General features: G+C 37.0%; 57 protein-coding genes (2 of these 57 only partly in view). 22 read left to right on the plus strand and 35 right to left on the minus strand.

The features are described from left to right. From DCS32_RS02815 to DCS32_RS02825, 3 genes are all read left to right on the plus strand, one after another. Nucleotides 1-586, plus strand: the 3' portion of a protein-coding gene (locus tag DCS32_RS02815) for a MarC family protein (protein WP_108876891.1). The gene continues 32 nt to the left of window position 1, outside the view; 586 of the gene's 618 nt are visible here — the last part of the coding sequence; the start codon falls outside the window, past its left edge; it ends in the stop codon at nt 584-586. Nucleotides 587-620: 34 nt separating this feature from the next. Then, nucleotides 621-1,784 (plus strand): ATP-grasp domain-containing protein, encoded by a 1,164-nt coding sequence (locus tag DCS32_RS02820; protein ID WP_108876892.1) that lies wholly within the window; start codon nt 621-623, stop codon nt 1,782-1,784. A 116-nt stretch (nt 1,785-1,900) separates the two neighbouring features. Continuing rightward, nucleotides 1,901-2,971 carry an L-dopachrome tautomerase-related protein gene (locus DCS32_RS02825; RefSeq protein WP_108876893.1) on the plus strand — a complete coding sequence of 357 codons (1,071 nt, stop codon included), beginning with the start codon at nt 1,901-1,903 and terminating at the stop codon, nt 2,969-2,971. A gap of 85 nt (nt 2,972-3,056) precedes the next feature. Here the strand turns inward: DCS32_RS02825 and asnB are convergent, their stop codons facing one another. Continuing rightward, nucleotides 3,057-4,724 carry an asparagine synthase B gene (asnB, locus tag DCS32_RS02830; RefSeq protein WP_108876894.1) on the minus strand — a complete coding sequence of 556 codons (1,668 nt, stop codon included), beginning with the start codon at nt 4,722-4,724 and terminating at the stop codon, nt 3,057-3,059. Between the two features lie 257 nt (nt 4,725-4,981). On the opposite strand from asnB, the gene DCS32_RS02835 reads away from it, so the two are divergent. After that, nucleotides 4,982-5,518 carry a DUF2911 domain-containing protein gene (locus DCS32_RS02835; protein ID WP_108876895.1) on the plus strand — a complete coding sequence of 179 codons (537 nt, stop codon included), beginning with the start codon at nt 4,982-4,984 and terminating at the stop codon, nt 5,516-5,518. Nucleotides 5,519-5,601: 83 nt separating this feature from the next. Here the strand turns inward: DCS32_RS02835 and DCS32_RS02840 are convergent, their stop codons facing one another. The 14 genes from DCS32_RS02840 to DCS32_RS02905 all read right to left on the minus strand — a co-directional run bounded on the left by DCS32_RS02840 (nt 5,602) and on the right by DCS32_RS02905 (nt 18,481). Beyond that, entirely contained in the window at nt 5,602-6,132 is a 531-nt protein-coding gene (locus DCS32_RS02840) for a hypothetical protein (protein WP_108876896.1), read from the minus strand. Between the two features lie 5 nt (nt 6,133-6,137). Further along, on the minus strand, nt 6,138-7,397 hold the full coding sequence (locus DCS32_RS02845; protein WP_108876897.1) for an asparagine synthetase B: 1,260 nt from the start codon (nt 7,395-7,397) through the stop codon (nt 6,138-6,140). Nucleotides 7,398-7,478: 81 nt separating this feature from the next. Further along, entirely contained in the window at nt 7,479-7,949 is a 471-nt protein-coding gene (locus tag DCS32_RS02850; protein ID WP_108876898.1) for a hypothetical protein, read from the minus strand. An 88-nt stretch (nt 7,950-8,037) separates the two neighbouring features. Continuing rightward, nucleotides 8,038-9,594 (minus strand): replicative DNA helicase, encoded by a 1,557-nt coding sequence (dnaB, locus tag DCS32_RS02855; RefSeq protein ID WP_108876899.1) that lies wholly within the window; start codon nt 9,592-9,594, stop codon nt 8,038-8,040. Between the two features lie 167 nt (nt 9,595-9,761). Beyond that, nucleotides 9,762-10,715 (minus strand): acetyl-CoA carboxylase carboxyltransferase subunit alpha, encoded by a 954-nt coding sequence (locus DCS32_RS02860; RefSeq protein WP_108876900.1) that lies wholly within the window; start codon nt 10,713-10,715, stop codon nt 9,762-9,764. A gap of 80 nt (nt 10,716-10,795) precedes the next feature. Then, the gene (locus DCS32_RS02865) at nt 10,796-11,701 is read right to left on the minus strand and encodes a DMT family transporter (RefSeq protein ID WP_108876901.1); all 906 of its coding nucleotides are present in this window, start codon (nt 11,699-11,701) and stop codon (nt 10,796-10,798) included. Beyond that, a complete protein-coding gene (locus tag DCS32_RS02870) occupies nt 11,688-12,764 on the minus strand; it encodes an LptF/LptG family permease (RefSeq protein WP_108876902.1) in 1,077 nt (358 codons plus the stop codon). The genes DCS32_RS02865 and DCS32_RS02870 overlap by 14 nt, the downstream gene beginning before the upstream one ends. Next, complete coding sequence (gene tgt, locus DCS32_RS02875; protein ID WP_108876903.1) at nt 12,765-13,895, minus strand: tRNA guanosine(34) transglycosylase Tgt; 1,131 nt, start codon at nt 13,893-13,895, stop codon at nt 12,765-12,767. A gap of 80 nt (nt 13,896-13,975) precedes the next feature. Continuing rightward, a complete protein-coding gene (locus DCS32_RS02880; RefSeq protein WP_108876904.1) occupies nt 13,976-15,211 on the minus strand; it encodes an Nramp family divalent metal transporter in 1,236 nt (411 codons plus the stop codon). Further along, on the minus strand, nt 15,208-15,777 hold the full coding sequence (locus tag DCS32_RS02885; RefSeq protein ID WP_108876905.1) for an RNA polymerase sigma factor: 570 nt from the start codon (nt 15,775-15,777) through the stop codon (nt 15,208-15,210). Before DCS32_RS02885 ends, DCS32_RS02880 begins: the two co-directional genes overlap by 4 nt. Beyond that, nucleotides 15,768-16,883 carry a glycosyltransferase gene (locus DCS32_RS02890; protein ID WP_108876906.1) on the minus strand — a complete coding sequence of 372 codons (1,116 nt, stop codon included), beginning with the start codon at nt 16,881-16,883 and terminating at the stop codon, nt 15,768-15,770. Before DCS32_RS02890 ends, DCS32_RS02885 begins: the two co-directional genes overlap by 10 nt. 12 nt (nt 16,884-16,895) lie before the next feature. Continuing rightward, the gene (locus tag DCS32_RS02895) at nt 16,896-17,093 is read right to left on the minus strand and encodes a hypothetical protein (RefSeq protein WP_013751282.1); all 198 of its coding nucleotides are present in this window, start codon (nt 17,091-17,093) and stop codon (nt 16,896-16,898) included. Nucleotides 17,094-17,162: 69 nt separating this feature from the next. Next, on the minus strand, nt 17,163-17,930 hold the full coding sequence (locus DCS32_RS02900; RefSeq protein ID WP_108876907.1) for an anti-sigma factor domain-containing protein: 768 nt from the start codon (nt 17,928-17,930) through the stop codon (nt 17,163-17,165). After that, nucleotides 17,927-18,481, minus strand: a complete 555-nt coding sequence (locus tag DCS32_RS02905; RefSeq protein ID WP_108876908.1) for an RNA polymerase sigma factor — start codon at nt 18,479-18,481, stop codon at nt 17,927-17,929. Before DCS32_RS02905 ends, DCS32_RS02900 begins: the two co-directional genes overlap by 4 nt. Nucleotides 18,482-18,604: 123 nt before the next feature. Here DCS32_RS02905 and DCS32_RS02910 point away from each other — a divergent pair, with 123 nt between their 5' ends. Beyond that, nucleotides 18,605-19,117 carry a fasciclin domain-containing protein gene (locus DCS32_RS02910; RefSeq protein ID WP_108876909.1) on the plus strand — a complete coding sequence of 171 codons (513 nt, stop codon included), beginning with the start codon at nt 18,605-18,607 and terminating at the stop codon, nt 19,115-19,117. A gap of 168 nt (nt 19,118-19,285) precedes the next feature. Here DCS32_RS02910 and murB read toward each other — a convergent pair whose 3' ends face one another. The 3 genes from murB to DCS32_RS02925 all read right to left on the minus strand — a co-directional run bounded on the left by murB (nt 19,286) and on the right by DCS32_RS02925 (nt 22,021). Then, the gene (gene murB / locus DCS32_RS02915; protein WP_108876910.1) at nt 19,286-20,305 is read right to left on the minus strand and encodes a UDP-N-acetylmuramate dehydrogenase; all 1,020 of its coding nucleotides are present in this window, start codon (nt 20,303-20,305) and stop codon (nt 19,286-19,288) included. Between the two features lie 2 nt (nt 20,306-20,307). Next, on the minus strand, nt 20,308-21,498 hold the full coding sequence (locus tag DCS32_RS02920; RefSeq protein WP_108876911.1) for a pyridoxal phosphate-dependent aminotransferase: 1,191 nt from the start codon (nt 21,496-21,498) through the stop codon (nt 20,308-20,310). Between the two features lie 136 nt (nt 21,499-21,634). Beyond that, nucleotides 21,635-22,021 (minus strand): DUF1573 domain-containing protein, encoded by a 387-nt coding sequence (locus DCS32_RS02925; protein WP_108876912.1) that lies wholly within the window; start codon nt 22,019-22,021, stop codon nt 21,635-21,637. 179 nt (nt 22,022-22,200) lie between these two features. On the opposite strand from DCS32_RS02925, the gene DCS32_RS02930 reads away from it, so the two are divergent. Then, on the plus strand, nt 22,201-24,834 hold the full coding sequence (locus tag DCS32_RS02930) for a valine--tRNA ligase (RefSeq protein ID WP_108876913.1): 2,634 nt from the start codon (nt 22,201-22,203) through the stop codon (nt 24,832-24,834). A gap of 80 nt (nt 24,835-24,914) precedes the next feature. Here DCS32_RS02930 and DCS32_RS02935 read toward each other — a convergent pair whose 3' ends face one another. From DCS32_RS02935 to rsfS, 6 genes are all read right to left on the minus strand, one after another. After that, nucleotides 24,915-25,175 (minus strand): acyl-CoA-binding protein, encoded by a 261-nt coding sequence (locus DCS32_RS02935; protein ID WP_239057553.1) that lies wholly within the window; start codon nt 25,173-25,175, stop codon nt 24,915-24,917. After that, a complete protein-coding gene (locus DCS32_RS02940) occupies nt 25,175-25,825 on the minus strand; it encodes a phosphatidylserine decarboxylase family protein (protein WP_108876915.1) in 651 nt (216 codons plus the stop codon). Before DCS32_RS02940 ends, DCS32_RS02935 begins: the two co-directional genes overlap by 1 nt. Continuing rightward, nucleotides 25,815-26,618, minus strand: coding sequence for a phosphatidate cytidylyltransferase (locus tag DCS32_RS02945; RefSeq protein ID WP_108876916.1), 804 nt, complete (start codon nt 26,616-26,618; stop codon nt 25,815-25,817). Before DCS32_RS02945 ends, DCS32_RS02940 begins: the two co-directional genes overlap by 11 nt. Before the next feature lies 1 nt (nt 26,619). Continuing rightward, the gene (locus DCS32_RS02950) at nt 26,620-27,234 is read right to left on the minus strand and encodes an LUD domain-containing protein (protein WP_108876917.1); all 615 of its coding nucleotides are present in this window, start codon (nt 27,232-27,234) and stop codon (nt 26,620-26,622) included. 112 nt (nt 27,235-27,346) lie between these two features. Beyond that, nucleotides 27,347-29,332: an ATP-dependent zinc metalloprotease FtsH gene (ftsH, locus tag DCS32_RS02955; protein ID WP_108876918.1), complete on the minus strand. Its 1,986-nt coding sequence runs from the start codon at nt 29,330-29,332 to the stop codon at nt 27,347-27,349. A 14-nt stretch (nt 29,333-29,346) separates the two neighbouring features. After that, nucleotides 29,347-29,718 carry a ribosome silencing factor gene (rsfS, locus tag DCS32_RS02960; protein ID WP_108876919.1) on the minus strand — a complete coding sequence of 124 codons (372 nt, stop codon included), beginning with the start codon at nt 29,716-29,718 and terminating at the stop codon, nt 29,347-29,349. 83 nt (nt 29,719-29,801) lie between these two features. Here rsfS and DCS32_RS02965 point away from each other — a divergent pair, with 83 nt between their 5' ends. The 4 genes from DCS32_RS02965 to DCS32_RS02980 all read left to right on the plus strand — a co-directional run bounded on the left by DCS32_RS02965 (nt 29,802) and on the right by DCS32_RS02980 (nt 34,743). Then, on the plus strand, nt 29,802-30,533 hold the full coding sequence (locus tag DCS32_RS02965) for a biotin--[acetyl-CoA-carboxylase] ligase (protein ID WP_108876920.1): 732 nt from the start codon (nt 29,802-29,804) through the stop codon (nt 30,531-30,533). A 73-nt stretch (nt 30,534-30,606) separates the two neighbouring features. Further along, on the plus strand, nt 30,607-31,482 hold the full coding sequence (lipA, locus tag DCS32_RS02970) for a lipoyl synthase (RefSeq protein ID WP_108876921.1): 876 nt from the start codon (nt 30,607-30,609) through the stop codon (nt 31,480-31,482). A 4-nt stretch (nt 31,483-31,486) separates the two neighbouring features. Then, on the plus strand, nt 31,487-32,488 hold the full coding sequence (gap, locus tag DCS32_RS02975; RefSeq protein ID WP_108876922.1) for a type I glyceraldehyde-3-phosphate dehydrogenase: 1,002 nt from the start codon (nt 31,487-31,489) through the stop codon (nt 32,486-32,488). A 32-nt stretch (nt 32,489-32,520) separates the two neighbouring features. Next, complete coding sequence (locus DCS32_RS02980; protein ID WP_108876923.1) at nt 32,521-34,743, plus strand: response regulator; 2,223 nt, start codon at nt 32,521-32,523, stop codon at nt 34,741-34,743. 26 nt (nt 34,744-34,769) lie between these two features. Here the strand turns inward: DCS32_RS02980 and lpxK are convergent, their stop codons facing one another. Beyond that, nucleotides 34,770-35,780 carry a tetraacyldisaccharide 4'-kinase gene (gene lpxK, locus DCS32_RS02985; protein WP_108876924.1) on the minus strand — a complete coding sequence of 337 codons (1,011 nt, stop codon included), beginning with the start codon at nt 35,778-35,780 and terminating at the stop codon, nt 34,770-34,772. 33 nt (nt 35,781-35,813) lie between these two features. Here lpxK and DCS32_RS02990 point away from each other — a divergent pair, with 33 nt between their 5' ends. The 3 genes from DCS32_RS02990 (at nt 35,814) to msrA (ending at nt 38,558) form a co-directional block, all read left to right on the plus strand. Continuing rightward, entirely contained in the window at nt 35,814-36,908 is a 1,095-nt protein-coding gene (locus DCS32_RS02990; protein ID WP_108876925.1) for a Nif3-like dinuclear metal center hexameric protein, read from the plus strand. A 3-nt stretch (nt 36,909-36,911) separates the two neighbouring features. Then, nucleotides 36,912-37,691 (plus strand): zinc ribbon domain-containing protein, encoded by a 780-nt coding sequence (locus DCS32_RS02995; protein ID WP_013751262.1) that lies wholly within the window; start codon nt 36,912-36,914, stop codon nt 37,689-37,691. Nucleotides 37,692-37,901: 210 nt separating this feature from the next. Next, nucleotides 37,902-38,558 carry a peptide-methionine (S)-S-oxide reductase MsrA gene (gene msrA / locus DCS32_RS03000; protein WP_108876926.1) on the plus strand — a complete coding sequence of 219 codons (657 nt, stop codon included), beginning with the start codon at nt 37,902-37,904 and terminating at the stop codon, nt 38,556-38,558. Here the strand turns inward: msrA and DCS32_RS03005 are convergent. Further along, nucleotides 38,555-39,358 (minus strand): class I SAM-dependent methyltransferase, encoded by an 804-nt coding sequence (locus tag DCS32_RS03005; RefSeq protein WP_108876927.1) that lies wholly within the window; start codon nt 39,356-39,358, stop codon nt 38,555-38,557. The two genes, msrA and DCS32_RS03005, sit on opposite strands and share 4 nt — an antisense overlap. A 20-nt stretch (nt 39,359-39,378) precedes the next feature. On the opposite strand from DCS32_RS03005, the gene DCS32_RS03010 reads away from it, so the two are divergent. The 4 genes from DCS32_RS03010 (at nt 39,379) to DCS32_RS03025 (ending at nt 43,100) form a co-directional block, all read left to right on the plus strand. Then, the gene (locus DCS32_RS03010) at nt 39,379-40,026 is read left to right on the plus strand and encodes a flavin reductase family protein (RefSeq protein WP_108876928.1); all 648 of its coding nucleotides are present in this window, start codon (nt 39,379-39,381) and stop codon (nt 40,024-40,026) included. A gap of 82 nt (nt 40,027-40,108) precedes the next feature. After that, nucleotides 40,109-40,927: a 3-deoxy-8-phosphooctulonate synthase gene (kdsA, locus tag DCS32_RS03015; RefSeq protein ID WP_108876929.1), complete on the plus strand. Its 819-nt coding sequence runs from the start codon at nt 40,109-40,111 to the stop codon at nt 40,925-40,927. 122 nt (nt 40,928-41,049) lie between these two features. Next, complete coding sequence (gene rpoN, locus DCS32_RS03020; RefSeq protein ID WP_108876930.1) at nt 41,050-42,495, plus strand: RNA polymerase factor sigma-54; 1,446 nt, start codon at nt 41,050-41,052, stop codon at nt 42,493-42,495. Continuing rightward, on the plus strand, nt 42,495-43,100 hold the full coding sequence (locus DCS32_RS03025) for a hypothetical protein (protein WP_108876931.1): 606 nt from the start codon (nt 42,495-42,497) through the stop codon (nt 43,098-43,100). The genes rpoN and DCS32_RS03025 overlap by 1 nt, the downstream gene beginning before the upstream one ends. 41 nt (nt 43,101-43,141) lie before the next feature. Here DCS32_RS03025 and DCS32_RS03030 read toward each other — a convergent pair whose 3' ends face one another. From DCS32_RS03030 to DCS32_RS03055, 6 genes are all read right to left on the minus strand, one after another. Next, entirely contained in the window at nt 43,142-43,843 is a 702-nt protein-coding gene (locus DCS32_RS03030; protein WP_108876932.1) for a porin family protein, read from the minus strand. Between the two features lie 104 nt (nt 43,844-43,947). Beyond that, entirely contained in the window at nt 43,948-44,421 is a 474-nt protein-coding gene (locus DCS32_RS03035; RefSeq protein WP_013751254.1) for an ExbD/TolR family protein, read from the minus strand. Nucleotides 44,422-44,439: 18 nt separating this feature from the next. Beyond that, nucleotides 44,440-45,054, minus strand: a complete 615-nt coding sequence (locus DCS32_RS03040) for an ExbD/TolR family protein (protein WP_013751253.1) — start codon at nt 45,052-45,054, stop codon at nt 44,440-44,442. Between the two features lie 2 nt (nt 45,055-45,056). Next, entirely contained in the window at nt 45,057-45,491 is a 435-nt protein-coding gene (locus DCS32_RS03045; protein ID WP_108876933.1) for a hypothetical protein, read from the minus strand. Nucleotides 45,492-45,522: 31 nt separating this feature from the next. Next, nucleotides 45,523-46,317, minus strand: coding sequence for a MotA/TolQ/ExbB proton channel family protein (locus tag DCS32_RS03050; protein WP_041295665.1), 795 nt, complete (start codon nt 46,315-46,317; stop codon nt 45,523-45,525). 1,105 nt (nt 46,318-47,422) lie between these two features. Next, nucleotides 47,423-47,908: a hypothetical protein gene (locus tag DCS32_RS03055; protein ID WP_108876934.1), complete on the minus strand. Its 486-nt coding sequence runs from the start codon at nt 47,906-47,908 to the stop codon at nt 47,423-47,425. Nucleotides 47,909-48,032: 124 nt separating this feature from the next. On the opposite strand from DCS32_RS03055, the gene DCS32_RS03060 reads away from it, so the two are divergent. From DCS32_RS03060 to DCS32_RS03080, 5 genes are all read left to right on the plus strand, one after another. Next, on the plus strand, nt 48,033-48,344 hold the full coding sequence (locus tag DCS32_RS03060) for a hypothetical protein (protein ID WP_108876935.1): 312 nt from the start codon (nt 48,033-48,035) through the stop codon (nt 48,342-48,344). Nucleotides 48,345-48,548: 204 nt separating this feature from the next. Further along, nucleotides 48,549-49,763 (plus strand): GTP-binding protein, encoded by a 1,215-nt coding sequence (locus DCS32_RS03065; RefSeq protein ID WP_108876936.1) that lies wholly within the window; start codon nt 48,549-48,551, stop codon nt 49,761-49,763. Between the two features lie 155 nt (nt 49,764-49,918). Then, nucleotides 49,919-50,779, plus strand: a complete 861-nt coding sequence (locus DCS32_RS03070) for a DUF5829 family protein (RefSeq protein ID WP_162533583.1) — start codon at nt 49,919-49,921, stop codon at nt 50,777-50,779. A 24-nt stretch (nt 50,780-50,803) separates the two neighbouring features. Further along, nucleotides 50,804-51,619 (plus strand): hypothetical protein, encoded by an 816-nt coding sequence (locus tag DCS32_RS03075; protein WP_108876938.1) that lies wholly within the window; start codon nt 50,804-50,806, stop codon nt 51,617-51,619. Between the two features lie 36 nt (nt 51,620-51,655). Then, nucleotides 51,656-52,042 (plus strand): MerC domain-containing protein, encoded by a 387-nt coding sequence (locus DCS32_RS03080; RefSeq protein WP_108876939.1) that lies wholly within the window; start codon nt 51,656-51,658, stop codon nt 52,040-52,042. A 499-nt stretch (nt 52,043-52,541) separates the two neighbouring features. Here DCS32_RS03080 and DCS32_RS03085 read toward each other — a convergent pair whose 3' ends face one another. The 3 genes in view from DCS32_RS03085 to DCS32_RS03095 are tightly spaced (at most 32 nt apart) and all read right to left on the minus strand, a layout consistent with a single transcriptional unit that may run on beyond the window. Continuing rightward, the gene (locus tag DCS32_RS03085; RefSeq protein ID WP_108876940.1) at nt 52,542-54,500 is read right to left on the minus strand and encodes an OmpA family protein; all 1,959 of its coding nucleotides are present in this window, start codon (nt 54,498-54,500) and stop codon (nt 52,542-52,544) included. Between the two features lie 10 nt (nt 54,501-54,510). Continuing rightward, complete coding sequence (locus DCS32_RS03090; protein ID WP_108876941.1) at nt 54,511-55,425, minus strand: type IX secretion system membrane protein PorP/SprF; 915 nt, start codon at nt 55,423-55,425, stop codon at nt 54,511-54,513. 32 nt (nt 55,426-55,457) lie between these two features. Next, a protein-coding gene (locus DCS32_RS03095) for a gliding motility-associated C-terminal domain-containing protein (protein ID WP_108876942.1) crosses the window boundary here: on the minus strand, nt 55,458-57,671 show its 3' end. It continues 16,725 nt past the right edge of the window; the window shows 2,214 of its 18,939 coding nt (coding positions 16,726-18,939); its start codon lies beyond the right edge, outside the window — the gene reads right to left on this strand; it ends in the stop codon at nt 55,458-55,460.

Here is a 57,671-nt window from a genome sequence, read left to right on the forward strand (position 1 = left end):
TTTTGCAGTGATCGACCCTATAGGATCTATCCCTGTATATCTAGAAGCTACAAAAGAATTTGATTTACGTCACAAAAAGAAAATTGCTATTAGAGCTTCTGTGATAGCATTTTTAATACTCTTATTTTTTATTGTGATAGGGCAGCTCATTCTTGAGGGTATGTCTGTATCCTTAAATGCCTTCCAGATTTCTGGAGGTGTCATACTATTTCTATTTGCGCTGACTATGATTTTTGGCGATGGTAAACCAGAGGAGGAAAAAAGCAAGATTACAGATTACAAACACGTTACCATTTTCCCTATTGCGATACCATCTATTGCTTCACCTGGGGCAATTATGGCAGTAGTTTTAATGACAGATAATCACATTTACTCCATACAAGAGCAGTTTATAGCTACAGCGCTCGTGCTATTTGTGATAGGACTTACTTGCTTGATTTTACTTGGAGCAAATAAACTTCAAGAACGCATAGGTAACTACGGGATTACAGTCATTAGTAAAATAATGGGACTCATCTTGGCCGCATATGCTGTACAAAGTATTTTAAGCGGAATAAGTGCTTATTTTGGAACCGCTACGGCTTAAAGTTTAATTAGAATTCCTCACAATAACCATCATTATGTTTTTAATAGATAAGCCATTTGCATCAGATTTTCTTATTGCGACTATAAAGGAAAATGACTATCCCATTATTGCAACTCCCGTGGCAAAGTCCATCGCTCAAGATGACACGCTTAACTGGATAGATGAGCAGGATGCGGTAGCTATTTATAAAGATAATCCAGATACAACGCTATACTCTAACTCAGAAAATGCGTTAGTATGGATAGAACAGCACCTAGGAGATAGCACACTTGCTCGCCAGATAAATATTTTAAAGGATAAAGTCCAGTTCAGAGAGCTTACTAAAAGCTTGTTTCCAGATTTTCATTTTCAAAAGCTTTCTCTAACTGATGTACATCTTCTAGATTCGGCTACCTTAAAATTTCCTTTTGTTATAAAACCCAGTGTTGGCTTTTTCAGTATAGGTGTTCATATCATTCAAGATCAAAACGACTGGGAGCAAGCAAAGAATGAGCTACACCCAGAGAAGCTCAAAAGTATTTTTCCTAAAAATGTACTGGACACCACATATTTCATTATTGAAGAATTTATTCAAGGAGAAGAATTTGCTATAGATTACTATCACAATGCAAACGGTGAGGTTGTTATTTTAAACATTTTACACCACCTATTTTCTTCTGGAAAGGACACTAGTGATCGCGTTTATTGCACCTCAAAAGAGATTATCACCATACATAGTGCTGCCATACATGAATTTCTAAACGCATTAGGACAAGAGTTACAACTCAAGAATTTTCCAGCACATGCAGAGATACGCATAGATGCTTCTGGAAAAATCACACCTATTGAGATTAATCCGCTGCGTTTTGGAGGATTTTGTACTACAGGCGACTCACTTGGTGTTACCGTAGATTTTAATTCTTATGTATGCTTTCGCGAAAGCAAAAAACCTAACTGGGACCACATATTTAAAGGCAAGGAAGATAAAGTCTTTAGCATTATCATACTAGATAATAGCACAGGCATCCCTGCCGAAGATATCAAAAGTTTTGACTACAAAAAGATAGCTGCAAAGTTTGAAAAACCAGTATTAGTAAGGCCACTAGATATACATAGCTATCCCGTATTTGGATTTATTTTTACAGAGACAAGCCTTGGTAATGAGCGCGAACTCACAGATATCTTAATTTCTGATTTAAAGGAATACGTTACTACATAACCTCAACAATATTTTTGAATTTTATAATAAGCCTAACACTTTCTATTCGCTAGGCGTGTATAGCCGTACTATCTTTGCAAGGTTAAAGAAGTACCATACATTATAAAACTCATATTATGAACAAAACAATACTATCGCTGCTTGTTATATTTTCTATTATAAGCTGCAAGAACGCTACAGAAACAAAAGAAGTAGAAGACACCCAAGAAAGCCCTGTAATCACTGAAGTAGCTTCTTTTACAGGACAACAGGTTACAGGTGTAACGGTGAGTAATGAGGGAAGAATATTTGCTAATTTCCCAAGATGGAGAAAAGGTGTAGAAAACTCTGTAGTTGAAGTATTAGAAAATAATGAGTCAGTCGCATTTCCTAATGAACAGTGGAATACATGGGAAGATGGAAAAGAAATTAATGATTCGCTTTTTGTAGCGGTGCAATCTGTAGTTGCATTTAAAGATGATCTGTATGTAGTGGATACTCGTAATCCACTATTTGGCGGAGTGATTGATAACCCTAAAATCTTTGTATTCGACTTAACGACAAACTCATTAAAACGCACCTACACTATTACAGAAAGTAGCATCCATAAAGACTCATACATAAACGATGTGCGTATAGATGCAAAAAACAATAAGGCTTACTTTACAGACTCTGGACATGCAGGACTTGTAGTTTTAGATCTTGAGTCTGGCGAATCTAAAAGAGTTTTAAATGAGCACACCTCAACACTAGCTGAAGTAAACCAACTTACATTTCCTGATGGCAGTACTTGGGAGAACACAGTACATTCTGATGGTATTGCATTAGATGTAAATAATGACATTTTATATTACCACGCATTAAGTGGTTATAGCTTATATGCTATCCCAACAGCAACACTTATTAATGGCACACAAGAAGAGATAGAAAATAGCGTGTCTTTAGTTAAAAAAACGAGCGCACCAGATGGGATGATACTTGATGATTCTGGTAACCTATACTTCGCCGACTTAGAAAATAATAAGGTGATGAAAATGGATACTAACACTAAAGAAGTTTCTACACTTATTGAGGGTGACCAAGTGCGCTGGGCAGATACCTTTAGTATTTACAAAGGTGATTTATACTACACCAACTCTAGAATTAATGAAATTACAGGTCCTCTAGGAGATATGAAATTTACTATCAATAAAGTGAGTATTGATTAAATAAATGTCATTCAATTTCACGCATTAAAAAACCGCTTTATCTTTTAAGATAAAGCGGTTTTTCTATTTAACAATTTACATATTCTTAATAAGCATCATCATGTACAAAAGCCACCGCTCTTCCAGATGGATCATTCATGTTTTTAAAGGCTTCATCCCATTCTAGTGCTGTAGGTGTACTACAAGCTACACTTGGCACAGATGGTACACAGAGCGCTGCAGCATCACTTGGGAAGTGCTCTTCAAAAATGGTACGGTAGTAAAACTCTTCTTTATTTTGAGGCGTATGGATAGGGAATCTATGATGTGCATTTTCCATTTGAGTTGCGCTCACAGCTTCATCTACTACTTCCTTAAGACTATCAATCCATGAATAACCTACACCGTCTGAGAACTGCTCTTTCTGTCTCCAGGCTACGCTTTCTGGTAAATACTTTTCAAAAGCCTTACGCAAGATCCATTTTTCCATCTTACGCTCCTTAGTTATCATTTTATCTTGAGGGTTAAGGCGCATTGCGACATCCATAAATTCTTTATCTAAGAAAGGAACACGTCCTTCTATACCCCAGGCTGCAAGTGATTTATTTGCACGTAGACAGTCATACATGTGTAATTTATCTAGTTTACGCACAGTCTCCTCATGAAACTCTTTTGCATTTGGTGCTTTATGAAAGTATAAATATCCTCCAAAAATCTCGTCTGCTCCTTCTCCTGAGAGTACCATTTTCACTCCCATAGATTTAATCACACGTGCCATTAAGTACATAGGCGTACTCGCTCTTATCGTGGTGATATCATACGTTTCTAGATGATAGATTACATCACGTATAGCATCTAGTCCTTCTTGTATTGTAAACTCAATAGGGTGATGCACTGTCCCTATATGATCTGCTACCACCTGAGCAGCTGCAAGATCTGGAGAACCTTTAAGTCCTATACTAAAAGAGTGTAACTGTGGCCACCATGCAGCTTGCTCATCACCAGATTCTATACGCTTTTCTGCATATAGCTTTGCAACCGCACTTGTGATGGATGAGTCTAGACCTCCAGAAAGTAATACCCCATAAGGCACATCACTCATAAGTTGGCGCTTTATAGATGCCGCAAGTGCATCGTGCAACTCTTCTATACTTGACTCGCTATCTTTTACGTTATCATATTCCATCCAGTCACGAGAATACCAGCGTGTAAGCTCTCCTCTCACACTAGAGTAATAATGTCCTGGAGGAAATAATTCAATTTTTGAACAAACACCTTCTAGTGCCTTTAACTCAGAAGCTACATAAAAAGTCCCGTGTTGATCCCATCCCATATATAGCGGAATAATTCCCATATGATCACGAGCTACAAAATATTCGTCTTTTTCCACATCATATAGTGCAAAGCCAAAAATCCCATTGAGCTTGTCACAAAAGTCGTGACCGTGTTCTTTATAAAGTGCGAGTATGATCTCACAGTCTGATGCTGTTTGAAACTCGTAATCACCAGTTAAGGTCTCACGCAATTCTTTATGGTTATATATCTCTCCATTTGCTGCGAGTACAAGACTCTTATCTTTTGAAAATAACGGTTGTTTCCCAGAAGCTGGATCTACTATAGACAGACGTTCGTGTGTCATGATGGCATTCTCATTATTAAAAACCCCATTCCAATCCGGCCCTCTGTGGCGTATTTTTTTTGACATTTCTAATAATTGAGGACGTAAATCTTCGGCTTTCTCCTTGAGATCAAAGGCACATACAATTCCACACATGATTTTATATATTTATTGTTATTGATAAGGCAAATATGCAATTACACTTCCATTAATAAAACGAAGAATATAAATACAGTTACATATTATAACTTTATTACACATAAACGTATTAATGTGAAGGTATACGCTTTCGCGAAAGCGTACTTCTAAAACATTTTGAAAGTTTTAGCACTTTTGTGAGACTTACAACATAACTTTGAAGGAGCCTTGAGAGCTATTTCAAGACTAATTAACTCTAAAACAATATTACTATTATGAAAAAGTTTTTTATGACTGCTATGGTGGCACTAGCATTTGTTGCTGCACCATCTGTGAATGCACAAGATTTTAATGTAGATAAAAGCCCAATGGATCAAGCGGCTTTTCCATCTAATTACAAGGAATCAAATAAGCTAGTAAAAGTAACATATAGCCGCCCTCAGCTTAAAGAGCGTGAGCTTTCAAAACTTGCTCCAGACGGTAAAGTATGGAGACTTGGTGCAAATGAAGCAGCAGAGATTACTCTTTACAAGGATATGAAACTAGGAACGACGCCAGTAAAAGCAGGAACGTACACAATGTATGCAATGCCTAATGGTGCTGAGTGGACCATCATTTTAAACTCTGACCTTAATGTATGGGGTTCTTACTTCTACAAAGAAGCAAATGATGTAGCTCGTATCACAGTACCGGTAACACAAGCAGATGATGCTATCGAGTATTTTGGAATGGAATTTATGCCAGTAGATCAAGGAGCTCACCTTCACATGGCGTGGGGTAATGCTCGTGTAGAAGTACCATTCTACAACTAGTCTTTAGATTTTATACAACATACAAAACCCGAATTTCTGTAATAGAAATTCGGGTTTTTCTTTTAGATACAACATTGAGATTTCTAATCTTGAAAATCACCTTTTAGCCATCTTGTGACTTTAAGCTCCCATTGTAATTCTTTCATATGATCGATAGAGTGGTTAGTCTCTTTATCAAATAATTGCTGAGTAGCGATGCGCTCTTCCTCTACTTCTTTATAGAGCATTTTAATTTCTTCAAGACTATTTGAAGTAAACGTAAACGAGGCTACTTTATCTTCAAGCTTACGTGCATACACTTCTGTAATATTAAAATGTGTTTGCTCATGAGCCAGAAGATGTTTGCTCTTTTCTTGATGTCGCACCCATGAATACTCAGGATAAAAATGAGCAGTAACAGTTAAGCTCGCTTTATCTATATACCCCTCACCATTAGAAGCATATCCTTGACTGATACCTGTACTAGAAATCGCTGCCCAGCGTTCTAAAGAATTCGGTGTTCCTTTAAAATCTGACCATTGCAGTATACGCTGGCTATGCCAAGGAAGTCGTTCTGGAGCATCAGAGACAGATACAAAGGCTATTGCAATTAGTATGATAAATACTCTATTCAATGTTATTATGTTTTTTGCTTTTTCTTGCGTGCTGCTGGAAACAGTACATTATTTAAGATCAAACGATAACCAGGCGAGTTAGGATGTAGTTCTAATTCTGTCTTAGGATCACCTACTCTGTGCTGGTAATCTTCTGGATCGTGACCTCCATAAAAGGTAAAAAATCCTTTTCCTTTAATCCCGTGAATGTATCTCGCCTCACCATTTGTAAGATTTTCTCCCATTACTAGCACATTAGACTTGATAGTTTCTGGATCATAACTCGTAGTCTGTCCCATAAAGCCTTTTACAAGAGCCGTATGATTTTGACAAAGCATCGTAGGAATAGGATCCCATTTTGCACTATAATCTTTTAAGGTAAAGTAATCTGTTTGAAAAGGAATCTTACGTTTACTCGTCATATCTATAGATGAAAACTCGTATGTAGTAGGAGAACGTTCTAGACTATAGTTTTTGAAAGCAAATGTTTTCTGGAAGTCTATTTTTGAAGTATATCCTGGTTCGCTAGGATCTCCGTCAAACATTGGTTCACAAATATCTACTCCCTCAGCAGAGAGCGCAATATCAAAACTATCTGTCGCGCTACACATTGCAAACATAAAACCACCTCCCACAACATAGTCACGTATTTTAAGAGCTACATCGCCTTTCTCCTTAGATACTTTATCGTAACCTAATTTGGCAGCAAGTGCTTCGGCTGCTTTTTTCTCTTCTATATACCAAGGCGCGGCGCGGTAGGATCCATAAAATTTTCCAAACTGTCCTGTAAAATCTTCATGGTGTAGGTGCAACCAGTCGTATAAAATAAGCTGGTCACTCAGTACTTCTGTATCGTAAATAGTAGTGTAAGGAATCTCTGCATAAGTAAGCACCATGGTCACGGCATCATCCCAAGGCACTTTACTGTCTGGTGTGTACACGGCAATTTTTGGCGCTTTTTCTAGCACTACAGCTTCCATATTTTGAGAAGGACTCGCTATTTCCGTAAGAATTTGTTCCGTTTGTCCGTCTGATAATACTTCATATGAAACACCACGTATAGTGCACTCTCTGCGTACCTCTTCGGTATCTGGCAGTAAAAATGAGCCGCCTCTATAGTTAAGCAACCACTTTACTTTTTGGTTTTTATCAAGTGACCAGTATGTAATTCCATATGCTTTAAGATGCTCCCTTTGTGTCTCTATATCCATAGGTATGAGGATATATGAAGCTTTCGCGAAAGCGAAATTCAATATCAAAAAGGATAAAATAAGTAGTTTCTTCATTGTCAATTTTATAACGTTGAATTTACGGAATTGTTATGACAAGAAAGGTGCCACAAAACATCCTGATGGAATCATAAAATATCAATTTTCTAAACGAACTTTAGAAGGTTCCTTTACTATATATAGTATATATAATGAATCGCCGATTTTTGGTATCTCATTTAAATAAGTAGAATTTTGATATGTTTCGAATTTAACAATTGCAGATAGTGTATCTGTGTTTATCACATATTTCAATTTTAAATTGTAATAGTCATAGGCTGCTGAACCCCATCCTGAAGCATTTAAATCACGATGTTGAACTACATCTAATACTTTAGCTTTTGTTCGTTCAGAATTTTTCAAAAAATAATTGACGTTATAATTATCTACACCCCATATTATAAATCCCAAAATAAAAACAAATAGAAAAAGTAAATAAATACTTTTCAACGTAATCCTACTTGATTCCATTTTATGCTTTAATTCTTTTTCGTATAATTCAGCATTTTCTCTTGCTCTTTTACGACTTGATGAATAAGGAAATTTATTGTTTTCTTTATCAAAGAACATACATCGTTTATTACATTCAAAAATATCTTTGATTATTGAAAAGATTGTTCAAAGAATCAACTTCTATTTTGAGACTAATCATCTGAAATTAAAAAGGAACATCATCATCCTCATTCTCACTTGGGAGTCCTGGTGGTGGACCTCCAAAAGCATCATCTGCACTAGGTAATGCATTAGGGTTAAATGTGTCATCATTTGCCGCAGCATTCATACTACTTGCAAACTCGTATGGTGTAGAGAAGTCATCAAGGTTATCAAACTTACCTAAGTGACCAACGAACTTAAGACGTATGTTATCGAGACCACCGTTACGGTGTTTTGCAACGATAAACTCTCCTTGTCCTTCTGTTGGGCTGCGTTCATCATCATCCCACTCTTCAATTTTATAGTATTCTGGACGGTAGATAAAAGATACAATATCTGCATCCTGCTCGATCGCTCCAGATTCACGAAGGTCAGAAAGTAAAGGTCTTTTACTACCTCCACGCGTCTCCACCGCACGTGACAACTGTGACAGTGCAATTACTGGTATAGAAAGTTCCTTTGCAAGTGCTTTAAGGTTACGAGAAATCATAGAGATTTCTTGCTCTCGGTTTCCTCCACCCTTTTGTGAAGAACCACCCGTCATTAATTGCAGGTAATCAATCATTATAATTTTAATCCCAAACTGTGATGCAAGACGTCTTGCCTTTGCACGCAAGTCAAAAATAGAAAGTGATGGTGTATCATCAATAAATAGAGGCGCTTTCTCTAAGCTTTTTACTTTCACGTTGAGCTGCTCCCATTCATGCTTCTCTAACTTTCCTGTACGCAGTTTTTCTGAAGACAATCCCGTTTCTGAAGAAATCAAACGAGTAATCAACTGTACGGAAGACATCTCCAGCGAGAAGAATGCTACTGGTATATTTTGATCTACTGCCATGTTACGAGCCATCGTAAGCGTCATCGCTGTTTTACCCATACCTGGACGAGCTGCAACGATAATTAAATCTGATGGTTGCCATCCAGAAGTAAGCTCATCTACTTTATGAAAACCAGTAGGAATACCTGATAGTCCCTCTTGATTTGCAATCTCCTCAATTCTCTTTTTCGCTTGTATTACAAGGTTCTGAGCACTCTCAGAACTACGTTTTACGTTTCCTTGCGTTACTTCATACAGTTTTGTTTCGGCAGTATCTAGAAGGTCAAATACATCTGTTGTTTCATCATATGCTTCTTCAATAATTTCATTAGAAATTTTGATGAGTGAACGCTGTATAAACTTCTGTAAGATGATACGAGCGTGATACTCTATGTGAGCAGAAGAAGCTACTTTTTGTGTGAGTTGGATCAGATAATAATCACCTCCAGCTGTATCGAGCTTACCCATCTTCTTAAGCTGCTCAGAAACAGTTAATAAGTCGACTGGTTGCCCTTCTTCAAAGAGTACTCTTATCGCTTCAAAAATATGTTTGTGTTGTTCTTTATAGAACACCTCTGGTGATAAAATGTCAATTACCTCATCTACACCTTTCTTATCAATCATAAGCGCACCAAGCACAACAACCTCAAGATCAAGCGCTTGTGGCGGTATCTTCCCTTTTTCAAGGCTAATTACTTGACCCTTAGAAGTGTTATATGCTGGCTTCGGCTTCGTTTGTTCCATAGCTACGAAAGTAAATAAATAGTTATGCGAGATACGCTTTCGCGAAAGCGTAGTACTCACAGGTCATTAACAATTGAACTGTTAATAACTAGAAAATATTGTTAATAAGGGTAAAAAAATCCGCACTGGAAAAGCGCGGATTATGGCATCAAGTGAAAAAGGTCTTGTTAGCCTTTGAAGACTCCCATTTCTGAATATTTATTCATCCTTTGTTCCACGAGTTCTGTTGGTGATAAGTTCTTAAATTCGTCAAAAGCTTTTAATATTGATTCTTTTACAGTAAGAAAAGCCTCTGGACGGTTTGCATGCGCTCCGCCTAATGGTTCTTTTACAATCTCGTCTATAAGCTTCTGTTTTTTCATATCTGTAGCTGTAAGCTTTAAAGCCTCTGCTGCCTGTTCTTTATACTCCCAGCTTCTCCATAAAATTGAAGAACATGACTCTGGTGAGATTACAGAATACCAAGTATTTTCAAGCATAAGCACTTTGTTACCTACACCTATTCCTAAGGCTCCACCACTTGCTCCTTCTCCTATGATCATCACAATAATAGGCACTTTAAGACGTGTCATCTCAAGAATATTACGAGCAATAGCTTCTCCTTGTCCACGCTCTTCTGCTTCAAGACCTGGGTATGCTCCTGGTGTATCCACTATAGAAACTACAGGTACTCCAAATTTCTCGGCGCTTTTCATAAGGCGTAATGCCTTACGGTAACCTTCTGGATTTGCCATACCGAAGTTACGGTACTGCCTTGTTTTTGTATTATAACCCTTTTGCTGACCAATGAACATAAATGACTGATCACCTATCTTTCCTAGGCCACCTATCATTGCTTTGTCATCTTTTACATTGCGATCTCCGTGAAGCTCCAAAAAAGTATCACCACAGATAGCATTTATATAATCTAAAGTATAAGGACGATTAGGGTGTCTTGATAATTGAACACGCTGCCAAGCAGTAAGATTTTTATAAATATCCTTTTTAGTAGCAGCTAGTTTTTTTTCTATTTGCTTACAAGTCTGGGTAACGTCTACATCGCTCTCTTGGCCTATTAAGGCACATTTTTCCAGTTGCTCTTCAAGCTCTTTGATTGGTAATTCGAAATCTAAATATTCCATTCTCAAGGTTTTAAGACGCACAATGGCGCTTTGCTTTCGGTTAGGTATAGTCTACAAATATAATGGTTTTCTTAAGAGACTCAAGCCTCTTTAACAGCCTTGAATTTTTTACTATTCTTAAGCACTCCATTTGCAATAACTACGGCGAGAATTACAAGCGCGCCATAGTAAAATTCTTTACTCATTTGTTCTGCATCTCCTAGCACTAGAAAGGCTAGTAATATTCCATATACTGGTTCAAGATTAATGGTAAGCATGATTGTATATGGACTTAAATGTTTCATTACCGCTACAGCCGCTATAAAGGCATATGCTGTACATACAGAGGAAAGTACCCCTATATAAACCCAATCCATAGTAGCTAGAGCAAAAAACTGTGCAGAAAAGAATGTATCTGGCCTTGCAACCACAAGATAGACTGTCACACACAGACTCCCGATGAGTAACTCGTAAAAAGATATTTTTGTAGGATGATGATTTTCTATAAACTTTCCATTTATCAACGTAAATACTGCCGATAAAAATGCAGAAAATAAAGCTAATAATATTCCCGTTTGATAAGCAGTTTCTACTTCAAAAATAACATATAGTGCCCCTACAACGATAGCTCCAAAAAGTAACTCATACCAGATTACTTTACGCTTATAAAATATGGGTTCGAGTAAAGCTGTAAAAAATGCTCCTGTACTCATCATAGCAAGTGTAATAGATACATTAGACTCCTTAATTGCTCCAAAGAAAGTAAGCCAGTGTACCGCAATGACTAAACCAGCAATAGCAAAACCTACTAATGTTTTACGTGATACTGCAAGAGACACTCCTCGTATCTTTATAAATGCAAATATAAATATACTTGCTAAGCCCATTCTGAACCAAACTAACGGCACGGCATCTATAGTTATAAGCGCTCCGAGTACTGCTGTAAATCCCCAAATAAATACTATCAGGTGAAAGTGAAGGTATGCTTTAAGCTTATCGTTTTGCATTGCGTAGAAGATATACTGCTAGTATAGCAAAAAGTATGTTAGGTGTCCATACAGCAATCAATGGTGGAAAATCTGATTGTTCTGCAAGTGTTCCAAAAACTTTATCAAAGAATATAAAAACAAAAGCAAGCACAATTCCAAAGGCAAGGTTGATACCCATCCCTCCACGACGCTTCATAGCGCTTACAGCTACTGCTATAATTGTGAGAATGTATGCTGCGACGGGTAAACTATAGCGTTTTTGCAAGGTTACTTCATAACGACTTATGTAAGAAGATCCTCTTGATTTTTCTTTAGCTATAAACTCTCTCAATTCTGGAGTACTCAAAGTTTCTGCAATATATTCTACAGGAGTGAGATCATCCATATCAAAATTGAATACCGTATCTAACTTTGCTTTACTTTCAAGTATATCACCATCCTCTGTAATCGTTCTCTTCTTAAAACTATTTAAGGTATAAGTAGTATCCTCCTCATTATATCTAATACGCGTAGCACTCATTTTGTAAGTCATCTTATTGCCTTCAAAATGCTCCCAAGTAAAATTACGCCCAGTCTTAGTACGTGGCGTAAAACTGCTCACATAGATATAATCTCCTGTATCAATCTGTCGATAGACGTTTTGTGTATCTCGATCTTTTTTATTCTTCTTTAGGTATTCAAAAATGAATTCGTTGTAGCCCTTATTTGCACGTGGAGCAAGATAAGTCCCTAAGAAAAAGGCCCCTGCACAAACTATGGTCGCCCCTATTATATATGGTCTTAAGAATCTATAAAAGGATACTCCACTACTCAAGAAGGCAATAACCTCCGTATTGTTTGCTAGTTTTGAGGTAAACCAAATGACCGACAAAAACAGAAATAAAGGAAAAAGAAGATTTGCAAAGTATATTGTAAAATTGAGATAATATAAAGCCACCTCACCAAAAGGAACTTCGTTTGCTAAGATTTTATCAATCTTCTCTGCAAGATTTACAATGATACCTATAGGTATAAACAGCACAAGCATCGTGACAAATGTCCCGATGTATCGCTTTACTATATACCAATCTAGAATTTTCAATTATAAACGATTATCCATTTGTTTTACCATCATTTCTTTCCAAGTCACAAAGTCTCCTGCAATAATATGCTTACGAGCTTCACGCACTAACCACATATAAAAACCTAAATTGTGGATGGTTGCGATTTGCATTCCTAATAACTCATGACATTTGAACAGGTGACGAAGATAGGCTTTACTATATTCTGTATCTACCCAAGTAAGCCCCATCTCATCTATAGGAGAAAAGTCATCCTCCCATTTCAGGTTTTTAATATTTATACTACCGTAGGCAGTAAATAACATTCCGTTACGAGCATTTCTTGTAGGCATCACACAGTCAAACATATCTACACCTAACGCAATATTCTCTAAAATATTTATAGGAGTACCCACTCCCATCAAATATCTAGGTTTGTCCTTAGGCAATATAGCAGTTACAACCTCTGTCATCCCATACATTTCTTCTGCTGGCTCTCCTACAGAGAGACCACCTATGGCATTTCCAAAAGCACCTGCATTTGCAATATATTCGGCAGATTGAGCTCTTAGATCCTTATAAGTACTCCCTTGCACAATAGGAAATAAGGCTTGCTCATGACCATACAACGCTGGGATTTTATTAAAATGATTTATACAACGATCTAGCCATCTATGCGTCATATGCATAGACCTCTTTGCATAACGGTAATCACATGGATATGGCGTACATTCATCAAATGCCATCATAATATCTGCACCTATCTGGCGCTGAATTTCCATTACATTTTCTGGTGTAAATAAGTGCATAGACCCATCTACGTGAGACTTAAAACGCACTCCTTCTTCCTTAATCTTACGTCTATTAGATAATGAGTACACTTGATACCCACCACTATCTGTAAGAATAGGTCGATCCCAGTTCATAAACTTATGTAATCCACCTGCCTTCTGCATAATGTCCATCTTAGGACGTAAATACAAATGATAGGTATTACCTAATATAATATCTGGATTAATATCTTCTCTAAGCTCGCGCTGGTGTACACCTTTTACAGATGCTACCGTACCTACGGGCATAAAAATAGGCGTCTCAATGACACCATGATCTGTTGTAAGTTTTCCTGCTCTCGCTTGAGATGCAGGATCTGTTGTAAGTAAGTCAAATTGCATAAGAGGCAAAGATATAACTTAGATACAATTTAAAATGAAAGTTGCAACGTCATTTTAAAGGTTAAAAAGGTGTCAGCATATTAAAACAACGTAATTACATACCAGATGCTGAAGCCTAACAAAGCAATTATACTCACAATACTAAGCAAATCCATGCCTTTAGAGAGCCTCGCTTCTCTAGGAATACTTTCGTCCTTGAAAGATAAATAATTACAAATGGCATAGAACGGAGCCGTAAGAAAAGATAATATGGTCGCCACTTTCACAAGAGCTCCCATCTCGCTTATTAAGAAAAATAATGTCCCACAGGTTCCAAGAATTAAGACGATAAGATAAAACAAGTACCCTCGTTTTTTAAAACCAAAACCTAATAATGAGGTGGTAGCTTCTAGCGCTCTAGGAGACGCATCTAATGTAGTAAGTGTGGTGCTAAAAATTGTTGTAAATGCCGCCACACCAATAAGCAGGCTTGCCCAATCTCCCAGACTTGCTGTATACATATTGATAAGTTGGCCTGCAAAAACACCTCCCTTTGGAGAAAAAGTCTCCCCACTACCAAACATTACTAATGCCCCTAAGGTCATGAAGCAGATACCTAATACAATTGCCCCAGCATACCCAATATTAAAATCAAAAATTGAATTGCGCATTGCATCCTTACCCGTATCTCTTTTTTCTAGTGTCCATAATGAATGCCATATAGAAATATCAAGTGGCGCTGGCATCCATCCCATAAAAGCAATCAGAAATGCCACAGCCGCTCCTTCGGTTGGTATAATTTGGAGCAAGTTTGCCGGAGTTCCCATTCCTTGAATAATTACGCTTTCGCGAAAAGCAAAAAAGACAGCCACCAGCGTACTTATAGTGAGTGTGATAATAATCACCTTCATTAGTTTATCGAGAATCCTATACTTACCTATGGCTAGTATTGCAGCACACAGTATTGTAATTGCGACACTCCATATCGCTACGTCATTAGTAATACCAAAAAGCTGAACAGCAATTCCTGCAGTTACAATGGTTACTGCTGTCTGAATAGTAAACATAGTAGCTAGTGTCAAAAAGAAATAAACCCACAAAACAGGCTTACCTAATTTCATATAGCCAACTAGCAAACTATTTCCAGTTGCCGAGGCATACCTAGGTCCAAACTGGAAGAATGGATATTTTATAATGTTTACGAGGATCAAAGCCCAGAGGAGACCAAAGCCAAAATCGGCGCCTGCTCTAGTGCTCTGTACAAGATGAGAAACCCCAATAGCAGCACCAGCAAATAATAATCCTGGTCCTAACTTTTTAAAGGGTATAGCTTTCAATTATCTTCTGTTTTAATTACATCTGCGAGTAATCTGCGAGCTCGTAGAAGCTTCACTTTTACATTACTCATAGGTTCTTCAAGATGCTCTGCCATTTCTTTATAGCTCATTTCTTGAAAGTAACGCAAATTAATGATTTCTTGATAATGAGGCTTTAAAGTTTTAATGTACGCTAGTAATTCAGATAAATTCTGCTCTTTTATGAGTACATCTTCTGGAGAAGGGTTTAAGTCGGCAACTTTCTTTACTCGCTCGTCATCACGATCAGAGATCTGAGATCTTATAGAAGACTCTTTTTTCCTAATAATATCAATGTGTATATTTTTTGATATCGTAATTAACCATGTAGCAAATCTATACTCTTCTTTATAGGTATCTATTTTTGAAAAGGCTTTTGAAAACGTCTGGATGGTAATATCCTCAGCGTCGTAAGCATTTTTAGTACGCTTGAGCTGGAAGCCATACACCTCACTCCAAAAGGAATTGAGCAAGAAATTGAAAGCACTTTGCTTTCCTTCTTTTGCTCGGGATATTTCTAAAATAATTTTTTCGGGGGTTACTTCCACCGTGTAGGTTTTGTGATAAGGTTACTGATAAAGATACTCATTTGCACACATACCAACGTAATCTCGTAAATAGGGTATAAATAAGTCAAATCTTTTTCTTGTAAACGCGTAGCGCTACAACCTACCGTAATCCATGAACATAAATAACGTACACCAATAATGAGCGCTACCCACTGCCAGTTAAACTGAGTTACAAGAAGTGCAACCGCTCCTACTAAGAACAAACACTGACTTATATAAAAAAGCGCTAGCAATGATTTCTCAAGAAATTTATAGTGCGCTGCAGTGCTTATGTGTCTACGCTTTTGAGTTATCCAACTTGCAAAAGTTTTCTTAGGGGTAGAAATTGTAAATGATTCTGGAGAAAACTGTATCGCTGTATTCTTTCGTGTGCTTGCCTCGTTCACAAATAAATCATCATCACCACTTTGAATTTTAATGTGGTTGATAAATCCTTTTTGCTCATAAAAAACATCTGAGGTATACGCTAGGTTACGACCTACGCCCATGTAAGGTCTACCCGCTTTTGCCCAACTAAAATATTGTAAGGCAGTCATCAAAGTTTCAAATCTTATGAGCTTGTTAATCCAGGATCCTTTAATTTTCTCATAAGCACCATAACCTAACACAATTTCCTTTTCTTCACTAAAGGAGGAAGCCACGTGCTGCAGCCAGTGATTTGATGCTGGAACACAATCTGCATCTGTAAATAACATGTGCTTATGCTGCGCTCGTTTTATTCCAAGCGTAAGTGCGTATTTTTTATTACCCCAAAAAGTTTCATTATTCACCACATTTACTTGCTGCACATTAGTATTGGCTAGTTTAAATGCTTCCATTATATCTTCTGTATCATCAGAAGATGCATCATTAATTAAAATAACTTCAAATTCTGGATAGTCTTGAGATAGTATTTTTGGAATATTTTTTTGAAGATTTGCCGACTCGTTTTTGGCACAAATAATTACAGAAACTGGAGGAAGCGAACTTGTATTGGTATTAGAAATTTTCGCGAAAGCGAATAACCAATAGAAAACATAAAAAGTCACGTTAATAAACGTGACTCCTATAAATATATAAAAAAGTAGTGTAAAAATGTGTTCCAACAGATAGAGGTCTTATTTCTCTACAGAACAGTCACCCATTTCTTCGGGCATTTTACCGCACATACCGCAAGCCTCGCCACTCTTATTAAGAAAAGGACTTTGACTAGCGCAGGTACCTGCAAATTTACCATCTTTTTTTGCCCAAATTTTTATTGCAATACCTGCTACAGATAGTGCAAGAAGGGCTAGTGTTATTAATAGTAACTCCATGACAATTATTTTGCACAAAGATACAGAAAGGCATTAGGAAGTAAAAGTTTTTTAAAGGAAGGAAAGTCCTTAGTTATTCTCAAAACTTATAGTCGCAACCTCATTTGCTTGTGTTGCTTCTTTACTCCCACCCTTAGGCTCTATTGTAATATTAATACTCGCCATACGCTCCTCATAAGGAATCTCTACAAGGTTATCTTTTGTAACCTTGAGAATATCTAGAGGAACTAGTGTTCCATCTACAGATGCCCACATCTGGTACACTTGCTCGTCTGGAAGCTCAGGCAAGGTATTTACGTGTATGTATGAACGCTGCTCTAGCTCGTTAACGTAAGCAACAGCCTCTAGTCGCTGTGCGCGCACATTACCTTGTAAAATATATTTCTGGGTTGATGTATTATTGAGAATCATAAATTGCTCCTCTACAGATTGTAACATCTCTCTATTTGAAACGATATCATCATTTAAGTTTTCAAGCAGGTTTGAAGTGAACCTTCTATCATCTAGTAACTCTTGATTTTGCTTATAAATCATAATAGCAACTAGTCCAAAAAATGCTGCAATCATACATGCAGTAATTGCAAGAATAGGCAAAGCACGCTTAGGCTTAGTTCTTGCTACATTTACGATTGTAGAACGTAATTCCTCAGGAACTTTTACAGCATACGACGCCGCATAATTCTCAAGATTTTCTTGTAGTTCTATATAAGTTTGCTTCACCTCTGGATACTTAGCTATATAATGCTCAGCTTCCTGAGACTCTATAGGCGAAGTAGTTCCCATAAGGTAACGCTCTAATAAATCGCTCTCTAAAAATTGTGAAACTCTATCACTCATAACGTACTGATCATAAAAAATAATACTCCAAACAGTTTACGCAGCTCTCGCAAGCCTATTTTTAACCTAGACTTTACGGTACCTAGCGGGATGTTCAGCTCTTCACTTGCCTCTTGCTGGGTCATTCCTTGAAAAAACAACGCGTCAATTACAACTCTATATTTATCTTCAAGTCCATTTGCGTGTTCTTGAATATCCATATGCTCTATTGCCAGCGAGGTAGACTGTACATGATATACGTTTGAATCGTTTGTTTGGACTTCTTTATTCATTTTTCTTTTACGGCTACGTACCTTGTCTATAGCCGTGTTTTGAACTACTCTAAAAAGCCAAGTAAACAGACGCGCTTTATCGGCGTCATACTTATGTGCGTTTTTCCAAATTTTGACAAATGATTCTTGCAATACGTCTTGAGCAAGCTCCTCATCGTGGGTCACTTTAATCGCAACACCATACAGAGCATCTGCATAGTTGTCATATAATAACCCTATAGCACGCTCATCTCCAGCTTTAAGGAGTTCTACAATATGTTTTTCGACAAATGTCTTCAAAAAGTAAGTTTTTCTTGAATTAACAAAATCTTAAGAATACAATTCCATCCTACACTTCAAGTTAGTGCGTATAATTAAGAAAGGAAAAGATTTTACTATAAACTCTGTAAACAGCGTATTATTATGAAACCCAAAAATATAATTTTAATTGCAGTAATCTCATTCTTTTCCTTGAGCAGTTATGCACAATCGGACATCGCAGATATTATCTTACATTCTGAAAATCACACGACATTTACTGCAGCAATAAAAGCGGCAAATCTTGTTTCTACCCTCAAAGAAAAAGGTCCATATACCATATTTGCTCCTACTAATGAAGCATTTGACAAACTTGAGCAAGGAAAACTACAATTCCTCCTGCAGTCAGAAAATAAAGCTATACTATCCACTACGCTTACCTATCATATAATACCAGCATATCTCACCACAACTAATATTGTTGACCAAATAGCAATAGGAGACGGCACCTTTAAAATGATAACCGTTGCTGGAAATATCCTTACTGCTTATTTTAAAGATGGTGATGTACTACTCACAGATGACCTAGGGAACACTGCAAAAATCATTGCTACAGATTTGAAAGGTTCTAACGGCATCATCCACGTGATTGACGGAGTAATGATGCCTAGAAATTAGAATTGCCTCAAGTCTAGTTTAGTTGAGAAAGCCCCATGCGAGTGGGGCTTTTTTTTACGCTTTCGCGAAAAAGGGATAGACTACAAAACGTAGAAATAGAAAAAGAGCAGCCATTGAGCTGCTCTTTCTTTATTCGAAAACTACCTTCTTATCTAATTTTTTTGGGGCTTAAATCACATTCACCTCTGGAACAATCTTTATCCCGAACATTTCATTTACGGCTGCTTGAATTTTCATAGCAACTCCCCAGACTTCTGCTCCGGTTGCATTACCATGATTAACTAATACAAGAGCTTGCTTATCATGCACACCTGCATCTCCAAATCTTTTCCCTTTAAAACCAGCTTGCTCGATAAGCCATCCAGCAGGAACTTTGATTTGCTCATCACCTATTGGGTAAAAAGGTATTTCGGTATACTCTTTTCTGAGCTCTGTAAACTGAGCTTGAGAGATTACTGGATTCTTAAAAAATGACCCACTATTCCCTATCTTTTTGGGATCTGGCAACTTAGACTGGCGTATTTCAATCACAGCGTTTGAGATATCTACTAAGGTTGGGTTTGTTATTTCTTTCGCTTTAAGCGTGTCATAAATAGCACCGTACTCTGTATTTATTTTATGATTCTTCTTTGTAAGTTTAAAAGTCACCGACGTAATTACATATTGATCTTTGAGCTCATTTTTAAACACAGAATCTCTATATCCAAAGGCACAATCATCAAGTGTAAAAACACGTTCCTGTTGTGTAGCCCTATGCACTGCCTCACATGAGTAAAAAGTATCTTTTAATTCTACTCCGTAAGCACCTATATTTTGAATAGGTGATGTCCCCACATTACCAGGGATAAGAGATAGGTTTTCAACACCTCCTAGGTTGTTGTTTACGCAATACAATACAAACTCATGCCAGTTTTCTCCTCCAGCTACCTTAAGCAAGATTTCATCTTCAGTAAATGAATCATCTACCACTACAATACTCTTAAGGTCACAGTGAATCACTAGCCTATCGACGTCTTTAGTGAGAAGCATATTACTCCCTCCTCCTATTATAAAAGGATTAGGATATGCCTCATCTGCAAGTAATTCTTTTAAACTACCAATAGAAGAAACGCTCGCAAAATAGCGAGCGTTTACATCTATACCAAAGGTATTATACTTCTTAAGCGATACGTTTTCTAGTACCTCCATTATTAATCTTGATATTGCTCTAAGGCAACTTTTAAAATGGCCACAGCATCTTTTAAGTGATTTTCTTCTAATACATATGCAATACGCACCTGGTTAAGACCTACGTTTGCACTACTATAGAAACCAGCTGCCGGAGCTACCATTATTGTTCTTCCATCTAAGTCAAAAGACTCTAGTAACCACTGTGCAAAAGCATCTGCATTTTTTACAGGAAGCTCTGCGATACAGTAAAATGCACCTTTAGGTTTTGCTACTTTTATTCCAGGTATAGCTTCTAGTCCTGCTACAAGAATATCTCTACGAGACACATACTCTTCAATCACATCATCAAAATAACTCTGAGGAGTATCTAATGCTGCCTCAGAGGCTATTTGAGCAAATGTAGGAGGACTCAAACGTGCTTGTGCAAACTTCATAGCAGTGCTCATAAGCTCTTTATTACGACTTACGATACACCCTATACGAGCTCCACACATAGAAAAGCGCTTTGATACAGAATCTATCATGATAGCATGATTGTCAATATCACGCTCCTTCATTACTGAGTGATGCTGGTGACCATCGTAAGCAAACTCACGATACACCTCGTCTGCTATTAGAAAAAGGTCGTGCTTCTTAACAAGCTCTGCTAGCTGGCGTATTTCTTCTTGAGAATATAAATATCCTGTTGGATTCCCAGGATTACAAATAACGATTGCCTTTGTCTTGTCTGATATCAATTTTTCAAAATCTGAGATAGGAGGCAATGCAAATCCTTCTTCTAATGTAGATATAACAGGCACTACCGTCACGCCACTTGCAGTTGCAAATCCGTTATAGTTTGCATAGAAAGGTTCCGGAATGATAATTTCATCACCTGGATCTGTAACACTTCCCATTGCAAATAGCAATGCTTCAGACCCTCCTGTAGAGATAATTATATCTTCAGAGGTTACATCAATACCGTGATTACTATAATATGAAGCTAGTTTATCTCTGTAAGATTGAAACCCTGCGCTATGGCTATACGCCAGCACTTCGAGATCATTATTTTTTACAGCATCAAGTGCTACTTTTGGCGTCTTAATGTCTGGTTGACCAATGTTAAGTTGGTGAATTTTTATTCCTCGTGCTTTGGCCGCATCGGCAAATGGTACGAGTTTACGTATAGGTGATTGAGGCATTGCAAGCCCCTTCTTTGATATTGCTGGCATAATGTATTTTTCTTTATACAAAAATGCGGAATTTATTGGTGTTTTTAAAGCGCGTGCAAGGGTATTTTACTTTCGCGAAAGCGCATAAAAAAAGACCGCCATTACGACAGTCTTTTATACAAGTTATGTGATCTGATTATTGACCAGCTTCTGGCTTTACTGTCCCTTTAATTTTGAGACTTTGTGGCACTTCTGAAGCATTAGAATAAACTGTTATTGTCTTTCTAATTGGCCCTGGACGCTTAGTGTCATACTTTACCTCTATTTCTCCTTTTTCTCCTGGTTGAATAGGATTTTCTGGTTTCTTAGGTATTGTACAACCACATGTAGAGTATACACGAGCAACAATAAGTACGTCATTTCCAGTATTTGTAAAAGTAAACTTACGTATACCGTCTGCACCATAATCTACTTCACCATAATCTACAACTTCTGAATCAAAAGTGATTACAGCTTTTTTCTCTTGTGCTTGTACGCTTACTACTAGAAGCATAGCAACAAATAAAAATAGTACCTTTTTCATAATTTTAAATATTTGAGGGATTTCAAATGTAACTACAAATTAAACACCTGCCAAGAATGATATTAACATTAACATGGTGCGCTACTGTATATGTGTGCCAAAAATAGCACTTTGTCTACACAATAATCCTACTGTTATCCCTACTTTTGCTTACTTTAAGACAATAATCAGACCAAACTATGAGTATAGCATCAAAATATGATTCTACCCAAGTAGAAGACAAGTGGTACAGCTACTGGATGGAACATAATTACTTCCATTCTACACCAGACAATAGAGAACCGTATACAATCGTGATACCTCCTCCTAACGTAACTGGCGTCTTACACATGGGACATATGCTTAACAACACGATTCAAGACGTTTTAGTGCGCCGTGCTCGACTGTTAGGAAAAAATGCTTGCTGGGTACCTGGAACAGATCACGCCTCTATTGCTACAGAGGCAAAGGTAGTTGCACGTCTTAAAGAACAAGGCGTAAAAAAATCTGATCTTACTCGTGAGGAGTTTCTTGCGCATGCATGGGAGTGGAAAGAAGAGTATGGTGGCGTAATCCTAGATCAGCTTAAAAAGCTCGGAGCTTCATGCGATTGGGAACGCACTGCCTTTACAATGGATCCAGCAATGTCTGAGTCTGTTATAAAGACCTTTGTAGATCTTTATGACAAAGGTCTTATATACCGTGGCTACCGCATGGTAAACTGGGATCCAGAAGCAAAAACTACACTTTCTGACGAGGAAGTAATACATGAAGAACGCCAAGGACTTCTATATTACCTTAACTATAAACTAGAAGGCTCTGATGAAACGTTAACGATTGCCACAACACGTCCAGAAACTATTTTTGGCGACACTGCTATATGCATTAACCCTACAGACGAACGCTTTACACACCTCAAAGGAAAGAAAGCAATTGTACCTATAAGTGGTCGTGTGATTCCTATTATAGAAGATGAGTATGTAGATCTTGAATTTGGAACAGGATGCCTAAAGGTTACTCCTGCACACGACGAGAATGACAAAATGCTGGGCGATAAACATAAGCTTGAAGTAATAGACATCTTTAATGATGACGCTTCTCTTAACAGCTTCGGACTTCATTACGAAGGTCAAGATCGTTTTGAATGTCGTAAGAATATTAAAAAAGAACTTGAAGAAATAGGTGCTCTAGTAAAAACAGAGAACCACATTAATAAAGTAGGAACATCAGAACGCACAAAGGCCGTAATTGAGCCTAGACTATCTGACCAGTGGTTCCTTAAAATGGAAGAGCTTGTAAAACCTGCCATAAAAGCTGTGCTTGAAACTGGCGAGGTAAAGTTATTTCCTAAAAAGTTTGAAAACACCTACCGTCACTGGATGGAGAACATACGTGACTGGAATATCTCTCGCCAGTTATGGTGGGGACAGCAAATTCCTGCTTACTTCTATGGAGAGGGAAAAGAGGATTTTGTAGTTGCCGAAAGTATGGAGGATGCTGTTACGCTTTCGCGAAAGCGTACCGGAAACGATTCCCTCACTGCTGCAGATTTACGTCAAGACGAAGATGCAATGGACACTTGGTTCAGCTCATGGTTATGGCCTATGAGTGTTTTTGACGGAGTACGCAATCCAGACAACGAAGAGTTTAACTACTACTACCCTACAAATGATCTTGTTACGGGACCAGATATTTTATTTTTCTGGGTAGCGCGTATGATCATTGCTGGATATGAGTACACAGATAAAAGACCTTTCCAGAATGTTTACCTGACAGGTCTAGTACGTGACAAGCAGCGTCGCAAGATGTCTAAGTCACTAGGTAACTCACCAGATGCACTAGAGCTCATCAAAGAATACGGGGCAGATGGTGTACGTGTAGGACTACTATTGAGTAGTGCCGCAGGTAACGACCTTATGTTTGACGAAGATTTACTTAAGCAAGGAAAAGGATTCATCAAGAAAAACTTAAGTGCCTTCAGCCTTATTCAAGGTTGGGAAATAGACGAGACCATATCACAACCTGCACACAGCGCACAAGGTTTAGAATGGTACACTAACCGTTTTAATCAGACGCTTGTTGAGATAGAAGACCACTTCTCAAAATATAGAATTTCTGACGCTTTGATGGCGAGTTACAAACTCGTATGGAATGACTTCTGTGGTTGGTTACTAGAGATTATCAAGCCAGCATACCAACAACCTATTGATCGTAAGACGTATGATGCAGTAATTGCAGCATTTGAAAACAACCTACGTATACTTCATCCATTTATCCCTTTTGCATCTGAAGAGATCTGGCAGACAATCGCCACACGTACTCCAGAAGAAGCGCTAATTATCAATAAATGGCCAGAAGGAGGCGAAGTAAACGAGCAAATCATTGCAGATTTTGACTACGCTACACAAGTTGTTTCAGGAATAAGAACGATAAGAAAAAGTAAGAACATAGCTTTTAAAGATCAGATAGAATTACATCTTCTAAGCAATGAGAAAGCATCATCAGACTATGATGGCATCATCTCGAAGTTAGGGAATGTGAGTGAGATCGCTTTCGCGAAAGCGCCACTAGACGGAGCATTATCCTTTAGAGTAAAATCTAATGAGTACTTCATACCACTTGCAGGCGCTATTGATGTAGAGGCCGAAGTTGCAAAAATTGAGGAAGAACTCAAATACACGAAAGGCTTCCTTATATCTGTTTCTAAGAAACTATCAAATGAACGCTTTGTAAGCAATGCACCAGAAAAGGTGGTTGAGATCGAAAAGCAAAAGATGGCAGATGCCGAAGCAAAAATTGAGGCTTTAGAAAAACGTCTTACTAGTTTGACTTAGACTTTCAAATACCTATTACAACAACAAAGGCGCAGATGATATCTGCGCCTTTGCTCTTTTGTATAATCTAATAATTGTTTTTACAGATATTTATCTGCAGCTTCAATATACGCTTCTTTTGCCTCTTGCGTAGTCATAGACTTAACTTGCAGTAATGCATTAATCTTAAAGGCGCTCACAAGCTCGTGCTCGCCTTCATTGTGACTAAATGTATTCTTTTGAGTAGCCTGTTTGTAAAGCGCGTAAAACTGCAGCAATACGTCTGGCGGAAATTCCTGCTTAGCATTACTCACCTTTCGGAGGGCTTCTTCAAATTTTTCATGAAGTACCTTCTTATCCATTATATTGATGCTATTATCGATTGCGCTCCTTTTACAACATCATTAAGCTTTACATCAAGTTTTGTTCCTATAGGTAGATATAAATCTACACGAGAACCAAAACGTATAAAACCACTATCGTCTCCCTGTACTACCATCTGTCCCTCTTCTGCATAATTGATAATGCGCTTAGCAAGAGCTCCAGCAATCTGACGATAAAGAACGTCACCAAATTTATCTGTATTCACAACAACTGTTGTACGTTCATTCTCTGTACTTGATTTAGGATGCCAAGCTACTAGGTATTTACCCGGATGATACTTGCTGTAAGCAATACGCCCCCCTCCCGGATAACGTGTTACGTGCACATTGAGTGGCGACATAAACACAGAAACCTGAAGACGCTTATCTTTAAAATACTCCGCCTCATACACCTCCTCGATAACAACTACTTTACCATCTACAGGAGAGGTAAGCACATTTGCATCATTAGGTGCAGTACGTTCAGGATTTCTAAAAAACTGAAGTACTAAATATAATAGCACACCTAATACGATAGCTATTAAATAAAACAACCAGTTTTTATCTAAAAACCTATTAGCAACTAATATAAGTCCCGTAAAAATAACGAGTGATATTACTATAATTTTATATCCTTCTTTATGGAACATAGTCAAGTACAATTAAAAATAAGTATAAAAATGGTGCTGCAAATATGATACTATCTAGTCGATCATATAATCCACCGTGCCCAGGCATAATACGCCCGCTATCTTTCACCCCTGCTTGACGCTTGAGCTGTGATTGAATAAGATCTCCTAAAGTTCCAAAAACAGAAGTAACAATAGCTATAGTTATCCACAGCTGAAGACCGAGAAGATCTGTAAAAAAGTAAAATAGTAAACTAGCCAAACAACAGAATACTAATCCACCCACAAAACCCTCGACAGTCTTGTTAGGAGAAATACGTTCTAGCAGCTTATGCTTACCTATACTTTTACCTACTATAAAGGCAAAGGTATCATTAATCCATATAAGTGCAAACACGCTTGCTACTAGTAATGAGGTATATTCTCCTTTATATGATGGCAGGAGCATAGTAAAGACCACACCTCCTATAATATAAAATATGGTATAAGCATACTTTTGAGCAACTGTAATATATCGCTCTGAAGGCCTAATAAGATTTTTAATGAGATAAAGGTTTACGGTAATTGTAAGCGCTAAAAAAATGAGAGTAACACTTCTATCTAACTTTAGGTAACATAAAACAGTTACACAAGCAAGTAGCAAAATATAAGAAAGCAATGATTTTATCTCAATGAGTTTGAGAAACTCATATAACACTACCACTCCTAGACCTAAAAAAACTATTAGATAGGTAGTTTCTAATGAGAAAATAGCAAGTAACAGTAATGTCACATAGAGCAATCCAGATAGCCCTCTAATAATTATTTCACGCATATTAAAGGTCTTCTAGCAATAATAGGTAAAGATTCTTTGTACTACTTCCATAGGTCATAAAATCTTTATCATCTTCTTTTGACTCAAAATTCTTAATAGTGGTAATGTTAGTAGGTATACTTCCAGAATTTCTATTCTTTATGAGCCTTAATCCCTCTCCTATTGTATTTACTATTTGACTTGTAGTCCCAAAAACAATAATATTCTCAGGCAAATCATTTAGCTTAAGTTCCTTTAACTGCTTTGAACACACTAGCAGCGAACCATCATTTGCTACAAGACTCTCACAAGTAGTAAGAAAAAAAGGAGCTTCTTTATTTGTACCGAAAGTAAGATTATATCCTTTAAAGAGATCTTTGAGGTTATCATCTGTACAAAATACATTTTCTTCGTACCAATCGTTTTCTAACAGAATGTTATCAAAATTTTCATTGATCTCATCTTGATTAAGAGCATACAAAAATCGCCCTCCATTTATGATAAAGTTTTTTGTGAAACGCTCGTCTGCTGGAGTATTAATATCCGGCATGTATTTACTACGCACTTCACCTTCTTTATCGCTATGGGGGCTATCTGATTTAGATGTATTTCCAAAGATTTTTCTAAAAAGACTCATCAATAGATTTGCTCAACGCTTGGTGTATTATTCAAATATAAAAAATCTTGACTGAACCATAGGTACAATCAAGATTTTTTGAGGGTCTATCCCTTAATCGATTAGTCTAAAACTAGACTAATGGCTTAGTTTCAGAATCTTCAGAAGCTTCAGAAGCTTCTTCAATTTCGACATTTCCAAAAGCACGTTTTCCAAAAATCTCCTCTAAGTTATCTTTAAAAATTACTTCTTTATCAAGAAGATATTCTGCTAGTTGGGTAAGCTTTTCTTTTTCTTTAGTAAGTAAATCGATAGCTCTTTGATATTGCCCCTCTATAATATTAGAGATTTCTTTATCAATTATTTCTGCTGTCTGCTCACTATAGGGTTTTGTAAAACTACTATCTGATTGACCTGTAGAATCATAATAAGTAAGGTTACCTACTTTATCATTTAATCCATAAACAGTAACCATCATTCTAGCCTGCTTAGTTACTTTCTCAAGATCACTTAAAGCTCCAGTGGATATCTTGTTAAAGATTACCTTTTCTGCTGCTCTACCTCCCAAGGCAGCACACATTTCGTCTAGCATTTGTTCTGGACGAACGATAAGACGCTCTTCTGGTAAATACCAAGCCGCTCCTAATGATTGCCCACGAGGAACAATAGTCACTTTTACAAGTGGTGCAGCATGCTCAAGCATCCAGCTCACTGTAGCGTGTCCTGCTTCATGAAAAGCAATTGCGCGCTTTTCGTCTGGTGTGATAATTTTATTTTTCTTTTCAAGTCCTCCTACAATACGATCTACCGCATCTAAGAAATCTTGCTTACCTACTGCTTTACTTCCTTTACGAGCAGCAATAAGTGCAGCTTCGTTACACATGTTTGCAATATCTGCTCCAGAGAAACCTGGAGTTTGCTTTGCAAGAAAATCAACATCAAGCTCATCATCTACCTTTTTTAATGGACGAAGGTGAACTTCAAAAATCTCTTTACGTTCACGCACATCTGGAAGATCTACATAAATCTGTCGATCAAATCGACCTGCACGCATTAAGGCTTTATCAAGAACGTCTGCTCTGTTTGTCGCAGCAAGTACAATCACATTTGTATTAGTACCAAAACCATCCATCTCTGTTAGAAGTTGGTTAAGTGTATTCTCACGCTCATCATTACCTCCAGAAAAGTTGTTTTTTCCACGAGCGCGACCTATTGCATCAATCTCATCTATAAATATTATAGCTGGAGATTTTTCTTTTGCTTGTTTGAATAAATCACGCACACGCGAAGCACCCACACCTACAAACATCTCTACGAAGTCTGATCCTGACAATGAGAAGAAAGGAACCTTTGCTTCTCCTGCAACTGCCTTTGCTAGTAATGTTTTACCCGTACCTGGTTGTCCTACTAAAAGTGCGCCTTTAGGAATCTTACCTCCTAAACTTGTATACTTCTCTGGGTTCTTCAAGAAATCTACAATCTCTTGTATTTCTTCTTTTGCTCCTTCAAGTCCTGCTACGTCTTTAAATGTAGTCTTAACATCGGTTTTCTCGTCAAATAATTTAGCCTTTGACTTACCTATGTTAAAAATCTGACCTCCAGGCCCTCCTCCTCCACCAGAAGACATACGTCTCATGATAAAAATCCAAAGTCCTATGATAAGTATGAAAGGAAGAAAACTAGCAACAAGCCCCCACATATCACCTTCCGTCTCATAAGAAACTCTAGTGTCTAGGTTGTTTTCATCAATCGTTGTGTTGATATCATTTTCAAAATTCTGTAGATCTCCTATTTCAAAACGATAGTCTGGAGCACCGGCAGATGGTTTTAAAAAACCTGTAGCTCGTCCTTTATTGTGAACTTCCTTTGCTTCGGCTTCTTTAGTAAGATAAACCTTTACAGAGTTTTTATTTACAATCTCTACACGGGCAACATCACCAGCTTCAAGGTATTCTTCAAATTGGTAAAGAGAAGTTTTCTGCGCTTCACCTAACCCAGAGCTACCAGTAAGCATACTGATTGCAATAAATATTATAACTATTAAACCGTATATCCAGTAAGAACTAAACTTAGGTTTATTAGGCGGAGTACCACCTGCATTCTTTTCTTCTTTAGCCATTTAATCTTTTTTTTTTAATAATCTGACGGGATTGTAGTAATCTTAGCATCACCCCAAAGACTCTCTATATCATAGAATTCACGTATGTGCTTTTGAAAGACATGCACGACTACGTTCACGTAGTCCATAAGCACCCATTCTTGATTTTCCATACCCTCGATATGCCATGCTTTTTCTTGCAAAGCTTTACTAGCAGTCTTTTGGATAGAACTTACGATAGCTCCCACTTGGGTATTTGATGTTCCATCACATATGATAAAATAATCACAAACCGTATTTTCTATATCTCTAAGATCCAGTATATCAATATTCTGTCCCTTCACATCTTCAATTCCCTCGACAATCTTAGCAATTAATTGATCTGTATTCTTTTCCTTATTTACCATTAAATTCTTTAATTTACACAAAGTTATTACAAATTTACATTACTCTGCGGTCTTAACACAAGTTTAGACTGGGTGTTTTACATATGCGCATAGACAAACTTCATACCATTGACTCGACTAATGATTACCTCAAACGTATTTCCAAAGAAGAAAACGCAGAGGAAGACATTGTAGTCTGGGCATTAGAACAAACTGCTGGACGTGGGCAGATGGGTACTCAATGGCAAACAGAGAGTGGTAAAAACCTAACCTTCAGTGTCTTTAGAAAAGTAAAGCGAATTACCATTAACGAGCAATTTTATGCACTTATGGCAGCTTCTCTCGCCGTAAAAGATGTTTTATCTAAACTTCTTATAAAAAATGTTCGTGTAAAATGGCCTAACGACATATTGACAGATAACGACAAAATATGCGGCATACTTATAGAAAGTGTCATAAAAGGCGGGCAACTTGACGCAATGATCTTAGGCGTAGGACTTAATGTAAATCAGACACATTGGGAGAATGTACCTCGCGCTACCTCTATAAAATCTAGAACTGGGATTCATTTTGAGCTAGAAGAAATTTTATCGCTACTACTTAAGAGATTTCATCACTATGTTGACCTACTTCTCAAAGGAGAATTCAACACCATCAAAAATGACTACGAAGCTCACTTATTTAAAAAAGATAAACCTGCTACTTTTATTTCGGTAGGTGGACGTCAGTTTGTTGGGATAATCAAAGGTGTTTCAGAGTCTGGAAAACTTCTGCTTCAAGAAGAAAATGATATTGTAAATGAGTACGATCTCAAGGAACTTCAATTATTATATTAAGAGTACGCTTTCGCGAAAGCGTAACAACCCACAATTCATTATTTAGTATCTTTGTAACGCTATAAAAAATGCTATGCAAGAAGAACTCACTATTACTAAGCCAGAGCGCGTCGCAAAGCCAAAATGGCTTCGCGTAAAACTGCCTACTGGTAAGAAATATAAAGACCTACGTAATCTAGTAGACAAATACAGTCTTAATACGATATGCACCTCTGGAAGTTGCCCAAACATGGGTGAATGCTGGAGTGAAGGGACAGCGACATTTATGATTCTCGGGAACACCTGTACTCGTTCTTGTGGATTTTGTGGCGTAAAAACGGGTCGTCCAGAGCAAGTAGATTGGGAAGAACCAGAAAAAGTTGCTCGATCTATAAAATTAATGGACATTAAGCACGCAGTGATCACTTCTGTAGATCGCGATGACCTCAAGGATATGGGAACTATAATTTGGGCAGAAACTGTACAGGCTATACGCCGCATGAACCCAAATACAACTCTAGAAACTCTTATTCCTGATTTCCAAGGTAGAGAAGATTTACTGGATCGTATTGTAGCTGTAGCACCAGAAGTGGTGTCTCACAACATGGAAACTGTAAAACGTCTTACTCGCGAAGTACGTATACAAGCAAAATATGAACGTAGTCTTGGTATTTTAAAATATTTAAAAGACAGCGGAATTAAGCGTACAAAGTCTGGTATTATGCTAGGTTTAGGTGAAACTGAAGAAGAAGTAATTCAAACTTTGAAGGACTTACGATCTGTTAATTTAGATATCGTAACAATAGGTCAGTACTTACAGCCATCAAAAAAACATCTTCCTGTAAAACAATTTATCACTCCAGATCAGTTTCAGAAATATGAGAAGATTGGTTTAGAAATGGGATTCCGTCATGTAGAGAGTGGTGCACTCGTGCGCTCTTCTTACAAAGCACAGAAACACCTTACATAAAAGCATGACTACACTTAAGATTGCTATCAACGGTTTTGGCCGCATAGGTCGCACTGTGTTTAGACTTATTGAAGAGCATCCAGCAATGGAAGTAGTCGCAATCAATGATCTAGCAGACGCACGCACTTTATCTCACCTTCTTAAATACGATAGTATTCAAGGTGTTCTTAAAAAAGAGGTGTCACATAGTGAGGATACTATAATTATAGACGGTAAAATTATCCCGCTATATAATGAGCGTGAGATAAACAATATCCCTTGGAATGTTACATCTCCAGATATAGTTATAGAAAGTACAGGTAAGTTTAAAACTAAAAAAGATCTTGAAAAACACATAAGTGCTGGCGCAGCTAAAGTAATTTTAAGTGTGCCGCCACTTGATGAAGACATACCCATGATCGTTATGGGAGTAAATGATCATGAAATAAAAGACAGCGACACTATTATTTCAAACGCATCATGTACTACAAATAATGCTGCACCTATGGTGCAAATTATAGACGAACTGTGTGGTGTGGAGCAAGCCTACATAACTACGATACACTCTTACACAACAGATCAAAGTTTACATGATCAACCGCACCGCGACTTAAGAAGAGCACGAGCGGCAGGACAAAGTATTGTACCCACTACTACTGGAGCAGCAAAAGCTTTAACAGGTATTTTTCCTCATCTCTCTGATGTAATAGGTGGCTGTGGAATACGCGTACCGGTTCCTAATGGATCTCTCACGGATATTACTTTTAACGTAAAAAGAGACACTTCAATTAGTGAAATCAATGACGCTATGCATAAAGCATCATTAGGAAGATTTAAAGGTATTGTATCGTATACAGAAGCCCCTATAGTATCAATAGACATTGTAGGAAATCCCTACTCATGTACTTTTGATTCACAAATGACATCTGTTATAGGTAAGATGGTAAAAATTATAGGCTGGTATGATAATGAAATGGGATATTCTAGCAGAATAGTTGACTTAATACAACGGATTTCTACAAAATAATATATATTGCAGTTGAATAATCAGAATTTCTTATGAATTTGCTATTAGTACGTTTTCTTTTAGCGCTTCTTCTTTCTTACCCTGTGATAAGCATTGCCCAAGAAAGAGAGAATATAGAGGAAACGCTTACCAATGATAAAATAGACTCGCTTCTCAAGCGAGCTGTAATTGCAGTTTCTGATCGCAATTACAATCAAGCCATTGATATACTAAAGTATTCTAGAGACCTCGCAACAGGCATAGGCCATACAAAGCGTGTAGGTCTTGCATCTGGAACTCTTGCAAAACTTTATTTCCAACTTAATGATTATGAGAAAGCACTTGTTGAAAACGAGCGCGCAATAGCTTTACAAAAAGAAACCAAAAGCCTCGACCTCTTAGGACAGAGTTACATTACTGCTACTCAACTAGCGCTTATAAAAAAAGACACTACCACTGCCCTATCATATATTTCTAATGGAATTGTAACTCTCGAGAATAGCACTCGAAACGACCTAAAGGCTCAATTACACACATTAAAAGGTGACATTTTAAGAAACAGTAAAAGTCATCTTGACGCTATTACATCTTACAATAAGAGTATAGAGTATGCAAAAGATGAAAAGAGCGACTACCTAAAAACTCAAGCACTTACCAATAAAGCACTAAGCCTAGCCGAATTAGGAAGACTTGAAGAAGCAGATGAAACCTTATTAGAAGTTGAGGGGTTATTAAGCTCAAATAATTTCCCGAGCATTAGCACTACGTTATTCAAAGTCAAGCACCTTGTTGCACAAGGACGTGGCAACTACAGAGAAGCAAATGACTACTTAACATCATATTATCAAGCAACAAGCCAGAATACATTAAGTACAGTGTCGAGTGTGCCATTACCTACATCAGAGAGCCCAGAACTTGATGAGATGGTAAAACGACTAGAAAAAAACATTGAAATCGAAGAGGATAGAAACTCTCGGGCAATGAGACTTACACTTGTACTCAGTATTGCTCTTTGTTCTATTCTTGCCCTGCTTACCTTATCATTATATAAGAACAACAACCTAAGAGCAAAAGCGAATGAGCTTTTGCAAGCTAAAAATGTCGAGCTTGTAATCGCAAGAGATAATGCAGAAAAAGCGTCGATGGTGAAAGCTCAGTTTTTGTCTACAATAACACATGAGCTACGAACACCTATGTATGCTGTTACAGGACTCACACACTTACTCCTTTCTGAAAATCCAACCGAAGATCAGAAAAAGCACCTTGACTCTCTCAAATTTTCTGGAGAGTACCTACTTTCTCTTATAAACAACATTCTTGACCTCAACAAATTAGAGGCAAATAAAGTAGAGGTTGAAGAAACAGCTTTCAACATCAAGAAGCGTATTGAAGATGTGTTATTTGCCTTAGGTAAATCTGCTAGAGACAAAGGAAATAAATTACATATTGAATTTGACCCTAATATACCTACAGAACTTCTAGGAGATCCATTAATGATTTCTCAAGTACTAATCAACCTAGTAGGAAACGCCATAAAATTTACCCGAGATGGTGACGTATGGGTTCGTGTACAGAAGATTAGCCAAGGTGAATCAGACATTAAATTACACTTTGAAATTGAAGATAATGGCGAAGGAATTTCAAAAAAGAAGCAAAAGACAATTTTCCAAAACTTCACTCAAGGCTCAGTAGCTATTAATAGAAAATTTGGCGGTACAGGCTTAGGGCTATCTATTGTTAAGAATCTACTAGACCTACTTAATAGCGAGATATTATTAGAAAGCACCTTAGGCAAGGGAACTACTTTTAAATTTGATCTTAATTACAACTTGACCAAGACACTACCAGGTGAAGCAAATGCAAATGAAATCGTGTACGAAATAGATTATAATGCCCTTGAGAATCGTCATATACTTGTAGTAGAAGACAATAAGATTAACCAGATGATTACTCGCAAGATTCTTGAAAAGAACAAAATCACCTGCGAAACAGCTGATAACGGTGAGATTGCTGTTGAAAAAGCACGCACAGAAAAATTTGACCTTATTCTAATGGATATACATATGCCTGGAATAAGTGGTATAGAAGCTACAGAACAAATTCGTTTGTTTGATAAAGACATCCCTATACTAGCACTTACCGCTGTTACGATAGACGAAAACATTGATGAATTCCACGCTGTTGGATTTAATGACATTATCCCTAAACCATATAAGGTAGAAGAGTTTTTCCAAAAAATCTACAACGGACTTAGAAATAGCAAAGTACTTAGCTAAACCGCTCTATTGAAATTTACTTGCTTTTAAAAACTTGAGACAAAGTTTTTAATCTCTCCAGATAACAACTTTTCACCATCCAGAAATTGCGCCTTTATAGGCAAATAGTACAAGTCGCTCATCTTAAGTAAAGGACGGAGTCTTACATAATCTTTTTCTGTAGTGAGGATACAATCTAATGTATCAAGCATTTCTATCTCAGAGCTTGTAAAATTATGATGATCCCCATATGCCTCATGAGAAAATGACAACCCTTGACTAGCTAAATAAGCCGACAGCGGTTTAGGGTTTGCAATTCCCGTTACTAGCGTAACCTTTTTAACCTTAAGACGGTTTAACGGTACAGGCCCTAGAGCAGAATATACCTTCTCATCATAGGAGATTGTTGAAAAATATACTTGCTGAGTTCTATTCACATTTAAAGAATCAACAATAGAGAGTTGTTCTTGTGAACTTAAATTCTCTGGACATTTAGTCACCACTACAACCTCTGCCCTACTTGCGCCAGCTCGAGGTTCTCTTAAGTTTCCAGCAGGCAGCAAGAAGTCGTTGCTATACAAATCACTATATGCTGTTAATAGTATATAAAACCCAGCCTCTACCTTTCTATGCTGGTAAGCATCGTCTAGAACTACAACTTCAGGTGGATCAACTTTTGACAATAAGGTTTCGATACCAGTTTGACGATCTTCACAAACTGCAACTTGGATATTATTGAATTTCTGAGCAAACTGCAATGGCTCATCACCTACCATAGTTGCTTGATTTTTTGGATGAACATCTAGGTATCCTTTCGTTTTTCGGCCGTAGCCCCTACTTAGCGTAGCTACTCGATAATCATCCTGTAAAAGCCGAACTACAAACTCAGTCATTGGGGATTTTCCAGTTCCTCCCACACTTAAATTACCCACACATATCACTGGAACATCATATTTTTTTGACTTAAATATTCCGGTGTCGTAGAGCTTATTTCGCGTAAGCGTAACTAAATAATAAATTCCCGCAATGGGAAATAACAAGAGACGTAGTTTTCTCATAAAACGAAGGTATCATTTTTTATCTTTACGCTTATGAAGGTACAAGATGTAAGTAATTTAATTAATGAATGGGCACCACTTGCTTATGCAGAAGATTTTGACAATGTCGGTCTTCTTGTAGGTGACCCTCATCAAGAAGTAAGTAATATACTCGTATCACATGATGCACTAGAAAATGTGGTTGATGAGGCAATTGCAAAAAACTGCAACCTTATTGTTTGTTTTCATCCTATAATTTTCTCAGGATTAAAAAGGCTCACATCAAACAACTATGTGCAAAAAGTGGTTCAAAAGGCTATTAAAAATGATATTGCCATATTTGCAATTCACACAGCATTAGATAACGTAGAGCACGGTGTTAACTTTGGGATGTGCAAAGCCCTCAATCTATCAAATACTAAGATTCTAAGCCCTAAACAACATCATATTTACAAACTCACCACTTATGTTCCCCACGCTTCTGTAAAGAGCGTTACTGATTCATTATTTAAAGCTGGAGCTGGAAGTATAGGCAATTATGATGAGTGCAGCTTTGAAGTAAAAGGTCAAGGTTCTTTTAAAGGAAATGAAAACTCTACCCCTGTCATAGGGAGTAGAGGCACAAAACATATTGAACCAGAGACACAAGTACATCTTACGTTTGAAAAGCATCTTAAGTCTAAAATTTTACAAACGCTATTTGAAAATCATCCTTATGAAGAAGTTGCTTATGAAATCACCTCTCTAGAAAATACACTACAAAATGTGGGCATGGGTATGATAGGTGAGCTTGATAAAGAAATGAGTGAGGCGGATTTTTTAGCTTTCGCGAAAGCGCAATTTAAAACAGGTGGTATACGTCATTCACAATTGTTAGGTAAGCCTGTAAAGAAAATAGCCGTACTAGGAGGCAGCGGAGCCTTTGCCATTAAAAGTGCAAAAGCTCAAGGAGCCGATGTACTTGTTACTTCAGATTTAAAATATCACGACTATTATCAAGCCGAAAGTCGCATCCTTTTGTGCGATGTGGGACATTATGAAAGTGAGCGATATACGAAAAACCTAATATGCGATTATCTTACAGAAAAAATTAGTACTTTTGCAATCATTTTATCTGAGGAAAATACCAATCCTATCAACTATTTTTAACGTATGGCAAAGAAGAAAGAAGCAACAGTAGAAGAAAAACTACGCTCGCTTTACGATTTACAACTTATAGATTCACGTGTGGACGAGATCCGCAATGTACGTGGAGAGCTTCCACTGGAAGTTGAAGACCTTGAAGATGAAGTAGCTGGTCTTAACAAGCGCATCGAGAAGTTAGAAAACGATTTAAAATTGGTAGACGACTCTATCAAGGCTAAAAAAATCCAGATAGATGACTCAAAAGCATCTATTAAAAAATACTCTGAGCAGCAAAAAAACGTACGTAATAACCGTGAGTTTAATGCTTTAAGCAAAGAAGTAGAGTTCCAAGAACTTGAAATTCAACTTGCAGAGAAGAATATCCGTGAGTATAAAGCACAGATTGAGCAAAAAGGAGAAGTTATCACGCAAACTAAGCAACGCCTTGGTGAACGTGAGAACCACCTTAAGCACAAGAAAAATGAGCTAGATGCTATTCTTTCTGAAACAGAGAAAGAAGAACAAGCACTTCTAGCTAAAAGTGCAGAATATGAAACTAACATTGAAGACCGTTTAGTTAAAGCTTACAAGAGAATTCGTTCTAGTGTACGTAATGGCCTTGCTATTGTACCCATAGAGCGTGGAGCATCTGGAGGATCTTACTTTACAATCCCACCACAAGTACAGGTTGAGATTGCTGGACGTAAGAAAATCATCACAGATGAGCACTCTGGTCGTATCTTAATAGATAGCGAACTAGCAAATGAGCAACATGAGAAAATGGTAAAGCTTTTTAAGAAGCTCTAACCACTTTTCCTTACAACATTAAAAAGCCTTCTATTTATAGAGGGCTTTTTTTTGCCTATTAGTTATAATAAGGATATTTTATAATTACAGAATAGGACAATCATAGATTAAATGACGAGTCTTATAACATATGACCCATTTTGATTAACAAAACCATAACAACAATCTCAACTCTTATGGTGTACTTTTATAGACTTTAAATAAACATTTATGAAATTACTTACCTCCCTTGCAACGCTCATTACTTTTATGGCCTGCAACCATGACCCTAAGCCTATGACTGAGCCTACAGCTATGCTTGACCCAGTAGAAACGACATTTCAAGATGGGATGAGTAGAGCATATTTTGCTAGTGGATGTTTCTGGTGCGTAGAAGCAGTCTTTGAAAGTGTAAAAGGTGTTGATGAGGCAGTAAGCGGCTACAGTGGCGGCAAAGAAGACAATCCAACTTACAAACAAGTGAGCTACGGAAACACAACTCACGCTGAAGCTGTGGAAGTAATTTATGACCCAAAAGTGATCTCTTTTCAACAGCTAGTAGATGTGTTTTTTGGATCACAAGACCCAACTACAAAAAATCGTCAAGGGCCAGACGCTGGGCCTCAATATCGTTCTATCGCTTTCTATCAAAACGATAGCGAGAAAAAAATAATAGATGAAACTATTGCTGCTTTGAATGAGTCTACATACAATGGTCGCATAAGCACTCAAGTGCTACCGTTTCAAAAATTTTGGATTGCCGAAGACTACCACCAAGATTACGAGAAAAACAATCCAAATAACCCATATATTCAAAATGTTTCTATCCCAAGATATAGACGTTTTGCACAAAAATTTCCAGAACTACTTAAAGAGGATGCACACTAAACTTTAGTAGCTTTTATCTCAAAAATTAATGGATATAAATGGTCTTTACTTTCGTAAAGGCCATTTTCCTTTTTAACTAAATCCGGAAGAACATCATAAGGAGAAGCATCGTGCTCTCTTAAAAATTCTACTTTGAGACCGGCATCTATAAGAGCAGTAACCACTTCACCTAAACCGTGATTCCATCCATACTCCTTACTTATCATCGTCGAATCTGGCTGAGCATAAGTCCCCTTATATTCTTCGTAAACTGGCTCATCTTGATGGTAGCCATATTTCATTACCGGTCTATCTCCTGTATAATCAAACATCCACACGATGGGATGAAACTCTACCATATAAAACGTTCCTCCACTCTTTAATCGTTCTGCAATCATAAGCGCCCAAGGTTTTAAATCTGGCAACCACCCTATCACACCATAACTTGTAAAAACAACATCAAACTGCTCTTGAATATGCATTGAAGTATCAAGAACATTACAACACACAAATTCGGCAGACAAACCTAGTTGTTTGTTTAGCTTTCGCGAAAGCGTAATTGCTTCCTCACTAATATCTACTCCTGTTGGCAACGCACCCAGCCTTGCCCAACTCAACGTATCTTGTCCAAAATGACACTGAAGATGTAGTAAACTTTTACCATTTACATCTCCCAAAGCATCAAGCTCATAGCTATTAAGAGAATTTTTACCATCTAAAAATGATGGCATATCATAGAAGCTACTCTCTGCATGTATAGGGACTTTCTTTTCCCAAGTTTCCTTATTTGTGCCAAAGTAATCTTGAAACTGCTCTTTCATAATCCGTATTTTTGGAAATCATGAAAAAGATACTACATTTTGACGACGACGCAATTAATGCTATGGAGAAGCGCTATCGTGCAAACTTTATTAATAGTGTTACTGGTTATAAAAGCGCCAACCTGATAGGTACTATATCTAAGGATGACCATGAAAACCTAGCTATTTTTAGCTCTGTCACACACATAGGAAGTAATCCCGCAATGTTAAGTTTCATCATGAGGCCTACTACGGTACCAAGACATACGTACGCAAATATTAAAGAGACGGGAGTTTTTACAGTAAACCATATTAATACTACAATAGTTTCACAATCTCACCAGACAGCAGCGGCTTACGAGGAAAACGTTTCAGAATTTGACGCGACTGGTTTACAAACTGAATATTTAAATAACTGGAAGGCACCATTTGTAAAACAAGCACATATTAAAATTGCCTGCAAATATGTAAACGAATACAGCATTAAAGAAAATGGCACTATTTTGATGATAGGAGCTATTAAGGAAATCTTCATGCCGGATAATTGCCTAGATAAAGATGGATGGATTGATCTAGAAGCATCTATGGGAGTAACCATAAACGGACTTGATGGTTATGCTTCTCCAAAACTTATAGACAGATTTTCTTATGCAAAACCTGATAAGCAACCCACTTCTATCAAGAAGTAACAATGCTCATCTGTTTTAATACTATCTTTGTAACACCCATTTATTCCTTAAAAAAATCCAGGAAACAATTAAAAACTAAACGATGAAACTTTCTAACATACCTAAAATAAAACATACAGATGCCAATAACTTTTTCCTACTATGTGGCCCATGCGCTATAGAAGGAGAAGACATGGCAATGCGCATTGCAGAGAAGGTGGTAAAAATTACCGACTCTCTAAATATACCATATGTTTTTAAAGGAAGTTTTAGAAAAGCAAATCGTAGCAGAGTAGATAGTTTTACAGGTATAGGAGATGAAAAAGCTCTTGAGATTCTAGCAAAGGTTTCGGCAGAATTTGATGTACCTACTGTAACGGATATTCACGAAAGTTCTGATGCTGCTCTCGCAGCACAATATGTAGATGTTTTACAAATTCCTGCATTTTTAGTAAGACAAACTTCGCTTGTAGTCGCTGCTGCCGAAACAGGAAAGGTAGTAAACCTAAAAAAAGGACAATTCATGTCTCCAGAATCTATGAAGCATGCTGTACAAAAAGTGCATGACACAGGTAATGAAAATGCTTGGATTACAGATCGCGGGACTATGTTTGGCTACCAAGATATGATTGTAGATTTTAGAGGAATACCTACGATGAGACAGTATGCTCCTACGGTACTTGATGTGACACATTCTTTACAACAACCTAATCAATCAAGTGGAGTTACTGGTGGAAGACCAGATATGATTGAAACTATAGCAAGAGCCGGAATTGTAAATAATGTAGACGGACTGTTTATTGAAACGCACTTTGACCCTGCAAATGCAAAAAGTGATGGAGCAAATATGCTTGATCTTGCATATCTAGAACAATTACTAAGCAATCTTGTTGCAATTAGAAAGGTTGTAAATAACCTATAAATAAAATAACACCAAACAGTTTAAAATCTAAAATATAAGAGAGCATAACTTCTATTAATTAAAAGTTTGCTTAACATATATTTCTCATCACTGTCTATTGCTTTTTCGTAACTTCGTTTTATATGTTAAAACAGCAACTTAATTTTAAACTTTCGCAAAAGCTTTCTCCGCAGCAAATCCAGCTGATGAAGCTTATCCAACTTCCTACGCAGGCGTTTGAACAAAAAATCAAACAAGAGCTGGAAGAAAATCCCGCGCTCGATAGCGGCAAGGAAGAAGTTCAAGATGATTTTGAAGAGTTTGACAATACAGATGACTTTGATGAAGCGCCAGAGGTTGAAATTAATGTGGATGATTACCTAAGTGATGATGAAATCCCAGAGTATCGCCTGAGCGCAAATAATTATAGTGCAGATGATGAGGACAAACAAGTCCCTTATGCTTCAGGAACATCATTTAATCAATATCTAAAAACACAACTCAATACCGTAAGAATATCTTCTGAAGAGCGCGAAGTGGCCGAATTTATCATAGGCTCTCTAGACGAAGCAGGATACCTGAGACGTCCGCTAGCAGATCTCATGGACGACCTAGCTTTTACACAAAACATCTACACCTCTGAAGATGTTATAGAAAAAATGCTTTTTAAAGTACAAGATCTTGATCCTGCAGGTGTGGGCGCACGTAATTTACAAGAATGCCTGGTACTACAACTAGACAGAAAGCCAGCTACAAAATCTGTATCGCTAGCCGTTGATATTCTTGAAAAGTCTTTTGACCATTTTAGCAAGAAGCATTACAAAAAGCTCATGGCTAAGTTCCACATCACAGAAGAGGAACTTAAAGATGCCATTAATGAGATAGAGCATCTTAATCCAAGGCCAGGAGGATCATACTCTAGTAACACAAAAATAGTAGAGCACGTTGTTCCAGACTTCACCATACGCATAGTAGATGGCGAACTAGAACTCTCACTAAATGGACGTAATGCTCCAGAACTTAAAGTATCTCGAGATTATAGTAACATGCTTAAAGGCTATAAAGAATCTAAGGAGCGTACTAAAGCACAGAAAGATGCAGTAATGTTCATTAAGCAGAAGCTTGATGCTGCCAAATGGTTTATAGAAGCCATCATACAGCGACAGCAAACGCTTTTTGTCACTATGAGTAGCATCATGCATTATCAAGAAAAATACTTCTTGACTGGCGATGAGCGCAACTTAAGGCCTATGATATTGAAAGATATCGCTACAGAAATTGGAATGGATGTATCCACCGTTTCTCGGGTAGCAAATAGTAAATATGTAGACACACCTTACGGGACAAAACTTATTAAAGAGTTCTTTTCTGAGAGCATGACAAATGATCAAGGTGAAGAAGTATCTACACGTGAGATCAAAAAAATCTTAGAAATGGTTATCGAGGAAGAAGATAAGCGTAAGCCTCTTACAGATGATAAACTTGCGGCCATTTTAAAAGTAAAAGGATACCCTATAGCACGTAGAACGGTAGCTAAATATCGCGAGCAACTAGATCTTCCAGTAGCGAGATTACGTAAACAGATTTAATGAAATTTTTAATACGTAGCTTTTCCTATATTTTTCACCCTCTCTTTATGCCGCTGAGTGGTGTTTTGTATTACTTCTACATGTCTCCTAGATATTTTAATGAAGAGTTCATGTACTCTAAAGTTTTTGCGGCGGCTATAATGACCACTGTAATACCCATTTTAAGCTTCTATATGCTCAAAAACCTACAATTGGTCTCAAGTATACACCTCAAAGATGTAAGGGAGCGCAAATGGCCGCTACTCATGCAGATGGTATTCATCTTTCTATTAATAAGATTAATATTTGACGGTTATGAGATACCTGCACTTTATTTTTTCTTTGTCGGAGTTTTAGGAGCTAGCTCTGGAGCATTTTTACTATCTCTTTTTAAGTTTAAAGCAAGTCTTCACATGATAGGGCTCTCGGGAGTTTTATTCTTTATTATAGGACTCAGTCTTCACTATGGCTCAAACATGCTTCCCTGGATTGCAGTTGGAATTTTTGCTTGTGGCGCAACGGCTACATCGAGACTAGACGCAAAAGCCCACACTCCTATTGAACTTATTATAGGATTTATTATAGGTGCCGCTTCGCAATTTTTAGTCTATCCTTATTGGCTATAATAGTAGTAGTAGTAGTGTCACGCTTTCGCGAAAGCGTACACTTATAAGAAGTAAAAAATTAATCCCAAACGAATCACCTGAAGGTTGACATTATCGCCATCTATTTGCGCGCCGTCATTAAATAGCGTGCTTAAACCATAATACCCTTGAAAATTAAAAGCTCCATACCCGAAAGAAAATGATGGCCCATACTGGAAATTATTAATTTCAGGTAAATCCGTACGAACAACATCAGTACTAGCATCTTGAAAAGTAGATTTAAACCTGAATAAATAACCTAATTTTACTCCAGCATGTATACGCCAAAAACTGTACTTGGTCGGTGTAGATGTGCGCCATCTATATTCAAGTGGAAACTCAAGAGTATATGTAGTAAATCTATTTACATCTTCGTTTATCTGATCATCAAGGATTTCATAATTGGTCACATTACCCGCTACTTCTTCACCCACGAATAAATTTTGATTATACGTATCTAGCGCAAGACCTATTCCCACACCAATAGCCTTATTCCGGCGCTTATTGATTGGAAAATCCCTAATAATTCCAGCCTGTATTCCGGCACTAAGACCATTTTGACTAAAGTCTGCTGGCTTATTACTTAATAAATTAAATGTAACACCTACATAAACTTGATCTTCCCTATATAAGGAATCCACTCTCTCCTCATAAGATACAGCCTCCTCTTGAGCCATTAAGCCGGTAGTGAGATATAAAATGATTAAAAACAAGTAGTATTTCAAGAGAAAGAATTTGTAACAAATATAAGAGAAATGACAATGAGTATTGAAAATAAAAAAACGCCTTGAGTTACCTCAAGACGTTTTTTTACTAATTTAATGTAGGACTACTGCGTTACAGCATCATCCGTTTGTGTGGTAATATAAATTACCTTAAGCATGTTTGCTTGTCTAAGCTCCTGCTTTACGTCATATACCAAACCTGAATTAGTTTCCTTATCTACCTTAAAGGCAACCATTACACGGTCTTTAAGCTCATCTCTAAGCTTTTCACGCTCTTCAAGTATTGCTGGTTGTACTTCGTTTATGTTTACAAACTTGTCTCCAATTTGTATTTTTCCTTCTGTACCAAGGTTCTTATAACCCTCTCCTGGAGTACCAGCAAAGATGTATACACTTCGATCCTTTTTAAGCTTCTCAGTTTGATCTGCTGAAGGTAAAATTTGAGCTACTTTAACGTCGTTTTTACGCAACACTGTAGCTACCATAAAGAAGAATAATAACATAAATACAATATCTGGTAAGGAAGCAGTATTTACCGCTGGTAATTCCTTAGCACCGCCTTTTCTAAATTTTGACATATTGTTATTGTTTTTATATTAGTTATTAGGATCTACTTCAGAAAGCTTCTGAGGATACATGTTCTTGATAATATCAAGTTTCTTCTCAGTTGCATCTTCGTTACCCTTAAAAACACCTTCATCTATCGCTTTACTTACTTCGGTGTATTTCCAACCGTATAAGCGCTGCGATTCTCTATCACGTAAGAAATTATATGCTCCTACTAGCTCATTTTGAACTGTTATAAAAGACTCGTAAGATGACTCACGAAGACTCTTTACAGTAACAATAGCTTTATCAGGATAATCCGATGAACTCGGATTACGTTCTCCCTGACAATAGTCGCAATACCCTTCTTGTCCTTTTGGCACTCCCCCATTATCTAGGAAAGCAATGGCTGCTGCTTGAAGATCTTTCATCTCCATAGGCTCATTTTCAACCAAAAGCTGTTCTTCATTGTTTACAATAACAACAAAAAGGTTCTTTTCTTTTATGATAGGAGGCTCCACATTTTCAGGCTGCTCTGGCGGTAACGCTCTTACTAGACCTCTATCTTTTTCAATGGTAGTAGTTACCAAGAAGAAGATAAGTAGTAAGAATGCGATGTCTGCCATAGACCCTGCATTAATTTCTGGTGCATTTCTCCTAGCCATAATTATTTATTTACAAGTTTCTTAGCTCCAGAGATAACCATTAATACAATTGCGATAGCCGCAAGTATAAAGAATGCATTAATACCAGCGCTTACCCATTGTGAACCACTAGCAGATAGCATTTCCCCGTCTTTCATTGCAACTTCTTCTGCTCCGCTTGCAGCGAAGTAAGATATAGCAACTACTAACAAGAATGCTCCGGCACCTATTAGTGTATTCTTTGCGTTACCCGAAAATAGACCTTTGATAACAAAAATCGCTACGAGTACTATTGCGATACCTATAACTATCCAAGCAAGGAGAATCATAATATCAACAAGGTTCTGTGAATCACCACCTACGATGGCTTCATTGTTTGCCCATACCATACCAGCAACAACAAGTGCTACGATACCTACGATACCAACAATGAGTTTTAAAATTTTATGTAATCCCATAATATGTATGAATTTTTAAGATTACTATATATTACTTCTTGTAACGTACAAGCATGTCCATCAATGTGATTGATGCATCTTCCATATCGTTTACGATACTGTCAATTTTTGCAATAATATAGTTATAGAATATTTGAAGAATAATAGCCACAATCAGTCCAAATACTGTTGTAAGAAGTGCTACTTTAATACCTCCTGCTACAAGAGCTGGATTCATATCACCTGCTGCTTCAATTCTATCAAAGGCTTGAATCATACCGATTACTGTACCCATGAAACCAAGCATTGGTGCAAGTGCGATAAATAATGAAATCCAAGATACGTTCTTTTCAAGTTGTCCCATTTGAACACCACCATAAGCTACAACAGCTTTTTCAGCAGCTTCTACTCCTTCATCTACACGGTCAAGACCTTGGTAGTAGATAGAAGCAACAGGCCCCTTAGTGTTACGACATACTTCTTTTGCAGCTTCAACACCACCACTATTTAATGCATCTTCAACATCTTGAGCTAACTTCTTAGTGTTAGTAGATGCTAGGTTAAGATATATAATACGCTCAATAGCAATTGCAAGTCCTAAAATAAGACATAAAAGTACAATCCCCATGAATCCAGGACCTCCTTCAATGAATCGTTTTTTCAAATCTTGCGTAAAAGAAAGCTCTTCTGCTACGGCTTCATCTTGAAAAGATGCACCAGAATCTACATTCGCAACGATTTGTTGGATTTGTACTGGAAGGGTTGTTTGTGCGTTACTGGCGTTTGCTGTGAATGTGCTTAACACTACTACAGCGGCAATTGCCATGATAGAGAATAATTTTTTCATTGCTCTTGATCTTAAAGTTTAAATTAGTAAAGGGTTAAATATAGTAATTAATTAGATTAACTGTAACAAATATAGAAAAGCATCGTCTTATTTTAATTACAATTAATTTAGTATGTAATCTCTAAAGTAGCTTGCTTTCGCTAAAATTTGCATGAAATTCATCCAATTTTATCACAAAATAATTACTTCACGTTTTTGTGAAATCTTTTGAGATAGCAAGTATATGAAAGTATGCTGTAATTTCTTACTACCTTGATACTTTTTTAATAGAAATACTTCATTATTGTGAAAAAATAAATAGTCTGTTCTATATGTTGAGTTTTTCACCTAGAAAATACCTGTGAAATTAGGAAATACCAGTTCTTAACTAAGCATAAAAAGCTCTCAATTTTATTTGAAAGCTTTTCTTTAGAATAACTAATAGTATGTTGCTGAACACTTACCTTTTCTCTATAATAAACCCTAACATTCTATTAATTTGACGCTGCACTTCATCGCATTGCACTCCATTAGAACAATCATTAGCAATTGCGTTTCTCCAAAACCTTGAGCAGATAACATCTCACTTTATTATTAAGATCAATGATGGAATTACAACTATTAACTACCGCAGTATTTTAACTTATTTGACAAGTATGAATCTCTCAATATATTTACTGCATACAACTAATAAGCTCTAATTAATGCTCTTAAAACGCATGCAGCCAGTTATAATTATAAAAGACTTCAAAAAACAATCCACTATTATAGAAATAAGCGTCTTATATATAGGTCATGAAAAATACTATACCTAAAATAGAGACAGAAACTTTTAAACTTAGAAATTTACAAGGGTGGATAGGAGCTAAGACACATTAAATTCATACCCCAAAACGAACTACTTTAAAACTTAGTTTTAGAAAAGTCGACAACTTCATAAGGTAATAACATCAATTTAAAGTAATTTAATATCCCAAGTACTATTTTATAGCTAACAGTAAATGCAGTTTTAATAAGTTAAAAATAGCGGAAAGTGTAAATTTATTAGGTGATAGTTTTTAAAATAGAAAACCCCACAGAAATGCATCTGTGAGGTTTTAAAATATAAAATACATCAAATAAATTCTTATTCGTTTGATGTGGCATTAACATCCTCCATCATCATTTTCTTATCCTCTTCGGCAATTTTATCGTGTTCAGATTTTAGAATTTGATGTTCTTTTTCCATTTTTTCGTGTTCAGCTTGCATAGATGCGTGTTCTTCTTTCATAGCCTCGATGGTTATATCGCCAGAAAGATGCTTCGCCTCTAGCGCTTCGTGTTTTTCTAAAAGTGCAGTATGGGCATCTATAAGTGATTGATGTCTGTTGAGCAAAGCACTATGTTGCTTCTCTATTGCGATGTGTAATGTGTCATTCTCAACTTCTTTATGCATTGCAATCATCTCCTCGTGATTGTCTTTCATAGCAGTATGCTCAGACTCCATAGCGTCGTGAGATGTTTCCATTGTACTGTGAGCGGTTACTAGCTCTTTATGAGCTGCAGACTCTGCTGGGTTTTCTTTACAAGATACTGCTGCGAGTACTAATGCAAAAATCATAAGATATTTCATAAATAAATAGTGTTATAGTTATGGTGTAAAGGTATTTAAATTGCGTACAAAAGTTTACAAATCTTAAAACTAAATTCTTGATGTGCCGTAAAATGTTTAATTTTATACATTATTCAAAGCTTTAATGCAACGAGCAGTTTTTAAACATATCACCACACTACTTTTTCTAGTAGCATTTCTTGTGCCTAGGGTTGTGGAGTTGCACGCTTTTGAACATATATCTGACAATGAGGATCAATTAACCTGTGAGCTTTGTGATATTACCACACAAGTGCAAGAGCAAGATCTCACATTTGGAGATGTTTCTCATACCTACCAGATATTATCACCCAGTCCCAGCGACTATGTGATTACTTCATCTTACAGTAGCCCAGTGGCATACATTGTTACGCCTACAGTGGTGTACAATAAACCTCCTCCTTTTTTTATAGGATAATTTTGGATTTTTTACACGCTCATATTTCACGATAATACATCGTGTATATGTTGTTGCACTCATACTAGTTGTGAAGTGTAATTAAAATAAAAAGCGTTTAGTCTCTCTTTTTAAGTGGTATTATATCCAGTCCTAATTTATCGCGCACTACTTGAGGAATTCTTATTTCTCTAAAAATCTAGTATCTCATATTTAAATTTCAAAATGAAAAAATTACCAGTTACCGTACTTAGCGGTTTTTTGGGTGCAGGTAAAACTACCTTGCTCAATCACATATTGCATAATAAACAAGGTCTTAAAGTCGCTGTAATCGTAAATGATATGAGCGAGGTAAATATAGATGCCCAGCTTGTAGAAAATGAAAATACCCTTTCTCGCACAGAAGAGAGACTTGTTGAAATGTCTAACGGTTGTATATGTTGCACCCTACGGGACGACCTAATGGTTGAGGTTGAAAAGCTAGCAAAAGAAGATAGATTTGATTACCTCCTCATAGAAAGTACCGGTATTTCTGAGCCCATACCAGTTGCACAAACCTTCAGTTTTGAAAGTGAAGATGGCAGTATTGACCTTAGCCGTTTTAGCTATGTAGATACCATGGTTACGGTAGTAGATGGCTTTAATTTTTTAAAAGATTTTTCTAGTCCTGATTACTTAACATCTCGTGATCTAACCGATATAGAGGGAGATACACGTACTATTGTAAACCTTCTAACAGATCAAGTAGAGTTTGCAAATGTTATTCTTCTTAATAAGACAGACCTCATTACCGAAGAGCAACTCAAGCAATTGTATGGCATCTTAACAAAGCTCAATCCTGGTGCAAAGATTATACCTACACATAACTCTAAGGTTCCATTAAAAGAGATTGTAGGTACAGGATTATTTGATTTTGAAGAGGCCGAAAATTCTGCTGGATGGTTACAAGAACTAGAAAATGAGCACATCCCAGAAACCGAAGAGTACGGTATAGGCTCTATGGTTTTTAGAAGTAAAAAACCATTTCACACAGAGCGCTTCTGGAAGTTTGCAACCTCTGGTTTTCCTGCAGATGTTATTAGGAGTAAAGGCTTATTCTGGATGTCATCACGACCTAAACAAGCGTTGATATGGAGCTCGGCCGGAGGCTCTCTTAAAACAGACCCTGCTGGTGTGTGGTGGGCATCAATGCCTTACACAGAGCGTATTAATTATGGAGCTTTTGTAGATAATCGTGAGTTGATAGAAAGCGATTGGCATCCTGCGTATGGAGATCGTAAAAATGAGCTCGTTTTTATTGCGATTAATATAGATCGAGATATCCTAACTAAGCAACTAGAAGCGTGTCTTCTCACTCCAGAAGAAGAGAAACTGTGGGAAGAAGGGAATCTGCCACTCACAGACCAGTGGCCTATACAAGCAATGGAATACACAAATTAGTATTTGTATGTCACAACGTTTATTACCATAAAATTAAGTGTTATATCATATAGTTAAAACATTTCAAAATGAGGCTACCTTTATTTACCATCATATTTCTAACTATACTTTTGTCGTCTTGTCAAAAGCAACCAAGAGAATCATATAATCCAAATTTGATTAAACGTAAGGAGATAAGCCAAGCATTCGGGGCAGATGTTTCTAATGTGTTGTTTGATCACTTATACGTTGTGGTAGATAGCATTACGTACTCGCAAGTAACTAGTGACAGCCAGTGGCAGGACACCTATGCTAGCTTAGATGTAGGTTTGCCTGATTTTGCTCCACTTTCTAATACCTCTGCTACTTGCTACATAAGAGGACATCAACACTCCATTGAGATATTGGGGCCTAACAATAGCTATGATGAGCCTATAGGGAAGAGTGGTATAGGATTTTCTCTTAAAAATAAAGGTGAGCATTTTCATTTAGGCGTTACACCAAAATTGAGAGCCTTAAGGGACTCCCTACTTACGGCTACCGAAACGGTAAAAATGAAAGTTAACGGACAAGATCATACGTGGTTTAAAGCATTTTATACACCTAGTCCAGGCACTGCATTGCATACTTGGTATGCGTTTTATAACCCTAAGTTTTTAGATCAATTAAGTGACGAAGAACATCCATCATATTTAAGAGAAGATTTTCTCGCATCTTCCTATGCAGATCATAAATTATTTCACGGCATTAATGAAATTAACTTGAAGTGCACTCAAGCAGATTTTAACAGGATTGCACAAGAGTTAGGATATCTTAAGAGTGAGTTGCTGGATAGAGAAGGTAATTTATATACCATTAAAAGTGGGGATGTAAAAATTGTACTTGAGCCGTCAAAAGACATAGCATATAGTCGTATCACAAAAATTACTTGCAAACTAAATAGTGCAGATAACAGTGTAAGTCAACTAGGAAATATCACAATAACAAACAGTGGTAAAGTCTCGACCTGGGACTTTAATGAGTTGCATTTACATTAAAATTAATAATAAAAATTAAATATTATGAAAAAACATACCACAACCCTATTATCATCGCTAGTACTTATTGCTTTTACGGTGACCTCATGTAAAGAAAATACAAGCAGTGTAAATGAGGCTTCTCCTGAGAGTGAAAAGCCTGCAGAAGTAGTCGCAAAAAAAATAACAATTAGTAAACTAGAAAACTCTCCCGCATATAGCGACGCTGTACTGAAGATAGAATCACCAAGCGCCGAAAACATAAAAACAGGCGAAACAGATTTTAATTTTAAAGTAGAAAATTACGAATTAGGCGCACAGACAGATAGTCCAAACGTACAACTTCTAGCAAACTCTGGTAAGGGGCAACACATTCATTTTATATTAAATAATGAGCCTTATTCTGCGCATTATGAGAGCGCTTTCGCGAAAGCGTTACCAGAAGGAACACATCACCTAGTTGCCTTTTTGAGTAGGTCATATCACGAGTCTGTAAAAAATGAAAACTCTGTAGTAGTAAAAAAACTTGTAGTCGGTGATTCTCCAGAAAATGAAACAGGTGTTAATGTAGAGGAGCCTACACTTATATATAGCCGTCCTAAGGGAACATACTCGGGTAAGGACACAGAGAACTTATTGCTAGACTTTTTTGTGCTTAATACAAAGCTATCAGAAAGCGGAAATAAAGTACGTGCTACTATTAATGGTGAGCAATTTGAAATTACAGAATGGGCACCACAAGTGATTAGAGGATTACCTATGGGAGAAGTAACTATAATGCTAGAATTAATAGATAGTAAAGGAAATGTCCTAGACGGCCCCTTCAATAAAGTGACACGTACGGTAGTGCTTAAAGAGTAACTTTAATTTTAAGCTCAATATTTTAAAAAGATTTATATGAAATCAAAAACTGTAGATAAGATTGCAATCATAAGCGCTGTTTGTTGCGCACTGCACTGTGCGCTATTACCTATTTTAATAGGTTTTACAGCCCTAGCTGGTTTGGCAATTTTCAAAAACCCGTGGATAGAATATGCTTTTATTATTTCCGGGATACTCCTAGCTTTTTTCTCATTAGGTAGAAGTTTGAGACTGCATCGCGATCATACACCAGCTAGAATGGCAACCATAGGTGTAGTTGTGTTACTCATAAGTAGATTACAAGTTGTACACGAGGTAGAGACTATTTTTACGGTTATTGGAGCGCTGTTTTTAGTGCTAGCCCACGTTAAAAACATACACGCAGTACATCGTCTTAGAGAACCTAGAATTGTAAGACAGTAAGGAAGCACTCTAATAATCGCCAACAACATGGAAATACATAGCTAGAAAACAGCAAATACACTTTTGCCAAAAAATAAAATTTAGATTTCAAGCACATATAATAGGATATTATTTAAAGAAATAAGGCAGCATAAATTATAGAATTGTATTTAAAACTACTTATTACAAAACTTAAAATCCTAGCAATCTACCTCTAACGAATCAACATTTTCAATATAGCTATAGTTTGATATCAACTGATATTTCAAAAAAATAAAAAACCCTGTAAATTATAAAATTACAGGGTTTTTACAACCTATTCTTGGACCTTCTACAACGAAAATAGAACTCTCATAATTTTTATTTAACGAATGTAAAAACCCCATCATTTTAATCTCCAACTAATCAATCCTTTTAAACTCATTATCAAAAAACTAGTTCGAACTATTGTCTTACATTCAAATTAAACTATTAAAAATAACGAGTTGCATAATCTATAAATTAGCCAATCGAATTTATTCTACATTTTCTCTATAATAAACTCTGACCTTCTATTAATTTGATGCTGCACTTCATCGCATTTCACTCCATTAGAACAATCATTAAGCAATTGCGTTTCTCCAAAACCTTGAGCAGACAATATTCTCTCTTTTGCTATCCCTTGTCTTATTAAGTAATTTTTGGTTGATATAGCTCTTCTTTGCGAGAGCTCCATATTATAATTATCATCTGCGCGGGCATCCGTATGAGATTCTATTCTAATCTCTATTGATGGTTGTTGAGACATCAGTGCTACAATCTTATTGAGCTCCATAGCAGCGTCCGGACGTATGTAGTCCTTATTGAGATCAAAGAATATAATTCCAACCTTAATTTTAAGTAGACCTCCATCTTCCACAATAAGCTCACTTAGCGTTTCTAGATCTAGTGGAACTATAGTTTCTGATGAGATACTAGAAGTAACAATCTTTTTTGAATTAGGAGTGTACCCTAATTTATTTACTTTTATATCATATTGCTCAGCACAGTCAAGGTCAAAATTAAAAACATAATCCCCATTCCTTTTACTTACGGTTTCAGAGAGCTTAACCCCATTCTCCCCATATAAAGAAACTGTAGCATCCGCTATACGCTCTTGCGTACGTCCGTTAATCACATACCCTTTAATAAGTTGTTTACAATCGTTTACAACATCTTCAGGAGCAATACGCTGTATTGCATAAATATCATCATCGCCTATTCCTCCTTCTCTGTTTGAACATACAAAACCTTGCTCTCCTTCTTCGTTAATAATGAAACCAAAATCATCTAGTTGACTATTGAGTGGTTTTCCTAAATTACGTGGAATTGAAAAAGTATTGTCATCTATATCACTCTCAAAAACATCTAATCCACCAACTCCTAAGTGTCCATCCGAAGCAAAGTACATCACTCCCTTTGCAATAAAAGGAAACATTTCTCTTCCTGATGTATTCACTTTAGGGCCTAGATTTCGAGGTGTAGAATATGTATTATCCCCCAATATATCTACTACAAATATATCTGTAGCGCCTATTGTACCTGGCATGTCTGACACAAAATAAAGTTTACTACCATCTTCACTAAGCGTAGGATGACCCGTAGAGTAATCCTTACTATTAAATGGCAGTTCACGCACATCACTCCAGTCGTCCTTTCTATCTAGACTGTCATTCCTAACCGCAGTATATAATTTAAGATGGCTAATTCCATCCTCTCCTCTTTTCAAATCTCCATCATAGTTATTTCTAGTAAAGTAAATACGATTACCATCATTAGTAAAAGCAATGGTAGCCTCGTGATATTTTGTATTTATAACCTTAGAAAATATTTTTTCTCTTTTTACTTCATTTTCGGCAGCATTAATCTGGCCTATATAAAAATCTAAAAATGGCTGATCGTTCCAATGATACCTTCTTTTGATATAATAAGACGTATCCACAGCAGATGAGTACACAAGTTTATTTCCATAATATGCAGGTCCAAAGTCTGAATACGCTGTATTTATTGATAAGTTTTTAAGTTCAAATTGCGCAGGAATCGCTAGCACATCTGCCAGAGTACGCTCTTTCTGGGCATAATCATCAATACGTTTATCATTTTTAGTTGACGCTTTCGCGAAAGCTTTCATCCATTTTTTTGCCGCTTTATTATCACCAATACCTTGAAGTGTATGTGCAAATCGAAATAAATACTCAGCATCGACTTCATCTCTATATTGACTCACAAGCAGATCATACCACTTATAAGCTTCCTCCATATCAGTATTGAAGTAATATGAATCTCCAGCCTTCTGCAGAAGAACCATAGAATTATCTCCTCTGTCTATTGCTTTCTCATAAACAGCTGCCGCTTCAACATAGCGCATTTGTTCAAATAGCTTATCTGCGTTTTTATATGTTTTCTGTGCAAAGAGAGAGACAGAAAAAAGTAGCAGAAGTATCGTAATATTCTTTGTCATTATTTATAATTTAAAAGAAACGAGGTGATTTAATTTTCTTCGTTTTTGAGATAAGATCAAATCTCATTGTAATCTCATGGCTTCCAGTATTAAATCGCTGTAATTCAGTAGTGGTATAATCATAAGAATACCCCACCAGTAGCTGTGGTGTTATTTGGAATCCAGCAAGACCACTTACAGAATCATCCCATCTATAAGAAAGCCCTAATCTTAACTTTTCATAGAACATAAAATTTGCAGATAAATCCACAATAAGCGGAGCTCCTGTAACACTCTTTACTAGGAAAGCTGGTTTAAATTTTGTCGTACTACTAAGATCTGTGACAATACCTCCTATTATAAATAAGTGAAGTCTTTCGGCAGCTACAGTTTGCTGTATATCATCATAGGTTTGATCTGTAAATAAATTTGGGATTGAGAACCCAAGATAGTTACGATCATTATGCCAGTAGACACCTGCTCCTAGAGTAGGTAAAAATTCGCTCACATTGTTTTGGAAAAGGACATCTTGACTTTGAGCATTACCCTTAGAAAAATCAATATCTAAGAAACGCCCACCTCCTTTTAACCCAAATGAAAGCTTACGAGTGTCTGAAGTCATTATCGTATATGAAAAATTAAGATCTAGATACGTTTCCTTAGAAGGACCAAGTTCATCATTTGCTATTGCCAGACCAAGACCTACATGTTCACCAATTGGAGTGTCTAAGGAAAAAGTCTGCGTCCTTGGAGCTCCATCAAGACCAACCCATTGCGATCTCAATACCCCAATCGCAGAAGCATGACCTCTAGATCCAGCATATGCTGGATTTACACTCAATGTATTGTACATATATTGTGTAAACTGGGGATCTTGCTGCGCAAATAGCGTTTGGAAGGATAGACCTACTAAACCCACTATTAATACTCTAAGCTTTACATTCATACTTTTTATTTTTAGTGCTTATACACCTTAAATTATCTGTTTATATATAACCATCCTGCACGACCTGAACTTCCATCATTAAGGTCTAAAAGATAATAATATGTTCCTACTGGCAGTTTCTCACCTCTTTCAACGGTTGCTCGACCATTTGAAGTACCATCAAAGTTATTTTGATAGTTTGCTTCTTCAAAAACAACATTACCCCATCTGTTATAAATGCGAAGAACATTGTTAGGATAATTTTGTAATCCTTGAATAACAAAGGTTTCATTTACACCATCGCCATTTGGAGAAATTTCATTGAATATTTCCAAATCTTGTTCTACATCCAATACTGTAATAGTAGGATCATCTGGTTCACCATCATTATTCTCATCATTATCTGTAGAGTTTGTAGGATCATCCGAAACATCTGTTACAATGGCTCCATTTGCAGTTCTTGCAGTTACAGTAGCTGTGTTTAAAACACTTCCGTTGGCCACATCCTCATTAGTAAGAACGTAACTAGCGCTGAATGTAGAACTGTCAGTCTCCCCTATTGCGAGATCAATTGGACCTCCATCTACCTCTACTAAGCTATCGTCGACACTTACGTCAAACAATGGTGTGTTACCTGTATTTGTCACAGTAAACATGTAATCAATACGGTCACCTTGATCTACTATATTATTGAGGTTGGTATCAATATATTCTCCCATTTTCTGTAAAGAAATATTAGCTACTTCAAACATTGTTACCGTAGGATCATCTCCCGCTCCTGTATCGTCTGCAGGATTAGCACTATCTGACACATCCGTAAGCGTCTGCCCCATTGCATCTATCGCACTTGCTTCTGCCGAGTTTATAATCATTCCTACCATGATATCATCTAGTGTAAGGACATATGCAGCTACTGCAATTCCACTTTCTCCAGGCTGCAATGTACTAGGCACAATAGGTAGGTTACTTACTCCGATTGTACTATCGTTTATTTCAACATTAGTGACTGTTACATTCCCAGTATTAGTAACTGTAAATGTGTACAAGATTTCATCTCCCACATCAACGGTGTTACTATTGTTCGTGTCTTGTAGCTGGGCTGCTTTTATTAAAGTAATACCTCCCATATCATCTATATCAAATACAACTGTATCTGTAGAGGTAACATCGTTATCAAATGGATCATTACCAATAGCCGTAGCTGTATTAGTAACACTTCCTGTATCAATATCCGCCTGTGTTAAGTTATAAGTAGCAGTTACATTACCTGTATCAGAAGGTGTGAGTACATCAATCACTCCAACAATACCACCTAATAATGGATCATTTACAACAACGTCTGTAATAGTAACGTTTCCGTTATTAACTACGACAAAGTTATACTGTAATTGATCACCCAAGTCTATAGAGCCATTACCATTTGTGTCTAAATAAACGAACGTTTTAGTTATAACAATTACTGGATTTTGCTGTAAGAATACTTCCGTATCGTTATCAGGATCTCCATCTCCATCAGAATCTACTAGAACATCATTAGAAGGATCACCATCTCCATCAGAATCAACTCCACTTGTTGCAAAGTCTCTATCATGAGAAACATCTCTTACTTCATCACAATCTGCTCCCACGGGGTCTGCAACAATAAATGCAGTATTGAGCACATAACCTGTATCAATATCATCTTGTGTGATAGTATATGTTTGTGTGGTTGTTAGAGATTGTCCAACTAATATTTCTTCAAATTCACCAACGAAACCACCTAGCAGCGCGTCAAATATTTCCGCATTTAAAAGTGTAATATTCCCTGTGTTTACCGCTGTAAATTGGAACGTTATGATATCACCTGGGACTGGGTTTGTAACGTCACCACTAAATGCGATATCTTCTTTAAACAGAGATATATTAGGCATACATCCGAAATCAACAATTGTTGGGTCATCAGGGTTACCATCTGCATTAGGATCAACGTTAGTGTTATCGTTCGGATCATCAGATGTGTCTACTACAGGCTTACCATCAGGAGCTGTACCAGCAATTGTTGCAGTATTGATCACCATCCCAGCATCTACATCATCTTGAGTAAGTGCATAGGTCGCTGTGTAAATCCACACTTCATCCACATCAAGAACAGACACGTTACTTACATCTCCCGAATCAGGACCTGCAATAACACCTCCAAGTAATTGATCTGTAAGTACTGGATTTGTAACTGTTGTCGTTCCAGTATTCGTTAGAGTAAATGTATATGTAATAATATCACCAGCTTG

Origin of the sequence: Dokdonia sp. Dokd-P16 (assembly GCF_003095655.1) — a bacterium.
GTDB lineage: Bacteria > Bacteroidota > Bacteroidia > Flavobacteriales > Flavobacteriaceae > Dokdonia.

Bases quoted from the DNA above. Each gene is read 5' to 3' on its own strand.
- DCS32_RS02820 (WP_108876892.1), top strand. From the start codon at position 621: ATGTTTTTAATAGATAAGCCATTTGCATCAGATTTTCTTATTGCGACT.
- DCS32_RS02825 (WP_108876893.1), top strand. From the start codon at position 1,901: ATGAACAAAACAATACTATCGCTGCTTGTTATATTTTCTATTATAAGC.
- asnB (WP_108876894.1), bottom strand. From the start codon at position 4,724: ATGTGTGGAATTGTATGTGCCTTTGATCTCAAGGAGAAAGCCGAAGAT.
- DCS32_RS02835 (WP_108876895.1), top strand. From the start codon at position 4,982: ATGAAAAAGTTTTTTATGACTGCTATGGTGGCACTAGCATTTGTTGCT.
- DCS32_RS02845 (WP_108876897.1), bottom strand. From the start codon at position 7,397: ATGAAGAAACTACTTATTTTATCCTTTTTGATATTGAATTTCGCTTTC.
- DCS32_RS02850 (WP_108876898.1), bottom strand. From the start codon at position 7,949: ATGTTCTTTGATAAAGAAAACAATAAATTTCCTTATTCATCAAGTCGT.
- dnaB (WP_108876899.1), bottom strand. From the start codon at position 9,594: ATGGAACAAACGAAGCCGAAGCCAGCATATAACACTTCTAAGGGTCAA.
- DCS32_RS02860 (WP_108876900.1), bottom strand. From the start codon at position 10,715: ATGGAATATTTAGATTTCGAATTACCAATCAAAGAGCTTGAAGAGCAA.
- DCS32_RS02865 (WP_108876901.1), bottom strand. From the start codon at position 11,701: ATGCAAAACGATAAGCTTAAAGCATACCTTCACTTTCACCTGATAGTA.
- tgt (WP_108876903.1), bottom strand. From the start codon at position 13,895: ATGCAATTTGACTTACTTACAACAGATCCTGCATCTCAAGCGAGAGCA.
- DCS32_RS02895 (WP_013751282.1), bottom strand. From the start codon at position 17,093: ATGGAGTTACTATTAATAACACTAGCCCTTCTTGCACTATCTGTAGCA.
- DCS32_RS02900 (WP_108876907.1), bottom strand. From the start codon at position 17,930: ATGAGTGATAGAGTTTCACAATTTTTAGAGAGCGATTTATTAGAGCGT.
- DCS32_RS02910 (WP_108876909.1), top strand. From the start codon at position 18,605: ATGAAACCCAAAAATATAATTTTAATTGCAGTAATCTCATTCTTTTCC.
- murB (WP_108876910.1), bottom strand. From the start codon at position 20,305: ATGGAGGTACTAGAAAACGTATCGCTTAAGAAGTATAATACCTTTGGT.
- DCS32_RS02920 (WP_108876911.1), bottom strand. From the start codon at position 21,498: ATGCCAGCAATATCAAAGAAGGGGCTTGCAATGCCTCAATCACCTATA.
- DCS32_RS02925 (WP_108876912.1), bottom strand. From the start codon at position 22,021: ATGAAAAAGGTACTATTTTTATTTGTTGCTATGCTTCTAGTAGTAAGC.
- DCS32_RS02930 (WP_108876913.1), top strand. From the start codon at position 22,201: ATGAGTATAGCATCAAAATATGATTCTACCCAAGTAGAAGACAAGTGG.
- DCS32_RS02935 (WP_239057553.1), bottom strand. From the start codon at position 25,175: ATGGATAAGAAGGTACTTCATGAAAAATTTGAAGAAGCCCTCCGAAAG.
- DCS32_RS02940 (WP_108876915.1), bottom strand. From the start codon at position 25,825: ATGTTCCATAAAGAAGGATATAAAATTATAGTAATATCACTCGTTATT.
- DCS32_RS02945 (WP_108876916.1), bottom strand. From the start codon at position 26,618: ATGCGTGAAATAATTATTAGAGGGCTATCTGGATTGCTCTATGTGACA.
- DCS32_RS02950 (WP_108876917.1), bottom strand. From the start codon at position 27,234: ATGAGTCTTTTTAGAAAAATCTTTGGAAATACATCTAAATCAGATAGC.
- ftsH (WP_108876918.1), bottom strand. From the start codon at position 29,332: ATGGCTAAAGAAGAAAAGAATGCAGGTGGTACTCCGCCTAATAAACCT.
- rsfS (WP_108876919.1), bottom strand. From the start codon at position 29,718: ATGGTAAATAAGGAAAAGAATACAGATCAATTAATTGCTAAGATTGTC.
- DCS32_RS02965 (WP_108876920.1), top strand. From the start codon at position 29,802: ATGCGCATAGACAAACTTCATACCATTGACTCGACTAATGATTACCTC.
- lipA (WP_108876921.1), top strand. From the start codon at position 30,607: ATGCAAGAAGAACTCACTATTACTAAGCCAGAGCGCGTCGCAAAGCCA.
- gap (WP_108876922.1), top strand. From the start codon at position 31,487: ATGACTACACTTAAGATTGCTATCAACGGTTTTGGCCGCATAGGTCGC.
- DCS32_RS02980 (WP_108876923.1), top strand. From the start codon at position 32,521: ATGAATTTGCTATTAGTACGTTTTCTTTTAGCGCTTCTTCTTTCTTAC.
- lpxK (WP_108876924.1), bottom strand. From the start codon at position 35,780: ATGAGAAAACTACGTCTCTTGTTATTTCCCATTGCGGGAATTTATTAT.
- DCS32_RS02990 (WP_108876925.1), top strand. From the start codon at position 35,814: ATGAAGGTACAAGATGTAAGTAATTTAATTAATGAATGGGCACCACTT.
- DCS32_RS02995 (WP_013751262.1), top strand. From the start codon at position 36,912: ATGGCAAAGAAGAAAGAAGCAACAGTAGAAGAAAAACTACGCTCGCTT.
- msrA (WP_108876926.1), top strand. From the start codon at position 37,902: ATGAAATTACTTACCTCCCTTGCAACGCTCATTACTTTTATGGCCTGC.
- DCS32_RS03005 (WP_108876927.1), bottom strand. From the start codon at position 39,358: ATGAAAGAGCAGTTTCAAGATTACTTTGGCACAAATAAGGAAACTTGG.
- DCS32_RS03010 (WP_108876928.1), top strand. From the start codon at position 39,379: ATGAAAAAGATACTACATTTTGACGACGACGCAATTAATGCTATGGAG.
- kdsA (WP_108876929.1), top strand. From the start codon at position 40,109: ATGAAACTTTCTAACATACCTAAAATAAAACATACAGATGCCAATAAC.
- rpoN (WP_108876930.1), top strand. From the start codon at position 41,050: ATGTTAAAACAGCAACTTAATTTTAAACTTTCGCAAAAGCTTTCTCCG.
- DCS32_RS03025 (WP_108876931.1), top strand. From the start codon at position 42,495: ATGAAATTTTTAATACGTAGCTTTTCCTATATTTTTCACCCTCTCTTT.
- DCS32_RS03035 (WP_013751254.1), bottom strand. From the start codon at position 44,421: ATGTCAAAATTTAGAAAAGGCGGTGCTAAGGAATTACCAGCGGTAAAT.
- DCS32_RS03040 (WP_013751253.1), bottom strand. From the start codon at position 45,054: ATGGCTAGGAGAAATGCACCAGAAATTAATGCAGGGTCTATGGCAGAC.
- DCS32_RS03045 (WP_108876933.1), bottom strand. From the start codon at position 45,491: ATGGGATTACATAAAATTTTAAAACTCATTGTTGGTATCGTAGGTATC.
- DCS32_RS03050 (WP_041295665.1), bottom strand. From the start codon at position 46,317: ATGAAAAAATTATTCTCTATCATGGCAATTGCCGCTGTAGTAGTGTTA.
- DCS32_RS03055 (WP_108876934.1), bottom strand. From the start codon at position 47,908: ATGAAATATCTTATGATTTTTGCATTAGTACTCGCAGCAGTATCTTGT.
- DCS32_RS03060 (WP_108876935.1), top strand. From the start codon at position 48,033: ATGCAACGAGCAGTTTTTAAACATATCACCACACTACTTTTTCTAGTA.
- DCS32_RS03065 (WP_108876936.1), top strand. From the start codon at position 48,549: ATGAAAAAATTACCAGTTACCGTACTTAGCGGTTTTTTGGGTGCAGGT.
- DCS32_RS03075 (WP_108876938.1), top strand. From the start codon at position 50,804: ATGAAAAAACATACCACAACCCTATTATCATCGCTAGTACTTATTGCT.
- DCS32_RS03080 (WP_108876939.1), top strand. From the start codon at position 51,656: ATGAAATCAAAAACTGTAGATAAGATTGCAATCATAAGCGCTGTTTGT.
- DCS32_RS03085 (WP_108876940.1), bottom strand. From the start codon at position 54,500: ATGACAAAGAATATTACGATACTTCTGCTACTTTTTTCTGTCTCTCTC.
- DCS32_RS03090 (WP_108876941.1), bottom strand. From the start codon at position 55,425: ATGAATGTAAAGCTTAGAGTATTAATAGTGGGTTTAGTAGGTCTATCC.